The 57,671-nt window shown below is 68.9% G+C and carries 46 protein-coding genes and 1 tRNA gene (1 of these 47 running past the window's edge); 15 read left to right on the forward strand and 32 right to left on the reverse strand.

Going from position 1 to position 57,671, the window contains the following annotated elements:
- On the reverse strand, positions 1-336 hold a 336-nt coding region (gene secG / locus BKY59_RS10485), incomplete at its 3' end, for a preprotein translocase subunit SecG (protein WP_129586350.1).
- A 74-nt stretch (positions 337-410) separates the two neighbouring features.
- Positions 411-1,154, reverse strand: a complete 744-nt coding sequence (tpiA, locus tag BKY59_RS10490; protein WP_076071307.1) for a triose-phosphate isomerase — start codon at positions 1,152-1,154, stop codon at positions 411-413.
- Between the two features lie 166 nt (positions 1,155-1,320).
- Here tpiA and BKY59_RS10495 point away from each other — a divergent pair, with 166 nt between their 5' ends.
- From BKY59_RS10495 to BKY59_RS10515, 5 genes are all read left to right on the forward strand, one after another.
- Positions 1,321-3,252, forward strand: coding sequence for a peptidylprolyl isomerase (locus BKY59_RS10495; RefSeq protein WP_076071309.1), 1,932 nt, complete (start codon positions 1,321-1,323; stop codon positions 3,250-3,252).
- Entirely contained in the window at positions 3,249-4,778 is a 1,530-nt protein-coding gene (trpE, locus tag BKY59_RS10500; RefSeq protein WP_076071310.1) for an anthranilate synthase component I, read from the forward strand. The genes BKY59_RS10495 and trpE overlap by 4 nt, the downstream gene beginning before the upstream one ends.
- A 101-nt stretch (positions 4,779-4,879) precedes the next feature.
- Positions 4,880-5,932: an aldo/keto reductase gene (locus BKY59_RS10505; protein ID WP_076071312.1), complete on the forward strand. Its 1,053-nt coding sequence runs from the start codon at positions 4,880-4,882 to the stop codon at positions 5,930-5,932.
- 52 nt (positions 5,933-5,984) lie between these two features.
- Complete coding sequence (locus BKY59_RS10510; protein ID WP_083672056.1) at positions 5,985-6,419, forward strand: MerC domain-containing protein; 435 nt, start codon at positions 5,985-5,987, stop codon at positions 6,417-6,419.
- Between the two features lie 86 nt (positions 6,420-6,505).
- Complete coding sequence (locus BKY59_RS10515) at positions 6,506-9,757, forward strand: amidohydrolase family protein (protein ID WP_083672057.1); 3,252 nt, start codon at positions 6,506-6,508, stop codon at positions 9,755-9,757.
- A 94-nt stretch (positions 9,758-9,851) separates the two neighbouring features.
- Here BKY59_RS10515 and BKY59_RS10520 read toward each other — a convergent pair whose 3' ends face one another.
- Positions 9,852-10,121 (reverse strand): hypothetical protein, encoded by a 270-nt coding sequence (locus BKY59_RS10520; protein WP_076071313.1) that lies wholly within the window; start codon positions 10,119-10,121, stop codon positions 9,852-9,854.
- A 122-nt stretch (positions 10,122-10,243) separates the two neighbouring features.
- Between BKY59_RS10520 and BKY59_RS10525 the strand changes: the two genes are divergently transcribed.
- Positions 10,244-10,939 (forward strand): murein L,D-transpeptidase catalytic domain family protein, encoded by a 696-nt coding sequence (locus tag BKY59_RS10525; protein ID WP_076071518.1) that lies wholly within the window; start codon positions 10,244-10,246, stop codon positions 10,937-10,939.
- Positions 10,940-11,075: 136 nt separating this feature from the next.
- Here BKY59_RS10525 and BKY59_RS10530 read toward each other — a convergent pair whose 3' ends face one another.
- Positions 11,076-12,116, reverse strand: a complete 1,041-nt coding sequence (locus BKY59_RS10530; RefSeq protein ID WP_083672058.1) for a serine hydrolase — start codon at positions 12,114-12,116, stop codon at positions 11,076-11,078.
- Positions 12,117-12,308: 192 nt separating this feature from the next.
- Between BKY59_RS10530 and BKY59_RS10535 the strand changes: the two genes are divergently transcribed.
- Positions 12,309-12,998, forward strand: a complete 690-nt coding sequence (locus tag BKY59_RS10535) for a glutathione S-transferase C-terminal domain-containing protein (RefSeq protein WP_076071520.1) — start codon at positions 12,309-12,311, stop codon at positions 12,996-12,998.
- Between the two features lie 4 nt (positions 12,999-13,002).
- Here BKY59_RS10535 and BKY59_RS10540 read toward each other — a convergent pair whose 3' ends face one another.
- The 13 genes from BKY59_RS10540 to BKY59_RS10600 all read right to left on the reverse strand — a co-directional run bounded on the left by BKY59_RS10540 (position 13,003) and on the right by BKY59_RS10600 (position 34,234).
- Positions 13,003-16,206: a DEAD/DEAH box helicase gene (locus tag BKY59_RS10540; protein ID WP_083672059.1), complete on the reverse strand. Its 3,204-nt coding sequence runs from the start codon at positions 16,204-16,206 to the stop codon at positions 13,003-13,005.
- 28 nt (positions 16,207-16,234) lie between these two features.
- Positions 16,235-16,723 (reverse strand): DUF1440 domain-containing protein, encoded by a 489-nt coding sequence (locus tag BKY59_RS10545; protein ID WP_076071316.1) that lies wholly within the window; start codon positions 16,721-16,723, stop codon positions 16,235-16,237.
- 74 nt (positions 16,724-16,797) lie between these two features.
- On the reverse strand, positions 16,798-18,072 hold the full coding sequence (locus BKY59_RS10550; protein ID WP_076071318.1) for a dihydrolipoamide acetyltransferase family protein: 1,275 nt from the start codon (positions 18,070-18,072) through the stop codon (positions 16,798-16,800).
- Between the two features lie 3 nt (positions 18,073-18,075).
- Positions 18,076-19,125: an alpha-ketoacid dehydrogenase subunit beta gene (locus tag BKY59_RS10555; RefSeq protein ID WP_206362055.1), complete on the reverse strand. Its 1,050-nt coding sequence runs from the start codon at positions 19,123-19,125 to the stop codon at positions 18,076-18,078.
- A complete protein-coding gene (locus BKY59_RS10560) occupies positions 19,122-20,396 on the reverse strand; it encodes a thiamine pyrophosphate-dependent enzyme (RefSeq protein WP_076071319.1) in 1,275 nt (424 codons plus the stop codon). The genes BKY59_RS10555 and BKY59_RS10560 overlap by 4 nt, the downstream gene beginning before the upstream one ends.
- A 488-nt stretch (positions 20,397-20,884) precedes the next feature.
- Entirely contained in the window at positions 20,885-22,234 is a 1,350-nt protein-coding gene (locus tag BKY59_RS10565) for an ATP-binding protein (RefSeq protein WP_076071321.1), read from the reverse strand.
- Positions 22,231-22,956 (reverse strand): response regulator, encoded by a 726-nt coding sequence (locus tag BKY59_RS10570; RefSeq protein WP_206362056.1) that lies wholly within the window; start codon positions 22,954-22,956, stop codon positions 22,231-22,233. The genes BKY59_RS10565 and BKY59_RS10570 overlap by 4 nt, the downstream gene beginning before the upstream one ends.
- Complete coding sequence (locus BKY59_RS10575) at positions 22,923-23,591, reverse strand: EF-hand domain-containing protein (protein WP_165374834.1); 669 nt, start codon at positions 23,589-23,591, stop codon at positions 22,923-22,925. The genes BKY59_RS10570 and BKY59_RS10575 overlap by 34 nt, the downstream gene beginning before the upstream one ends.
- A 270-nt stretch (positions 23,592-23,861) precedes the next feature.
- Positions 23,862-28,019 carry a translocation/assembly module TamB domain-containing protein gene (locus BKY59_RS10580; RefSeq protein WP_076071324.1) on the reverse strand — a complete coding sequence of 1,386 codons (4,158 nt, stop codon included), beginning with the start codon at positions 28,017-28,019 and terminating at the stop codon, positions 23,862-23,864.
- The gene (locus tag BKY59_RS10585) at positions 28,019-30,064 is read right to left on the reverse strand and encodes an autotransporter assembly complex protein TamA (protein ID WP_240500067.1); all 2,046 of its coding nucleotides are present in this window, start codon (positions 30,062-30,064) and stop codon (positions 28,019-28,021) included. Before BKY59_RS10585 ends, BKY59_RS10580 begins: the two co-directional genes overlap by 1 nt.
- Before the next feature lie 350 nt (positions 30,065-30,414).
- A complete protein-coding gene (locus BKY59_RS10590) occupies positions 30,415-32,676 on the reverse strand; it encodes a xanthine dehydrogenase family protein molybdopterin-binding subunit (RefSeq protein ID WP_076071325.1) in 2,262 nt (753 codons plus the stop codon).
- A gap of 14 nt (positions 32,677-32,690) precedes the next feature.
- Entirely contained in the window at positions 32,691-33,701 is a 1,011-nt protein-coding gene (locus tag BKY59_RS10595; RefSeq protein WP_076071327.1) for an FAD binding domain-containing protein, read from the reverse strand.
- Positions 33,698-34,234 (reverse strand): (2Fe-2S)-binding protein, encoded by a 537-nt coding sequence (locus tag BKY59_RS10600; RefSeq protein WP_083672060.1) that lies wholly within the window; start codon positions 34,232-34,234, stop codon positions 33,698-33,700. Before BKY59_RS10600 ends, BKY59_RS10595 begins: the two co-directional genes overlap by 4 nt.
- Positions 34,235-34,425: 191 nt before the next feature.
- Here BKY59_RS10600 and BKY59_RS10605 point away from each other — a divergent pair, with 191 nt between their 5' ends.
- On the forward strand, positions 34,426-35,118 hold the full coding sequence (locus BKY59_RS10605) for a response regulator transcription factor (RefSeq protein ID WP_076071530.1): 693 nt from the start codon (positions 34,426-34,428) through the stop codon (positions 35,116-35,118).
- A gap of 233 nt (positions 35,119-35,351) precedes the next feature.
- Here BKY59_RS10605 and BKY59_RS10610 read toward each other — a convergent pair whose 3' ends face one another.
- From BKY59_RS10610 to BKY59_RS10620, 3 genes are all read right to left on the reverse strand, one after another.
- Positions 35,352-36,344 (reverse strand): ferritin-like domain-containing protein, encoded by a 993-nt coding sequence (locus BKY59_RS10610; protein ID WP_076071328.1) that lies wholly within the window; start codon positions 36,342-36,344, stop codon positions 35,352-35,354.
- Between the two features lie 40 nt (positions 36,345-36,384).
- Complete coding sequence (locus BKY59_RS10615; RefSeq protein WP_076071330.1) at positions 36,385-37,335, reverse strand: ferritin-like domain-containing protein; 951 nt, start codon at positions 37,333-37,335, stop codon at positions 36,385-36,387.
- Positions 37,336-37,589: 254 nt separating this feature from the next.
- Positions 37,590-38,009 carry a glycine zipper 2TM domain-containing protein gene (locus BKY59_RS10620; protein ID WP_076071532.1) on the reverse strand — a complete coding sequence of 140 codons (420 nt, stop codon included), beginning with the start codon at positions 38,007-38,009 and terminating at the stop codon, positions 37,590-37,592.
- A 138-nt stretch (positions 38,010-38,147) separates the two neighbouring features.
- Here BKY59_RS10620 and BKY59_RS10625 point away from each other — a divergent pair, with 138 nt between their 5' ends.
- Complete coding sequence (locus BKY59_RS10625) at positions 38,148-39,035, forward strand: alpha/beta fold hydrolase (RefSeq protein WP_076071332.1); 888 nt, start codon at positions 38,148-38,150, stop codon at positions 39,033-39,035.
- Between the two features lie 46 nt (positions 39,036-39,081).
- On the opposite strand, the gene BKY59_RS10630 is transcribed toward BKY59_RS10625, so the two are convergent.
- The gene (locus BKY59_RS10630; RefSeq protein WP_076071333.1) at positions 39,082-39,357 is read right to left on the reverse strand and encodes an HU family DNA-binding protein; all 276 of its coding nucleotides are present in this window, start codon (positions 39,355-39,357) and stop codon (positions 39,082-39,084) included.
- Positions 39,358-39,478: 121 nt separating this feature from the next.
- On the reverse strand, positions 39,479-39,961 hold the full coding sequence (locus tag BKY59_RS10635) for a hypothetical protein (RefSeq protein WP_076071335.1): 483 nt from the start codon (positions 39,959-39,961) through the stop codon (positions 39,479-39,481).
- Between the two features lie 108 nt (positions 39,962-40,069).
- Here BKY59_RS10635 and BKY59_RS10640 point away from each other — a divergent pair, with 108 nt between their 5' ends.
- The 3 genes from BKY59_RS10640 to BKY59_RS10650 all read left to right on the forward strand — a co-directional run bounded on the left by BKY59_RS10640 (position 40,070) and on the right by BKY59_RS10650 (position 42,925).
- The gene (locus BKY59_RS10640; RefSeq protein ID WP_076071337.1) at positions 40,070-41,518 is read left to right on the forward strand and encodes an FAD-binding oxidoreductase; all 1,449 of its coding nucleotides are present in this window, start codon (positions 40,070-40,072) and stop codon (positions 41,516-41,518) included.
- Positions 41,519-41,581: 63 nt separating this feature from the next.
- Positions 41,582-42,361: a SapC family protein gene (locus BKY59_RS10645; protein ID WP_076071338.1), complete on the forward strand. Its 780-nt coding sequence runs from the start codon at positions 41,582-41,584 to the stop codon at positions 42,359-42,361.
- A gap of 3 nt (positions 42,362-42,364) precedes the next feature.
- Complete coding sequence (locus BKY59_RS10650; protein ID WP_076071340.1) at positions 42,365-42,925, forward strand: cytochrome b; 561 nt, start codon at positions 42,365-42,367, stop codon at positions 42,923-42,925.
- Positions 42,926-43,258: 333 nt separating this feature from the next.
- Here the strand turns inward: BKY59_RS10650 and BKY59_RS10655 are convergent, their stop codons facing one another.
- Positions 43,259-44,110, reverse strand: coding sequence for an N-formylglutamate amidohydrolase (locus BKY59_RS10655; protein WP_076071342.1), 852 nt, complete (start codon positions 44,108-44,110; stop codon positions 43,259-43,261).
- Between the two features lie 159 nt (positions 44,111-44,269).
- Here BKY59_RS10655 and cpdR point away from each other — a divergent pair, with 159 nt between their 5' ends.
- Complete coding sequence (cpdR, locus tag BKY59_RS10660) at positions 44,270-44,644, forward strand: cell cycle two-component system response regulator CpdR (RefSeq protein ID WP_076071344.1); 375 nt, start codon at positions 44,270-44,272, stop codon at positions 44,642-44,644.
- A 61-nt stretch (positions 44,645-44,705) separates the two neighbouring features.
- A tRNA-Val gene (locus tag BKY59_RS10665) sits at positions 44,706-44,780 on the forward strand.
- Positions 44,781-44,823: 43 nt separating this feature from the next.
- Here the strand turns inward: BKY59_RS10665 and BKY59_RS10670 are convergent.
- The 6 genes from BKY59_RS10670 to BKY59_RS10695 form a co-directional block, all read right to left on the reverse strand.
- Positions 44,824-45,339 (reverse strand): hypothetical protein, encoded by a 516-nt coding sequence (locus BKY59_RS10670; protein ID WP_076071345.1) that lies wholly within the window; start codon positions 45,337-45,339, stop codon positions 44,824-44,826.
- Between the two features lie 2 nt (positions 45,340-45,341).
- Positions 45,342-50,366: a DUF11 domain-containing protein gene (locus BKY59_RS10675; protein ID WP_083672062.1), complete on the reverse strand. Its 5,025-nt coding sequence runs from the start codon at positions 50,364-50,366 to the stop codon at positions 45,342-45,344.
- A 70-nt stretch (positions 50,367-50,436) separates the two neighbouring features.
- Positions 50,437-51,558, reverse strand: a complete 1,122-nt coding sequence (locus BKY59_RS10680) for a DUF11 domain-containing protein (RefSeq protein ID WP_076071349.1) — start codon at positions 51,556-51,558, stop codon at positions 50,437-50,439.
- 50 nt (positions 51,559-51,608) lie between these two features.
- Positions 51,609-52,085 (reverse strand): hypothetical protein, encoded by a 477-nt coding sequence (locus BKY59_RS10685; RefSeq protein ID WP_076071350.1) that lies wholly within the window; start codon positions 52,083-52,085, stop codon positions 51,609-51,611.
- Positions 52,086-52,096: 11 nt separating this feature from the next.
- On the reverse strand, positions 52,097-53,035 hold the full coding sequence (locus tag BKY59_RS10690) for a hypothetical protein (RefSeq protein WP_129586354.1): 939 nt from the start codon (positions 53,033-53,035) through the stop codon (positions 52,097-52,099).
- A gap of 205 nt (positions 53,036-53,240) precedes the next feature.
- Positions 53,241-53,684 (reverse strand): hypothetical protein, encoded by a 444-nt coding sequence (locus tag BKY59_RS10695; RefSeq protein ID WP_076071353.1) that lies wholly within the window; start codon positions 53,682-53,684, stop codon positions 53,241-53,243.
- Between the two features lie 426 nt (positions 53,685-54,110).
- Between BKY59_RS10695 and BKY59_RS10700 the strand changes: the two genes are divergently transcribed.
- Entirely contained in the window at positions 54,111-55,610 is a 1,500-nt protein-coding gene (locus tag BKY59_RS10700) for a phospholipase D-like domain-containing protein (RefSeq protein WP_076071355.1), read from the forward strand.
- 123 nt (positions 55,611-55,733) lie between these two features.
- Here BKY59_RS10700 and eda read toward each other — a convergent pair whose 3' ends face one another.
- The 3 genes in view from eda to edd are tightly spaced (each overlapping or abutting the next) and all read right to left on the reverse strand, a layout consistent with a single transcriptional unit that may run on beyond the window.
- Positions 55,734-56,348: a bifunctional 4-hydroxy-2-oxoglutarate aldolase/2-dehydro-3-deoxy-phosphogluconate aldolase gene (gene eda / locus BKY59_RS10705; protein WP_076071357.1), complete on the reverse strand. Its 615-nt coding sequence runs from the start codon at positions 56,346-56,348 to the stop codon at positions 55,734-55,736.
- Entirely contained in the window at positions 56,345-57,313 is a 969-nt protein-coding gene (gene glk, locus BKY59_RS10710) for a glucokinase (protein ID WP_076071358.1), read from the reverse strand. Before glk ends, eda begins: the two co-directional genes overlap by 4 nt.
- A protein-coding gene (gene edd, locus BKY59_RS10715) for a phosphogluconate dehydratase (protein WP_076071360.1) crosses the window boundary here: on the reverse strand, positions 57,313-57,671 show its 3' end. The gene runs 1,465 nt beyond the window's last position; the window shows 359 of its 1,824 coding nt (coding positions 1,466-1,824); its start codon lies off the right edge, out of view — the gene reads right to left on this strand; it ends in the stop codon at positions 57,313-57,315. The genes glk and edd overlap by 1 nt, the downstream gene beginning before the upstream one ends.

Raw genomic sequence — 57,671 nt, forward strand, 5'->3', positions numbered from 1 at the left:
CGCCGCAACCGGGTCGGCCGCGGCCGCGGGTGTTTCGCCCGCCATCGGCACGCCGCCCGCCGCCGTCGGGGCGGGACGCCGCGCCAGCGACGCGTCGATCGTGCTCGGCGCGCGCGACATCGTCGCCATCACGGCCAGCAGGATGCTCATCAGCACGAACGCGCTGGCCAACACCGTCGTCGCCCGCGTCAGGAAATCGGCCGCGCCGCGCGCACTCATCAGGCCGGACGGGCTGCCGCCCATGCCCAGCCCGCCGCCTTCGGACCGCTGCATCAGGATGACTGTGACCAGGCTCGCGGCGATGATGGCATGGACGATGAGGAGAAAGGTGAACATGAGGCCGCAATCTGTCTGGGGATGCGCCGCCGGGCGCGTGCTGCCACGGCGCTTAGCGAATCAACGCGTGCGCATCAACCGACGGCTTGGGCCGCCTCGATGATCGGCACGAACGCCGCCGCGGTCAGGCTCGCCCCCCCGACCAGCCCGCCATCGACGTCCGCCACCGCCAGCAGGGCCGCCGCATTCGCGCCGTTCATCGATCCGCCGTACAGGATACGCACCCCGCCGGCCGCCGCCGCGCCCAGCTTGGCCGACAACCGCGTCCGGATCGCGCCGTGCATTTCCGCCACATCGGCGATCGACGGCACCCGGCCGGTGCCGATCGCCCAGACCGGTTCATAGGCCACGACCAGGGCATCCGGGGTGGCATCGTCCGGCACCGATCCGTCGATTTGCGCCGCAACCACTGCCACAGCATCGCCGGCGTCGCGTTCCGCCTCGGTCTCGCCGACGCAGACGATCGCGATCATGCCCGCCGCCATCGCCGCGATCGCCTTGGCGCGGACGTCGGCATCGGTCTCGTGCTGGTCGCAGCGTCGCTCGCTATGCCCGACGATGCACAGGGCGGCCCCCGCCTCCACCAGCATCCCCGCGGAAAGGCAACCGGTGTGGGCGCCCCGCGCGGCGGCGTGGCAATCCTGCCCGCCGATCGCGATGCCGCTGCCCGTCGCCGCCGCGATCAGCGTGGCGGGCGGGCAGATCGCGACATCGATCGCGGGACAGGCCGCCGCCGCTGTCGCGATCCCGCCCAGTTCGGCCAGCGCGGCGCGGTCGCCGTTCATTTTCCAATTGCCTACGATCAACGTCCGCCGCATCGCCGTCTCCCCTTTGTCCTGCCGGCTTCTAAAGCGGGTTCCGGGCGCGATGACAATCCGCGTGGTCCCCGCCTCCCGCCCCTGCCCCGCCCCCGGCCCGCCTTGCCGCGCGCCGCCCGCGGCGATAGAGCGACCGTCTTGTTCCTGCTGTCCGACGGGCCTGCCGATGCTTTCCTTCTTCCGCCGCGCGATCAAATCCTGGCTGGCGGTCGCCATATTGGCGCTCGTCGCGATCGCCGTCGTCGTATCCGGCGTCGGCATGGACAGTCTGGGCGGCGGCGGCGGTGCGCAGGGCGAGACGCTGGCGTCGATGGACGGCGGGTCGATCGGCGCGATCGAGGCCGACCGTCGGGTCCGCGAGGCCTATACCCAGGCGGCGCAGCAGCAGCCCGGCCTGACGATGGCGGCGTTCGTCGCCGGCGGCGGGGTCGATGCGACGCTGCGCCGGGTGGTATCGGCCAAGGCGGTCGAACTCTGGGGCCGCGATCATGGCTTCACCGCGTCCAAGCGCGTGGTCGATGGCGAAATCGCCAGCATCCCCGCGTTTCAGGGCCCGACCGGCGGGTTCGATGACGCGACGTTTCGTGGCCTTCTCGCCCGCGAACGGATTTCGGAGGCGCAACTGCGGCAGGACATCGCCGGCGACGTGATCCGCCGCCAGATCCTCGGCCCCATCGCGGGCGGCACGCGCGCGACCGATGCGATGGTCACGCCCTATGCCGCGATGCTGCTCGACCGGCGCGACGGGACGATCGGTTTCGTCCCCGCCGCCGCGATGCCGCAGGGGCCCGCCCCCACTCAGGCGCAGGTCGACGCCTATTATCGTGCCAACATCGCCGCCTTCACGCTGCCCGAACGCCGCGTCCTGCGCTACGCCGCGATCGCCGCGCCGCCCGCGGCCGCGCCGACCGAGGCGGAGATCGCAGCTGCCTATCGCGCCAACGCCGCGCAATATGCCGCGACGGAAACCCGCACGCTGTCGCAGATCCTCGTGCCGACGGAGGCTGCGGCCCGCGCGCTCGTCGGGCGGATCCGGTCGGGCACCGCCTTTGCCGCCGCGGCCCAGAGCGCCGGGTTCGGCCCGCGTGACACCGCGCTCGGCGCGAAGTCGCAGGCCGAAATGGCCGCCCTTTCGTCGCCGGCCGTCGCCGCCGCCGTGTTCGCCGCGGCGGACGGGGCCACCACCGATCCGCAGAAATCGCCGCTCGGCTGGCATATCGTCCATGTCGACGGCATCGTCCGCACCCCGCCCAAGGCGCTGGCCGCCGTTCGCCCGACGCTGGTCGCCGACCTGACGAAGCGCAAGGCGGAAGCCGCGCTGGCCGATCGCGTGGCCAAGATCGGCGACGCCATCGACGACGGTGCGACGTTCGAACAGGCCGCGACCACCAACGGGTTGCAGGTCGTGACCACGCCGCCGCTGCTGCCCACCGGGGCCGCCCCCACCGCCCCCGGCTTCGCGCCCACCGCCATTCTGCAACCGCTGCTCAAGGCGGCGTTCCAGGCGGGCGAGGATGACGATCCCAGCGTCGAAACGGTCGGTCCTAGCAGCTATGCTCTGCTCGACGTGGTCGATGTCGTCCCCGCCGCCCCCATTCCGCTCGCGCAGGTGCGTGGGCCGATCCTTTCCGCGATCCAGGCCGAACGTGCATCGGCGCAGGCCCGGCAGGTCGCAAACGGTATCGTCGCAAAGGCCACCGGCGGCATGCCGCTTACCGCCGCATTCGCCAGCGCCGGCATGAAACTGCCCGTCCCGCAGACCGGTGGCGGTCGCCAGATCGATCTCGCCCAGGCCCGTACCCCGGTTCCGCCGCCGGTCCAGCTGCTGTTCACCATGGCGCCGGGCAAGATCCGCACGATCGCGGACCAGAATGGCGCGGGCTGGTACGTCGTCCAGCTGAACAGCGTGAAGAAGGGTGACATCAAGACTCAGCCGCAACTGGTGGCCGCGACGCGCGACGAGTTCGGACGCGCCCTCGGCAATGAATATGCCGACCAGCTGATCGCCGGCATCATGAAAGACGTGAACGTCAAGCTGGACGCCGCCGCCATCGCGCGCTTCAAGGCCGGCCTGCTTCAGAACTCCGTCCTGCCGTGACCTCGACGACCGACCGCAATGGTGATGGCGACGCCCTCGCCTGCGCCGAACTGACGGCGGGGCGGCCGGCGCTGGTGGCCCGGCGGCGGATCGCCGATTGCGACACGCCGGTCGCCGCCGCGCTGAAACTGATGGAGCCGGGCCGCGGCGATTTCCTGCTCGAATCGGTCGAGGGCGGGTCGCAGCGCGGCCGCTATTCGATGCTTGGCTTGGCCCCCGACCTCGTCTTCCGTGCCAAGGGCGACGAAGCGGCGATCAACCGCGACTGGGCGACCGATCCTGCCGCCTTCGTGCCCGCAGGTGCCGATCCGCTGCGGGCGATGCGCGATCTGGTTGCCGAATGCCGGATGGACGTGCCGCCTGGCATGCCACCCGCGCTCGCCTGCCTGGTCGGCTATTTCGCGTATGAGACGATCCGTCTGGTCGAACGGCTTCCCCGCCCGGCCGATACCGCGATCGACGTGCCGGACATGCTGTTCGTCCGTCCCACGCTGGTGCTGGTGTTCGACCGGCTGACGGACGAACTGCATATCGTCGCCCCGCTCTGGCCCGATCCGGCGCGCGATCCCGCCGCGCAACTCGGTCAGGCGATCGAGCGGATCGACGCGACATTCGCCAGCCTCGCTGCCTCCCCGCCCCGCCGCCACGGTGCGGTCGATGCCGTCTCCGCTGCCGCCGTCACCCCGGTGCTGGCGCCCGGCCGCTATGCTGAAATGGTCGCGCGGGCGAAGGACTATATCGCGGCAGGCGACATCTTCCAGGTCGTGCTGGCGCAGCGGTTCACGATGGACTTCCCGCTGCCGCCGCTGGATCTCTACCGCGCGCTGCGCCGGATCAATCCGTCGCCCTTCCTCTATTATCTCGATCTGCCGGGGTTCGCGCTGATCGGGTCCTCGCCCGAAATCCTGGTCCGCGCACGTGATGGGGAGGTCACGATTCGCCCCATCGCCGGCACGCGTCCGCGCGGGCGGACCGCGGCGGAGGACGCGGCCAACCGTGCCGAACTGCTCGCCGATCCGAAGGAACGCGCCGAACATCTCATGCTGCTCGATCTCGGCCGCAACGATGTCGGCCGCGTCGCGCAGGCCGGCTCCGTCACCGTCACGGACAGCTACGGCGTGGAATATTACAGCCACGTCATGCACATCGTGTCCAACGTGGTCGGCCGCATCGCGCCAGGCGTCGGCCCGCTCGATGCGCTGTTCGCCGGCTTCCCGGCCGGCACCGTGTCCGGCGCGCCCAAGGTCCGCGCCTGCCAGGTAATCGCCGAACTGGAGAGCGAGACGCGCGGCCCCTATGGTGGTGGCGTCGGTTACTTCTCCCCCGATGGCGGAATGGACAGCTGCATCGTGCTGCGCACCGCCGTGCTGAAGGACGGCGTCATGCATGTCCAGGCCGGGGCCGGCATCGTCGCCGACAGCGATCCCGCCGCCGAACAGCGCGAATGCGAGGCAAAGTCCGGCGCGCTGTTCGCCGCCGCGCGGGAGGCGATCCGCATCGCCGGCGAAAGCGACTTCGGACAATAGGCCGGACGCCCCGTCGGCGCGACGGGGTGCGGCGTGCCCGTTCCCCTATTCCGGCCCCCGCGCGTTTGCGTCCTCGATCCCCCAATCGAAAGACGTTCTCCATGCGCATGAACACCCTGGGCCGTACCGGCCTGTTCGTTTCGGAACTCTGCCTCGGCACCATGACGTTCGGCGGCAGCGACGACACCATGTGGGGCAAGATCGGCCAGTTGCAGCAGTCCGATGCCGACGGCCTGGTCGGTGCCGCGCTCGATGCCGGCATCAACTTCATCGACACGGCCGATGTCTATTCCGGCGGCATGTCGGAACAGATCACCGGCCAGGCGCTCCGCAACCTGGGCGTCGCGCGCGATACGGTGGTGGTCGCGACCAAGGCGTTCGGCCCGACGGGGGACGGCCCCAACCAGCGCGGCGCGTCGCGCGCCCACCTGATCGACGCCTGCAAGGCCAGCCTCAAGCGGCTCCAGCTCGACCATGTCGATCTCTACCAGATCCACGGGTTCGACAGTGCCACTCCGATGGAGGAACAGCTCGCCGCCCTCGATATCCTCGTCCAGCACGGTCATGTCCGCTATGTCGGCGTCTCGAACTGGGCGGCGTGGCAGATCGCCAAGGCGCTCGGCATCTCGGCGCGCGACCGGCTGGCCCGGATCGCGACGCTTCAGGCCTATTACACCATCGCCGGGCGCGATCTGGAACGCGAACTGGTGCCGATGATGCTGTCGGAGGGCGTCGGGCTCATGGTCTGGAGCCCGCTCGCCGGCGGGCTGCTGTCCGGCAAATATGACCGCAACGATCCGGCCGCCGGCGACGGTCGCCGCGCCGGCTTCGATTTCCCGCCGGTGCAGCAGGACCGCGCCTATGCCGCGATCGACGCGATGCGGGCGATCGCCACCGCGAAAGGCGTCTCGGTCGCGCAGATCGCGCTTGCCTGGCTCCTGCACCAGCCGGTCGTCACCAGCGTGATCGTCGGCGCGAAGCGAATCGAACAACTGTCCGAGAACATCGCCGCCGCCGACGTGGTGCTGACCGCCGACGAACTGGCGACGCTGGACGCGGTCAGCGCGCTGCCGGCCGAATATCCCGGCTGGATGCTCGAACGACAGGGCGAGTATCGCCGCGACCAGCTGATGCAGCCGCCACGCGGCCGCTGAGCCAATCGGTGATAGTCCTTGATATACTATATCATGGCGCTATATCCGCTTCATGAGCGACAGCTGCCGTACCCATTGCCATGGCGATCATGCGACGACGATCGCCGGGCACCGCGTGCGCGGCGGCCTCGATACCGTCGCGGCGGTCCTGTCTAGCCTCTGCCTGCTCCATTGCATCGCGATCCCCGTCGCGATCGCGCTGCTGCCGGCCTTTGCGCTGGTGATTCCGGACCTGCCCTGGCTGCATGCCGGCTTGCTCGTCGTCGCGGTTCCGGCCAGCGGGCTTGCGCTGTGGCGCGGGTGGCGGATCCATCATGACCGGGTTCCGGCCGCTGTCGGCGCGGTCGGGCTGGTCGTCATGGGCTCCGCGCTGCTCACCGTCGCGCACAGCCTGACCGAAGTGTCGCTGACCGTCGGCGGCGGACTGCTCGTCGCCGGTGGTCATCTGCTCAACCTGCGTGCCGGTGCGCGCGACCGGGCGCGCTGAGCGCAGATATTCTTCGCCGCCCGGTTCCCCTCTCCATCGATCCCCCCTAGCCTCTGCGGAATACGTGCCCCCGCGAAAGGCCATCGATGAAGCGTCCGCTGCTGCTCCTCCTCGCCACCTCCACCAGCGCCTGGGGGTTCCAGCCGCCCGCCCCGACCGAAGCGGCCACCCCCGCCAAGCCGAAATGGGACGTCGCCGCCCCGCACGGCCCCTACAAGGACGTGCCGATCGACACACGCGCCGGCACCTGGATGTCCGTCGATGTGTCGCCGGACGGTCGCGAGATCGCGTTCGACCTGCTTGGCGACCTCTACGTCATGCCGATCGGCGGGGGCGAGGCCCGTGCGCTGACGAGCGGTGCCGCGTGGGACATGCAACCGCGCTATTCCCCCAACGGCCGCTGGATCGCCTTCACCTCCGATCGCGGCGGCGGCGACAATATCTGGGTCATGGACCGCAGCGGCGGCAAGCTCGCCCAGGTGACGAAGGAAGAGTTCCGACTGCTCAACCAGGCGGACTGGACGCCGGACAGCGACTATATCGTCGCGCGCAAGCATTTCACCGCCAGCCGCTCGCTCGGGGCGGGTGAAATGTGGCTCTACCACCGCGCCGGCGGCGGCGGGGTCCAGATGACGAAGAAGCGCACCGACCAGAAGGATACCAACGAGCCGGCCTTCTCGCCCGACGGCCGCTACCTCTATTTCTCCGACGACGTCACGCCGGGCGAGGTCTTCGAATATTCCAAGGACGTGAACGGCGAGATCTACGCCATCCAGCGGCTCGACCGCACGACCGGCAAGATCGAGAAATATGTCTCCGGCCCCGGCGGATCGATCCGCCCCACCCCCTCGCCGGACGGCAAAAGCCTCGCCTTCATCCGGCGGGATCGTTACAAGTCCACCATCTATCTGCTTGATTTAGCAAGCGGCCGCGAAACACCGCTGACCGATATTCTCGACCGGGACATGCAGGAGACCTGGGCGATCCACGGCGTCTATCCCGGCATGGACTGGACGCCCGACAATCGCTCGATCGTGTTCTGGGCGGGCGGCGGGATCAAGCGGATCGACGTCGCGAGCAAGGCGGTGGCCGATATTCCTTTCCACGTCGCCGGCACGCGGCGCATCACCCAGGCCGTCCGCCACCCGGTCGATGTCGCACCGGCCGCGTTCGACGTGAAGATGATCCGGTCCGCGCATGTCTCGCCAGACGGCCGGCGCGTCGTGTTCGATGCGCTCGGCCATCTCTGGATCCGCGATCTGGCCGGCGGCACCCCGCGCCGCCTGACCACGCAGACCGGATCGTTCGAACTCTATCCCAGCTGGTCGCGCGACGGGCGGCAGATCGTGTTCGCGGACTGGTCCGACGAACGGCAGGGGTCGATCCGCATCGTGCCGGCCAGCGGCGGCACGCCCCGCGTGCTGACGACCACGCCCGGCAACTACATCGAGCCGGTCTTCTCGCCCGATGGCAGGACCGTCGCCTTCTCGAAGGTTTCGGACGGGTATCTCACCTCCCCGCTCAACAGCCGCGAAACCGGCATCTACGTCGCGCCCGCCGCCGGCGGGGCCGCCCGCCTGCTCACCGACAAGGGCATCGCCCCGCAATTCGGCGCGACATCCGATCGACTGTTCTTCACCGCGCGCGAAAACAAGACCGTGATGCTGAAATCGATCGCACTCGACGGCACGGCGGAACAGGCGCACGCATCCTCCGAATTCGCACGCGACTATGCGGTGTCGCCAGACGAGAAATGGCTTGCCTGGACGGAGCGCTTCCAGGCCCGCGTCGTGCCCTTCGCGCGCACCGGCAACGCGGTTGCGCTGTCCGCGGACCAGAAGGCGCTTCCCATGTTCCAGGTCACGCGCGATGCGGGCGACTGGATCCACTGGTCCGGCGACTCGCGCAAGCTCTGGTGGACGCTCGGATCGCAGCTCTACGGGCGCGAGACGCGCGACGACTTCGCCTTCGTCGACGGTGCGCCGGCCACGCTGCCGCCGGTCGCCACCAGCGGGATCGAACTGGGGTTCCGCCGCCCCTATGACGCGCCCGGCGGCCGCGTCGCATTCACCAACGCGCGCCTGCTGACGATGCGTGGCGGGACCGAAGTGATCGACCGCGGCACCATCCTGCTCAACGGCAACCGGATCGAGGCGATCGGCGCGGACGTCGCCGTACCCGCTGGAACCAAGGTGATCGACGCCACCGGCAAGACCATCATGCCCGGCCTGATCGACGGCCATTGGCACGGCAGCATGGGTTCGGACGACATCGTGCCGCAACAAAGCTGGGTGAACTATGCCGGGCTGGCGTTCGGCGTCACCACCATCCACGATCCGTCCAACACGACCAGCGAGATTTTCACCGCGTCCGAACTGGCCAAGGACGGCCAGATCGTCGCGCCGCGCATCTTTTCCACCGGCACCGTCCTCTACGGCGCGACCACGCCGTTCACCGCGAAGATCGACAACCTCGACGATGCGCGCGGCCATCTCCGCCGGTTGCAGGCGGCGGGCGCCTGGTCGGTCAAGAGCTACAACCAGCCGCGCCGCGAACAGCGCCAGCAGATCGTCCAGGCCGCGCGCGAACTGGACATGGACGTCGTGCCGGAAGGCGGCTCGCTGTTCCAGATGGACATGACGATGATCGCCGACGGCCACACCACGATCGAACATTCGCTGCCGGTCGCGCGCGTCTACGACGATGTGAAGCAGTTCTGGCGCGGGTCTGGCACCGCGTACAACCCGACGCTCATCGTCGCCTTCGGCGGGCCGTTCGGGGAAAATTACTGGTATCAGCATACGCAGGTCTGGAAGGACCCGATCCTGACCAAGTGGGTCCCGCGCCGGATCCTCGATGCGCGCGCCCGGCGGCCGACCATGATCCCGGACGAGGAGAACAACGTCCTCGAAACCGCCCGCACCGCGCGCGAGATCTCCGAACTCGGCATTCCGGTCACGATCGGCGCCCACGGCCAGCGCGAGGGGCTTGGCGCACACTGGGACATGTGGACCTTCGCACTGGGCGGCATGACACCGATCCAGGCGATCGCCACCGCTACCTGGAACCCGGCGCGCGCCTATGGCCTGGACCGTGACTTGGGCACGCTGGAGGTCGGCAAGCTGGCCGACCTGATCGTGCTGGACCGCAACCCGCTCGACAATATCCGCGACACGACCAGCATCCGTTACACCGTCGCGAACGGCCGGATCTACGACGGCAACATGGACGAGGTCGGCACCCGCGTCCGCCCGCGCCGCCCCTTCTGGTTCGAACAGTCCGGCAGTGGCGGCTGGACACCGCGCGCCGCCACGTTGGCGATCGGGCATGTCGACTGACCGGTCCAACCCCTAGGGGAAGGTCATCCCGGACTTGATCCGGGATCCAGGGTCGCAGGCGCCGCGCCTGCGGCCCCGCATCCCGGAACCGCCGTCAATTATCCCGGTTGCGCCGCGCTTCGCGTTCCAGCGCCTTGTCGCGCCTGCGCAGTTCGCGGCCTTCCGCCGCCTCCCGCTTGCGCATCTTGCGGCCGTAATTGCGGTCGGATTCATCCTGGCTCGTCGTCGCCCAGTCCGCCGCCTGGCCCACGACCTGGAAGGGTGCCTTCACCACCGCGGCAGCCGTGCTGAGGCATCCGCCGAGCGGCAGCGCTGCCATCATCAGCACCAGCGCGGGGCCGGCCCCATATTTGCGTGCACGCATCCTGTCGTCTCTCCGGCTGGCCTGATCGCCGCTAATCCTAGCGACCGCCCGCCCCACCCGCCAGACGGATGATGGCCCGCCGGGTGGAAAGCCGCGCCGGCATGCCCTATCTTCCGGCTGTGATGATCGACACCCTTGGCGTCCGGTTGAGCCGGCGCACCTTCACCACCGGCCTTGCCTGCTTTGGCGCGGCCATCCCCGCCATGGCGGCGGCTCCCCGCATCGGCACCGCTGAGGCACCGCTGCCGGATGAGGATCCGATCGATCCGTCTCGGCTGGGCGGCAGCGTGATCGCTCCGGTCGGCGCGGGCGTCCCGCCCGCCCTGATGGCACGCGCGCTGGCGGCGATGCAGCTTCACAACCGTCGGCTTTGGTCGCGCGACGTGATCGCGATCGCCGATTTCGGCTGCCCGTCCGCGCAACCGCGCTTCCACCTCGTCGATGTCCTGAACGGCCGCACCACCACGCTGCTCGTCTCGCATGGCAAGGGATCCGACCCCGCGCACAGCGGCATGCTGCAGCGTTTCTCCGGAGTAGTCGGATCGGAGGCCACGTCGCGCGGTGCGTATCTGACCGCCGACCCCTATGTGGGCCAGCACGGTCGTTCGCGCCGCCTCGAAGGGCTCGATCCGGACAACCGCACGGCATTGGAGCGTGCGATCGTCATCCATTCCGCATGGTATGTCGCACCCGACGTCGTCGCCAAGCAGGGCATGTGCGGTCGCAGCCAGGGGTGCTTCGCGGTATCTCCCGCCGATCTTGACCAGGTCCTCACCCGCCTCGGCCCCGGCCGCCTGCTCTACGCCGACCGCGCCTGACGCTGCTGAGCAGTCAGTTCGAGAGGTTCAGCAACACAATGTCATCCCGGACTTGATCCGGGATCTCGCTTCTTCCCTTTCCGACGGAAACAGCTCTCGATCCGACCCATGCACAACCGGGCCCAGTCAACAGACGTCAATACCCACGCGGTACGGCGCGCGGCCCGTTCATGTCCTGCGCCACGACGGCACGCGCGACGTTCGCCATCAGCCGCTGTCGCACCGGGATCGGCTGCCGCGTCGATTTGATCATCACCGCCAGCGCATAGGTCCGGCCATCGGGGGAGGTCATCAACCCGATATCATTATAGCCCGTCGCCTCGCCGCCCAGCTCCTGACCCGTCCCGGTTTTGTGCGCGAACGCCCAACCCGGTCCCGACCCGGCACGCATCCGCTGCGGCCCGGTTCTGCTCGACGCCATCAGCGTCAGCAGGCGCTGCGTGGACTCGGGCGACAGCAGGTCACCCTTGCGCAACCGGGCCAGCGCCAGCGCCACTTTCTCGGGCTGCGCACCGTCGATCGGGTCGGCCAGATATTTGTCCAGCGCGGCCCGCCGCACCGCGAACGGCAGGGCCGCACGCGCCACGAAGAAGGCATTGCCTTCCGCATAGGATTGCCGCCACGGCAGCCCCGCCGTGCCTGCCTGCAACAACCGCTCGCCTGGGCCGAAGCGTATGCCGTCAAGTTGCGCCCGATCGAGGAACGCCCGCACCGCGCCCGGCCCGCCCACCGTGCGGAGCAGCGAATCGTTCGCCAGATTGTCGCTCGTCGTCATCGCCGCGAGCAGCAATTCCGATACGCTGGCATCGTAGCCGTTCGGCCCCACCTTCGCCCGCAACGGCTGGTGGAACACGACAAGGTCCTTGCGCTCGATCCTGACCGTGTCGGACAGCGACATCCGGCGGCGGTCGATCGCGTCGAACACGGTCAGCGCGACCCACAGCTTGGACACGCTCTGTTGCGGAAAATATCCCTGCCCGTTGAACGAGATATACCAGCCGGCCTGCACGTCGCGCACAGCGATGCCGACGATCCCGTCGAACCCCCGTCCCAGCCGCTCCACCGTCGCGGCCAGTGCTGCGGGCGGCCGTGGAATCGTGCCGGGCAGCGGCGTCGGCGGGATCGCGACGACCACCGGTGCGCGTGCGGGCTCAAGCGCTTGCGTCGCCGGCAGCATCGGGGCCACACACGCGGTCGTCGCGAACAGGGCGAGTAACGCTGCGGAACGGTACAGGTTCGAAATGGCGGCGGCCCCCTCTTACGGAATATGTTCCGCTATGCGGTCCCGCACCTGAACGATACCCGTCCCGGCGATTGCGACCCGGTTTTGCGACGCTATCTCGGGGATCTGCGACGGAAGGATGCCGGCATGATCGACTTCTATTACTGGACCACGCCGAACGGCCACAAGGTGACGCTCTTTCTCGAAGAATCGGGTGTCCCGTACCGCATCCTGCCGATCGACATCTCCAGGGGCGCACAGTTCGGTCCGGACTTCCTCGCGGTGGCCCCCAACAACCGCATCCCCGCGATCGTCGATACCGCGCCGGCGGATGGCGGACCGGTGATACCGATTTTCGAATCGGGTGCCATCCTGTTGTATCTGGCCGAAAAAACCGGACAGTTTCTGCCGACTGACCTGCGCGGGCGGACGGAAGTGCTGACCTGGCTGTTCTGGCAGATGGGCGGCCTCGGCCCGATGGCGGGGCAGAACCACCATTTCTCGATCTACGCGCCGGAACGCATTCCCTACGCCACCGAACGCTATGTTCGCGAAACCGGCCGGCTCTATGCGGTTCTCGACCGGCGGCTGGCGGATCGGACGTTCGTGGCGGGGGAATCGTACAGCATCGCGGACATGGCGATCTATCCATGGATAGTCCCGTGGCATGCGCAGCAGCAGGATCTGTCCGCCCATTCGAACCTGCGCCGCTGGTTCGACGCAATTGGCGCGCGTCCGGCCACGAAGCGCGCCTATGCCCTGGCCGATACCATATCGACCCGTGGAACCCTCCACGATGCGGAGCCGCGCCGCATCCTGTTCGGCCCGCCCGCGTAACCCTCTACCCCTCGTCGGGGATCAGCGCCTCCAGCAGGCCGATCACCGTCGCGATCCGCGCGTCGGTATCGGTGGTCAGCACCTTCGCCAGCAACCGGCCGTCCTTCTCGACCAGCCCGGCCGCGGCCGGATCAGCGTCGAAATCGCGGCGCGGGGTCAACGCGATGGCGGCCGGCCCTGCGTCGATCCGCGCCACCCGCGCTGCCCGCGCCAGCTGGCGGATCCGCCCGATCGCGAACGTCCGCAACGCCGCTTCCGGCGGCCGCCCGAACCGGTCCTCCACTTCGTCGGCCAGCGCATCGATTGCATCGACCGATCCGGCCCGCGCCAGCCGGGCATGGATATCCAGCCGCAGTTCCGGCTCCGCGATCCATCCGACCGGAATATGCGCATCCACGCCCAGCGACAGTTCGGGCGTCCACAGGTCGACCGTCTCGCCCGCCGCTGTCCGCAATGCACCGGTCAGCAGATGCTGGTACAGGTCCACCCCGATCAGCTTTACATGCCCCGCCTGCGCCTCGCCCAGCAGGTCGCCGGCGCCGCGCATGTCCAGGTCGCGCGCGCTGATCTCGAACCCCGCACCCAGCCGGTCGTGCGCCGCGATCGTGCGCAGCCGTTTCAGTGTCGCCGCCGCGATCGTGGCGCCCGGTTCGGTGGTCAGCAGGATCCGCCCGCGCCGCGTGCTGCGCCCTACCCGACCGCGTAACTGGTGGATCTGCGACAGCCCGAACCGGTCCGTCCGCCACACGATCATCGTGTTGGCGCGTGGCACGTCCAGCCCTGCCTCGATGATGTTCGTCGCTAGCAGGATGTCGCCCGCTCCTTCGCCGAACGCCACCATCACCTGATCGATCTCCGCCGCGGCCAGCTTGCCGTGCGCCTGCACCACCGACAGTTCGGGCACCAGCCCGCGCAGCGTTTCGGCCAGCCCGGCCAGATCCTCGATCCGCGGCGCGACGACGAAACTCTGCCCCCCGCGCATCTTCTCGCGCAGCAACGCGATCCGAACGGTCGCCGGGTCGAACGCGCCGATCGTCGTGCGGGTCGGCTGGCGGCGCGCGGGCGGCGTGGCGATCACCGACAATTGCTGGATCCCGACCAGAGCTGACTGCAACGTCCGCGGGATCGGCGTGGCGGTCAGCGTCAGCAGATGGCACCCGTCGCAGATCGTCCGCAGCTTTTCCTTGTCGGACGCGCCGAACCGCTGCTCCTCGTCGATCACGACCAGCCCCAGCCTGGCGAAGCGGACCTCCTTGCCCACCACCGCACTGGTGCCGACCACGATATCAACGCTGCCGTCCGCCAGCCCGGCCTTTACCGCCTTCGCCTCCGCCGGGGTGGACAGCCGCGACAGGCCTTCGATCCGCACGCCCAGCCCCTCGAACCGGCGGCGGAAGGTCAGCAGATGCTGGCGGACCAGCACCGTCGTCGGCGCGACGACCGCGACCTGCCGCCCGGACAGCGCGACCATCGCCGCCGCACGCAACGCGACCTCCGTCTTGCCGTAGCCGACGTCACCCACCACCAGCCGGTCCATCGGCCGGCCGGACGTCAGGTCGTCGCGCACCGCGGCGATGGCACGTGCCTGATCCGGCGTCTCGTTGAACGCGAACCGCCCTGCGAACCGCTCGTACCGCGCCGCCTCATAGGCCGCCGGTTCGGTCCGCCGCGCCGCCCGGGCTTCCGCCAGCGCGATCAGCCCCTTAGCCGTCGCCGCGATGGCCGCATCGATCTCGATCCGCCGCTTCAGCCAGCTTTCGCCGGTCAGCGTATCGGGCGTGACGCCGCCCTCGTCCGCGCCGTACCGCCAGACACGGTCCAGATCGATCGCCGGCACCAGGCGGTCCGCTCCCTTGGCATATTCCAGCCGCAGCGCGTCCTGCAGGATGCCACCCGCCTCGACTGCCTCCAGTCCACGCACGATCCCAATGCCGTGGTCCTCATGCAACGCGGTATCACCGATCCGCAGGACGGACATGTGCAGCGCGAGCGGGTCGACCGCGGTCGCGCCTTGCGGATCGGCGGCGCGCCCGCCCAATATGTCCGCTGCCGCGATCGCCAGCATGGCATCGTCGGACCAGCCACGTTCGATATGGACCTCCAGCAAGGCCAGCGACTTGGGCGGCACGGCGGATATCCGGTGCCAGCTGTCGACCTGGACAGCCGGCGCGGCGGTCAGCGTCGTGATCCGCCGCGCCAGGAACCGCAGGTCGCGCGCACTGCCGAGCAGAACGACACGGCGACCGTCGGACAGCGCGTCCAGAACCGCCTTCTTCAGCGCACGGGCCGGCTGCTTTTTCTCCACGAACCGGGTTGTCGGCGTCTCCGCCCCCGCGGCGATGTCGCCGCGCGCCAGACCGGCCAGCGCCGTCTTCCATGCGCGATTGTCGAGGAAACTGGGGATCGCACCGGCTCGACGGTTGGCGATTCGCGTCCGGGTCGCATCTCCGATCAGTTCGACATAGCGGTCGCGGTGCCGCGGCACGTCCGGATCGGCGAGCAACAGCGGCCGGTCCAGATGCGCGAAGATCGACACCGATCCGCGCGGCATGCTCGGTTCGATCGCCGGATCGACGACGACATGGTCCAGCGCCGCAGTGCTGCGTTGCGTCACCGGATCATAGGCATGGATCGCGCCGACGACACCGTCCGCCAGTTCGATCCGCACCGGGCCCGCCGCCGCTGCCGGAAACAGGTCCAGCACGCCGCGCAGCGCATATTCCGCCGGCTCGTCGACCCGGTCGTCGGCGATGTAGCCGATCGCGCCCAGCGCGGCCTCGACAGCCGGACCATCGAACGGGTCGCCGGTCGTGAAAGCAAGCGGCGGCACCGCAAAGCTGGCCGGTGGCGCGATACGCCGCGTCGCCGCTTCCGCCGTCGTAACGAGGATCATAGGGCGCCGCCCCGCCTCCCCCAATGCGCGGAGGATCGCGACCCGCCGCCCGGCGACCGCCGGCGAGGCTGCGATCCCGTCGCCCGGCAACGTATCGATCGACGGCAGGAACCGCACGTCGTGAGCTGCCGGTCCCATGGCCGCCACGACCTGCGCCAGCCGCTCCGCGCGCTGCTCCGTTCCGCATAGCAGGATGACGTCGCCCGCGCCGTGCGCCGCATCCACCACCCGCACCGCCGTCGGCCCGATCGCACCGGGTGCCGCATCGTCGGTCCGGCCCGCATCCGGACGCACCGGATCAACAACAGACGCCATGTCGCTGTCTTCCTTTACGATTTCTGGATCAACGACGGCGCAGAAGACGCCGCACCGCTTCGGTCGTCATCCCGAACACGATGTGCGATGCCAGCCCATAGACATGCGTCGTCGCCGGAAACGCCCAGGGCGCGGCGGACAGGCCCGCGACCGGAACAACTACATCGTCCAGCACCGCTGCGGTGACGATCCCGAACGCGGCACCCCCACCGGCCGCGGCGCGTGGCTCATATTCGGTCGCTACCGCATAACCGGCACCCAGCAGCGCGCCGACCGCATAATGCACAGCATTGCCGGCGACCGGCCGCTCCAGATCGCCCAGCGATGTCCCGGCAAGCTCCGCGACCCGGTCCGCCGCCTGCTCGGTCGCCGGTTCGGGGGCGTCGCCGTCGTTGTCCGGCTCGAAATGGCCGATCGCTGCCTGGAACGCGTTCATCACGAACGATGCGGCCAGACCCGCCACCACGCCGGTCAGGGCGGCCTTCGAAAGATCGGATCGGGTTCGGCGACGGGTCATGCAATGCTCCAGTACGGGTCCCCTTCAAACCCCGCGCCGCCGCACGCCGTTCCGCACCAACCCACTGATCCGCATCAATCCACGAACAGCAACGCCGGCGTTTCGATCAGGCGGCGCACCGCCTGGATGAACGATGCTGCGTCCCATCCGTCGACCACGCGGTGATCGAAACTGGACGACAAGTTCATCATCTTGCGGATGACGATCTGCCCATCGGCCACTACTGCGCGCTCCACGATCCGGTTCACGCCGACGATGGCGACCTCCGGCCGGTTGATGACCGGGGTCGACACGATCCCGCCGATCGGGCCCAGCGAGGTCAGCGTGATCGTCGATCCGCTCAGTTCGTCGCGCGTCGCCTTGCCGCGGCGTGCGGCATCGGCCAGCCGGACGATCTCGGTCGCCAGCGCCCAGACGTCGCGGGCCTGCGCATCGCGGATCACCGGCACGGTCAGCCCCTGCTCGGTCTGCGTCGCGAAGCCCAGATGCACCGACGCATGGCGCGACACGATCCCCGCCGCATCGTCATAGCGCGCATTGACCATCGGATAGGCCGGCAAGGCGCGGGTCATCGCGCGGATCAGGAAGGGCAGCAGCGTCAGCTTCGCCCGTTCCCCACGATCCAGGTTCATCGCCACGCGCAGCCGTTCCAGTTCGGTGACGTCGCATTCCTCGACATAGGCGAAATGCGGGATGTTGCGCTTTGACTCCGCCATGTTCTCGGCGATCCGCCGCCGCATGCCCATGACCCGGACTTCCTCGACCGCCCCCGGTTCAACGATCGCGGGTGGCGCGGCGGAAACCGGGGCAGCGGCCACTGGCGCGGCGACGGCATAACGCAGGTGCGCGTCTAGATCGGCATGCCGCACGCGGTCGCCCTGTGCGGACTTCACGTCGGCAAGGTCGATGCCCAGGTCGGTCGCCCGCGCGCGGACCGCGGGCGAGGCCAGCACCCGCGCGCGGGGCGTATCGGCCACGACCGGGGTCGGCGCAGGCGGCCGGACCGGCTCGGGCTGGATCGCCAGCACCGGATCCGCCACCGCCGCCGCCTCGGGCGGGGCCACGGCATCGGCGAAACCCGCGGACGACGGTGTCTCGGCCACCTCGTCCTCGGTCTCGAACACCGCCAGCACCGATCCGATCGCGATCTGGTCACCCACCGCCCCGGCGACTTCCACCACGCGGCCGGCAACCGGCGCGGACATCTCGACCGTCGCCTTGTCGGTCATCATGTCGGCCAGCGGCGCGTCTTCCTCCACCATGTCGCCCACCGCGACATGCCAGGCGACGATTTCCGCCTCCGCAATGCCTTCGCCGATGTCCGGCAGCTTGAACGTGAAACGGGCCATCGATCAGTCCTTCATCACACGCTTGAGGGCCTCGCCGATGCGGACCGGCCCAGGAAAATACGCCCATTCCAGGCTGTGCGGATAGGGCGTGTCCCACCCGGTCACGCGCTCGACGGGTGCCTCCAGCGCATGGAAACAGCGTTCCTGCACCAGCGCCGACAGTTCCGCACCGAACCCGGACGTCCGGGTCGCCTCATGCACCACCACGCACCGCCCGGTCTTCCGGACGGACGTCGTGATCGTCTCGATATCGAGCGGAACAAGTGTCCGGAGATCAATGACTTCCGCATCGATCTTCATATCCTCCACCACGGCGGACACGACGTGCACCATGGTGCCGTAGCACAGGATCGTCACGTCATCGCCAGCGCGCACGACCTTCGCCTGGCCCAGCGATATGCGATAATAGCCCTCTGGCACCATCGCGGCGGGGTGCTTCGCCCACGGCGTCACCGGTCGGCCATAATGCCCGTCGAACGGTCCGTTATAGATGCGCTTGGGTTCGAAGAAGATAACCGGGTCATTGTCCTCGATCGCCGCGATCAGCAGCCCCTTGGCATCATAGGGCGTCGACGGGACGACGGTCTTCAGGCCTGCGACATGGGTGAAGATCCCCTCCGGCGACTGGCTGTGCGTCTGCCCCCCGAAGATGCCGCCACCGAAGGGCGACCGCACCGTGATCGGCGCGATGAACTCGCCCGCGGACCGGTACCGTATCCGCGCTGCTTCGGACACGATCTGATCGAGTGCCGGGTAGATATAGTCCGCGAACTGGATCTCCGGCACCGGCCGCAGCCCATAGGCCGCCATGCCGACCGCGACGCCCATGATACCGCATTCGGTGATCGGCGTGTCGAACACGCGCGTCTTGCCGTACTTGCGCTGCAGGCCCTCCGTCGCCTTGAACACGCCGCCGAAATAGCCGACGTCCTCGCCCATCACGACGATGTCCGGGTCGCGCGCCATGCAGATGTCCATCGCCTCGTTCAGCGCCTGGATCATGTTCAGCGGGCGTGCCGTGCCAGCGTCGTCCTGCGTGTTCGCACCACTCATATCCCGGCCGCCTTGCGTTCGTCGAACATCTGTTGCGACTGCTCCTTCAGGTGCCACGGCATCTCCTCGAACACATCCTCGAACATCGTAGAGAAGGGCTGATGCATGCCGTCGCCCAAAATGCCCTGCTTCTCGGCCTCCTTGCCGGCCGCGCGCACGTCCTCGGCCAGCGTCCGGTCCATCGCCGCGTGCCGTTCCTCGTCCCATTCGCCGAGCGCGATGAGGTGCTGCTTCAACCGCACGATCGGGTCGCCCAGCGGCCAGGCGCCATGCTCTTCCGCCGACCGGTATTTGGTCGGGTCGTCCGACGTCGAATGGCCTTCCGCGCGGTAGGTGAAATGTTCGATCAGCGTCGGTCCGTGATTGCCGCGCGCGCGGTCCGCCGCCCACATCGTCGCGGCATAGACCGCCAGCGCGTCGTTCCCGTCCACGCGCAGCCCGGCGATGCCATAGCCCACCGCGCGCGCCGCGAACGTCGTCGCCTCCGCCCCTGCAAAGCCGGAGAAGGACGAGATCGCCCACTGGTTGTTCACGACGTTCAGGATCACCGGCGCGCGGTAGACGGACGCGAATGTCAGCGCGGAATGAAAATCGCCCTCCGCGGTCGATCCTTCCCCGCACCAGGCGGACGCGATCTTGTCGTCACCCTTCGCCGCGGACGCCATCGCATAGCCGACGGCCTGCGGATATTGCGTCGCCAGATTGCCGGAGATCGAAAAGAACGCCGCCGCCCGGCTGGAATACATGATCGGCATCTGCCGGCCCTTCAACCGGTCGCCCGCATTGGAATAGACCTGGCACATCATGTCCACCAGCGGCCAGTCGCGCGCGATCAGCACGCCCTGCTGGCGGTAGGACGGGAACACCATGTCGGCGCGGTCCATCGCATGCGCAGCGGCGATGCAGGTCGCCTCCTCGCCCGTACACTTCATGTAGAAGCTGGTCTTGCCCTGCCGCTGCGCGCGGTACATCCGCTCGTCATAGGCGCGGGTCAGCGCCATGTGGCGCAACATCGCGATCAGCCGGTCGGGGCTCAGCCGCGGGTCCCACGGCCCCACCGCGCGCCCCTCGTCGTCCAGCACGCGGATCAGGCCGTAGGACAGGTCGCGCATCGTCGCCGGGGCAGCGGCGATGTCCGGCCGCGGCATCCGCCCCGCCTCGCCCCGGTCGAAATCGACATAGTCGACCGCGTCGCCGGGACGAAACTTGGGTTCCGGAACATGCAATGATAGCGGCGCGAGATTGCCGCGCCCGCGTGTTTCGTCGGTCATCCTCATCCTTCCGGTTGCCCCCGGCCCGCCGATGGCACCATCACGGCCGCCTCAGCATGTTATCCGTCATTGTTATTTTATTTCAGCATTGCTGGCGAGCGATTCTTGGGGGCCCGGGGTCATTCCCGTCGTCCGCAGTCCTCGTCCTATCGCGCGATCGACCTGCCAGCGCCGCGGCCGCGGCGTCCGGCGACCGCCGGGCATGGGTCGGCATACACGCGAACTCGCTTCCAGGCAGGGATCCCGTCATGATCCGGTCTTCAGTGGCGCCGGCACGCTTGCCGCCGCCCCGGCCGTCGCCGATCCATCCCACAGTCGGGAGACAGGTCCGCTGTACCGACGCGAAGCTCACGTCGGTACAGGGCGGCTGCCCACGCCAAAAGCCACGGGCCACGGCGCATTGCTTGCCGTCCGGGCGGAACGACTGCCGCAAGGACATGGAAGCCCTCGCCAATCCGTCCGGCATTGGTCCGCGCGGGCGGACGCGGTCACAGCGCGGGCATTACGAACCGTGCCGTCAGCCCGCCGCCCGGGCGATTGTCCAGCGTCAGCCGCCCGCCATGCCGCGTCGCGATCGACCGCGCGATCGTCAGGCCCAGGCCAGTCCCACCGGTCTGCGCATTGCGCGACGGATCGCCGCGCCCGAACGGTTCGAACACCCGTTCCAGCATGTCGTCCGGCAGGCCCGGTCCGCGATCCGACACGGTCACCACCGCATCGCCGCCGTCGCGCATCACCGCTACGTCCGCAGCGCCCGCATGCCGTACCGCATTGTCGACCAGGTTCTGCACCAGCCGCTGGATCGACAGCGCATCCGCCGCGACGGTCACCGGCACCATGGCCGACAGCGTCACCGCACGCCCCACCTCGCGCTCCCCCGCCACCAGCGCGGACAGCAGCGTATCGAGCGCGACCGGATGGCGGTCCTCCCGCCCGGTGCCGTCCCGCACGAACCCGATCGTCGCCGATATCATCGCACGCATCTGGTCGATATCGGCCTGCACCTTGTCACGCACCGCATCGGGCGCCCCCTCGATCCGGAACGCCACGCGGGCCAGCGGCGTGCGCAGGTCGTGCGCGATCGCCCCGATCATCGCCGTGCGTTCCGCCAGATGCCGCCCCATCCGGTCCTGCATATGGTTGATCGCCTGCGCCGCGATCCGCAGTTCGGCCGGCCCTTCCTGCGCGATCCGCGGGGCGTGCGGGTCCGCCCCCATCCGATCGGCGGCATCCGCGAACCGCCGGATCGGACGCGTCAGCCGCCGCGCGAAGAACCAGACGAACGGCAGCAGCAGGACCGCCGACAGCCCGAACCACAGCGCGCTGCGTTTCTGCCAGGCGCCGATCAGTGGCCGCGGCGGGGTTTCTACCACGCGCCAGCCCCGCGCCGTCTCGACCCCGGCGACCACGGTGTTGAAGAAGATCGGCTCCCCCCGGCGCAGGGGCACGCTCTGCTGCGCGCCGCGCGGAAACACCGGCGATCCGCTGCGCTGGTCGGGTTCGTAATAGAAGCGCACCCGCGCCACCGGAACGGACAGCCGCTCCGCCAGCCGGCGGGTAAGGGCCGCATCCTCGACCATCGCCGCCCCGGGCATCGGCGGCACCCGCGACCGGCCGGCGCGCAGGCCACGGTCGCGGTGCCCCGTGTCGCGGACACCGGCCAGCGCATCGGCCACGTCGGACAGCCGGTTATAGTCGGGCCGCGGCGGGCGAAGCGACAGGAACAGCCCGACCGACACCGCCTGCGCCACCATCAGGCTGGCCAGCACCAGCAGCAGCGTCTGCCAGAAGATCGGCAGACCGCGGCGCGGCCGTTCGCGCACGTCCCCGGCACTCATGGCCGGACCGGCAGCAGGAACAGATAGCCCTCGTTGCGCACCGTGCGGATCGGATCGTCGGGCGCCATCTTCTTGCGCAGCCGGCTGATCGTCACGTCGATCGCGCGGTCGTACACGTCGCTGTCGATTCCGCGCCCGCGTTCGATCAGCTGATCGCGGGTCAGCACCTGCTGCGGCCGGTCAAGGAACACGCTCAGCGTGCGGAACTCGGCGTCGGTCAGCGCCACCGGCGGCACGCCCGTCCGTTCCAGCGCGCGCTGCATTACGTCCAGCGTCCACATGCCGAACCGCCGTTCCGGTCCACCGCGCGCCACCCCGTCCTGCCGCCGGCGCAGCACGGCCCGGATGCGCGCCAGCAGTTCGCGCGGATTGCACGGCTTCGCCAGATAATCGTCCGCGCCCACTTCCAGCCCGATGATCCGGTCGGTATCGTCGCCCATCGCGGACAGCATGATGACCCCCGGTCCGCCGGGCTCGCGCAACCGGCGAAGAATGGACAGCCCGTCCTCCCCCGGCATCATCAGGTCCAGCACGACCAGGTCGGCCCGGTGCGCGGCCAGCCGGGCGTCCATCTCCACGCCGCCTGCCGCGCTGTCGACGGTCATGCCGTTCGCCTCCAGGAACCCGGCGACCAGCTCGCGCAGTTCGGCGTCGTCATCCACCACCAGGATGCGCGGCCGCTGCTCGCTCACCGCCGTACCCGTTTGGCGCGGGCCGCGCATGTCGCCAGCATCAGCGCCTGGGGCGTCGCCGGCAGGTCCGCCAGCGCAAGCGCGGCCCGCCCCCGCGCGATGCCGACGAACAGCTTGCCTGCGGCGTTCGATAGTTCGGCCCGCGTCGTCGCGCGGTTCAGGTCGATGTCCGCCGCCGCAATCGGGTTCGGCACGTTCGCCAACGCATAGCGCGCGCCACCGACCGGCGTGCCATAGGGCGTGCCCCGCGCCGACCGACGATCCGGCGGCCCGTCGCGGTAGGTGCTGATGTCCGGCACGCCGCGTTCATACGTCGCCAATTCGTCGGGAATGATTTCCCCGTTGCCGTCCGTATCGACCGTCGCGAAGAACCGCACGGCGTCCGCGCGCACCTCAGCCGGCGTCAGCCGCCCGTCCCGATCGCGGTCGGCCTGCGCGAACCAGCCCGCAACCGGCGGCGGCGCGGCCGGATCGGCATGAAACGGCTCGCCCGCCGGGGACAGGAAAGTCTGCACCCGGATACGGCAGGGATCGGGACCGCGCGGCGCGCCCTGCGCCGCCCCACCCAGCCCGACCGCCAGAACGCCCATGCCGATGGCAATGCCGGCCCCGCGCACGCGCCCGTCGGGTCTGGGCACGGCGTGGACGGTTCGGCAAATGGTCATGGCACCCCTTCCAGGCTGGATCGACGTCCAAGTCGGTATCGCTCGCCTCCGACAAGACAGAGCATCCGCTCGCTCCCCCGTCATCCTGACGAGAGTCAGGGCCCATCATCCCTGCGGCCGTAGCTGGCCCCGGACGGAGTGTTAACCAACCCGGCCCCAAGTCAGACAGGACGGCCCTGTCCTTCCGACGTGATCGCGACCCGGGTCTAGCATGCTTTCGTGACCCGATGTTTCAACCCTGCAATACCAAATCGAAACCGCCGCCCCGGCTCAGTAATTCTTCGAATAGCGCAGGCTGACGTTCGATCCGCCGAACGACCCGGTCGAACTCAGGATGCTCAGCGTCTTGGACAGGGCGATCTGCAGCTGCGTGGCGGTGAAACCGCGCGCGTCGGTGATGACCTCCACATAGATATCGTTGGAGATATACTGCCCTGCGGCCAGCGCCGTCCCGCGGCCGGCGGTCTTGTCCGCCCCCAGAATCCGCAACCGGTCGATGCCCGTGGCGGACCGCAGCTTGCCCAGCGGGTTCAGCCCGCCCCCACCCGATCCGCGCAGCGAATTGAGCGCGGCGGCCAGCTGGATCGCCTGCGTCGGCGACAGCGACGTGACCGAACTGCCGAACAGCAGGCGCGACAGTACCTCGTCCTGCGGCAGCGCAGGGGTGGAGGTGAACGTCACCTGCGGGTTCTGGGCTCGCCCACCGATGTTGATGATCGCCGTCACCCCATCGACCGTCGTCGTCGCGCTGATGTCCAGTTCCGGATCGGTCACCGTGCCGCCGTTGAACGTCACGTTGCCGCGCGAAATCTCGAACCGCCGGCCGGAGAAGGAATAGGTGCCGCGCACCACTTCCAGCTTGCCGACGACGCGCGGATCGGTCGCCGTACCGCGCACGCGCAGATCGGTCCGCCATTCCGCTTCCAGCCCCATGCCGGACACGAAGATGCGGTTGTCGGCCCGTACCCGGATATCGAGCTTCCAGTTGGACGGAACGGCACTCGCCTCGGTCGCCGCCACTGGCGGCGCATTACGCCGCCGGACACCTTCCAGCACAGCCACTTCGGACGCACCCTGATACACGATCTGGTATCGCACCTCCGGCAACGTCAGGTCGCCTTCGATCAGCGCGCCGGTCTGCGGCCCGTTCCGCACGCGCACCGTGCCCGACACGGTCGCGCCCAGCGCGTCGCTGCGCGCCAGTTGCGCCCGCGCCAGCGTCGCGCGCAGGTCGATCGGGAAACCGCCTGCTGCATCCAGCCCCACCGTGCCGCTGGCCGTCAGGTTGCCCGTACCGGCCCTGGCGGTCAGGCTGTTCAGCACGAACCGCGACTGGGTGAACCGCCCGTCGACCGCGATGGTCGACAGGACCGTGCCGTAGGTCTCGTTCTCATAGCGCAGCGCGTTGGCGCGCACGACGCCGGTCAGCGTCGGCTGATCGACCCGCCCGCCGAAATCGGCCGCGATCGCCACTGGCCCGGACACGGTCTGCCCGGCGATCCCGGTCAGCGTCCACAACACCTCCGCCGGGCCGCTGTAACGCACCCCGCCGGACAGCGGCGCGGACAGCAGCCGTTCGGTCCAGCTTTCCGGCCCGATCGACAACGGCGCCAGCCGCGCCTGCAATCGCCCGACGACCGCGCCGCCGCGCCGCACGATCGCGGCGGCCGACCCGCCGGCATCCGACAATCGGACCAGCGTTGCAATGTTGACGGGGTCGCTGATCGTCAGCGCGCCCGTCCGCGTGAAGTTCGCGATATCGACGCGTGCATTCAGCGTCGGCACGCCGGCATCGCCGATATAGTCCACCACGCCGGTCGCCTTGCCGCCCAGCCCAAGCCCCGGCGCGAACGCGCGCAGGATCGACAGATCCAGATTGCTCAACCGCGCCCGGCCGCGAATCAGGTCGCCATAGCTGCCCTCAACGACCACCTGGCCCTGCGGCAGTACGATCGTGGCGGGGGCCAGCATCCAGCCGGCCGCCGTCTTGCGCACGGTGGCGGGGGCCGCCAGCCGGAACGGGATGCCGTTGGCCGTCCCGCGCGCATTGGCGCGGATGACGTCGGGCGACAGCGCCGCCTGCATCGCGATGTCGAACGGCACGCCGCTGGTGCCCTTCGCAACGAGCGCCAGCGTACCGCGCCCGCCACGATAATCGACCCGGCCCTGCGCCCGGTCGACGGTCAGGCTGCCCTGCCGCACGCCGGTCAGCGCGAACCGCCCGTTCACCGCCGGCGCATCGGGATAGACGATCACCGATCCGCGGATCGTGCCGCCCGCGATCGTGATCGGCACGTCGCCCGGAATGCGGGCATTGCGCGCGGTCACGTCGACGTCGGCGCGCTGATGGCGCCCCGCCGCCGACAGCCGCACCGTCCCGTTCAACCCGGAGCCATTCAGGGTAAGCAGCCCGGCATACGGTCCCGCAGTGGTCGGCCGCACCGTGCCGCGCACGTCGATCCCGGCGAACCGCGCATTGCGGATGTCGTAGGACGTGCCCCCGGCACCCATGCGGATCAAAACGTCCGCGGCAAAGGGGCCATAGGCCGAATTACCGGTTGCGTTCACCTGATACCCGCCGGCCACCGCGACGACGTCCACCTGCACGCCGGTCAGCGGGATGCCGACATTCGGCCGCGTGGCCAGCACGCGGATGCGCGGGGCCGTGGCGGTACCGGCGACGATGACCGAAACCGGCCCGTAATCGGCGGAGACACCGGCGGCCCGGAACGCGATCGTCCCGTCGCTGCGATAGGATCCCTCGCCACTGGTGATGCGGAACTTGCGCGCGGTCATCCGGACGTTGCGGAACGTCGCAATGCCGTTCTCGCCATAACCGACGTCGGCGGTGATCGTCGCCGGCCCGCCCAGCGCCTCGCGCACCGACGCATTGTCGATCCGCTGCGTCGTCACGCGCACCTTGCCGCGAATGCCATATGTCCCGTCCGCGCCCGCCACGACATTGGCGTCGGTGACCAGGTTGATCCGGCCAAGCCCGTCGATCTGATAATCGTTCACCCGGCCCTTCAGCGCGCCGGTGTACCGCCCGGCCGCGATGTCCGCGACGACGATCGCGGTCGCATCGATCCGGTCCGACCGCAGTTTCAGATTGTCGGACAGCAACCGCCCCTTGGCATAGGCCAAGTCGCCATCGACGCGCAGGCCGGTCAGCAACCCGCCCGCCGCCGCGTTCAACCCCGCCACGCGCCGCGCGGTGGCATGCAGCGGGATCAGGATGCGGTCGGCATCGATCGTCGCGCGACCCTGTGCCAGCAATCCCTCCACGCCCGTATCACCGAACCCGATCGCCGCCGCCGTCACGCGGTACTGCACGGTCGGCGTCGCGAACGGCCCGTCGATCGCGGCGGACAGCCGCACGTCGCGCCCGCGCACGTTCGGCGCGATCGCGCCCGGTCGCAGCAGCCGCCCGTCGATCCGCAGATTGCCCAGGCGGCTGGTCCCCAAATCGACGCGACCCTGCCCATCGACCGCCAGCGCGGCGGACCGCACGGCAAAGCGCGTGTCGACGATCCGCTTGTCGAACGTCGCCATCATGTCGATGTCGGTCGCCGGCTCCACCAGCCGCGCGGCCGGCCCGGTCAGCATCAGGCCCGGCTGCGTCCGCCCCTTCGCCCGGAACGCGCCGTTCCGGCCCAGGATGTTCAGCGCCGCGATCGACCGTCCGCCAATCGTCGCCACCGCGCGCCCGCGCCAGTTGGCCCAGTCGCCGCGTCCGCCGACGTCCAGCGTCAACGGCTTGCCCAGCCCGGCATAGCTGTCGACCAGCCCCCCGGCCGGCGCGCGCAAACGCGCGCCCACCAGCAGACGGTTCGCCGCCGGCACCGCGTCCAGCACCAGCGCCAGCCGGTCGCCGCCCACGGTCCCCGGTTCGCGCAACGCGCCGGCATCCAGGTTCAGCCGCGCGCGCCCGTCGGCGATGTCCGCGGATCCCGCCAGCCGCACGATGCTGCGCTTGCCGGTCACCGGGGCCTCCAGCACCAGCCGGTCGACCGCCAGCCGCCCGATGGCCAGATCGATATCCGGCAGGATCGGCGCGTCCGGATCGGCCGGCACTTCCTTCAGTTCCGGCAGGCGCGACAGCGTGACGAGCGGCGCGTCAAGGCTGCGCACGTCGATCTTGCTGTGCAGATATTCGAACGGCCGCCAGTCGAGCGCCACCGTGGGTGCCCGCGCGAACACGCCGCGCGGATCGCTGATCGTCAGGTCGCGGATCGTCAGCTTGCCATAGAGCGAACCGTCCAGCCGCCCGACGCCGATGCGCAGCCCGGACGCGGTCTCGTACCCGTCCAGCTGCCCGCGCACGAAGTTCCGCCCCGGCGCGCTGTTCAGCCCCAGGACGAGCAGCAGCAGAAGCGCCACCAGCACGGCAACGACGATGGCCACCCATTTGACGATCCGCAGTGCCATCAGAATGCCTGCCCGATCGAGATATACAGGGCGATCTTGCTTTCGCCGCGTCGCCGCCCGATCGGCGTCGCCACATCGAGCCGCAGCGGACCGAAATTGGTATAATAGCGCCCGCCGATCCCCGCGCCGTAGCGCAGGCCGGACAGCGACGGGGTCGACCCCTCGCCCACGCGGCCCGCATCCACGAACGGCACGACGCCGAAATTGCCGAACCGGTATCGCGCCTCGATCGCGAATTCGGTCAGCGACCGGCCGCCGATCGGATCGTTGCTGGGATCCTTCGGCCCCAGCTGCTGATAGCCGAACCCGCGCACCGAACCGCCGCCGCCGGCGTAAAGCCGCCGCGACGGGGCCAGATCGTCGCGCGACACGCCGATGATCGACCCGGCCCGCGCCCGCGCCGCCACCACGATGCTCTTGCCGAACGGGACATAGCTGCTGCCCTCGACCAGGAACCGGCCATAGGTGTCGACCGCGCCCTGCAATGATGCCTCCGGGCTGACCCGTGCGGTCAGGCGGTATCCGCGCGTCGGGTCGAGCAGGCTGTCCGACCGGTCGTAGCTCAACTGCATCGGTAGCGCGCCGATCAGGTACGTCGCGCGGGTCCGCGCCGCGTCGCCCGGGTCGAACCGGCTTTCGTTGGTGCCGATCACTTCGGCGCCCACCGAATAGGTCCAGCGCTTCTGCCACAGCGGCGTCGACTGGCGCGACAGGCCGACCGACACGTTCACCGTCCGCGCGCTATACGCGTCGAAATCCTGGCGTGCGGCCCCGATCGACGCCTGGAACGTCCGGTCGCGCTGTCCGGCGTTCGATCGGCGGAACGTGGCGCTGGCGCCCTGCTGCTGCGTGCCGGCAACCACGTCGGTGATCAGCGCACCTTCGTCGGGGAACAGGTTGCGGTGCGTCCAGCTGCCCGTCACCTTGATGCCTTCTCCGGTGCCGTACCCGCCGCTGCCGGACAGCGACCGCGCCGGCCCCTTGCTCTGGTCCACGCGCAGATCGACGATCTCGCTGCCGTCCGCCGCAATCCGCCCGGTCCGCACGGGCTGCACCGCCACCGTCGAGAACAGGCTGGTCGCGATCAGCGCCTGGCGCAGGTCGTCCACCCGCCGGCTGTCGTAGATCTCGCCCGCGTCGAACCGCGCGAGCAGCGCGATATGGTCCGTCCCGAACACCGGGTCGCCCGCCGCCTGGAACCCCCCGAAGCTCGACCGCGGTCCCGCCGTGATCGGCAACGTGTAGGCGCCGACCGGCGCGCGGTCGTCCAGCACGATGTCGCGCGCGCCAACCTCTACGAAGGGATACCCCTGTTCCGGCAGGCGCAGCGCCACATTGGCCTCGCCCGTCAGGATATCCGTCGCCACAATCGGCTGACCGGTGCGCAGCCCCAGTGCCGACCGTGCCAGCACGGTCGGCGAAGGTTCCGCCCCCGTCACCGCGATGGTGCCCAGCGTGTAACGCGCGCCCGGAGTCGCCACGATCGCGACCTTCGCCTCGCCCTGTGCGGCGGGGGCCGGATCTACGGTCGCGGTCGCGATCCCGTCGTAAAAGCCTTCGGATTTCAGGATGCGTTCGACCAGCGCGACATCCTCGTCCGCGCGCGCGGTGATCTGCGCGGCGTTCGCCGCCTTGCGCCCGTCCTTCAGCAACGCCGACAGCGGCTTGAACCGGTCGTACAGGCCGAACTGCTCCAGCCCGGTCACCGTCACGGCATAGCGGATCGGCGGCAGTTCCGCGTCCGCCGCGGCACCCGGCGCGGCCGGCGGCGGCACGACGGACGCCGCGGCCAGCGGCGGCAGGGGCGCGGTCAGTTCCGGGTCCGGCGCGGTCGTGCCGGGAATGACCGGCACGGCGGCCGATGTTGCGGGGACCGGCGCGGCATCCGGCGCGGCTACGCTGTCCAGCGACGGCAGGGCGGCATCGAACTGGCTGTCGTCGAGCGGTATTGCCGGATCGGCCGTGGATGTGGGCGTGACGGCGACCGGTGCGACCACCTGCGCGGCGGCCATGCCGGCCAGCGCGAGCATGCTGGCACCGAACATCGCCCGAACCGGGACCGCATAACCGCACCGCTGCAAACGTCTTCTCCACCAACGCCGACAGTCGAGCGCGAACCGCGCGACCATGGCCAAGCGGACCGCCCCCCGCAACCCCGCTTGGGGTTAACGCCCCGCTTTGCTGGTCCGGCTGCGGCAGCGATGCACCACCCGGCCACATCCGCCTTCCGGCTACTGATCGCCATTTTCGCTTCATCCCGGCCTGCGACGGGATAATAATGCCTGACACTGGTGCTCGTAGTGTGGTGGCAAACTGGCCGAAGGGCATGAGAACGCCGCGGGACCAAAGGGTCCCGCGGCGTTCTCATGCCGATCATCACATGCGAACAGGCCGGTCAGTCGAGCAGCTTGTCAATCGTGATCGGCAGCGATCGGACGCGCTTGCCGGTGGCGTGGAAGATGGCGTTCCCGATCGCCGCGGCCGTGCCCACGATCCCGATCTCGCCCAGCCCCTTGATGCCCAGCGGCGACACCTCCGGGTCCGGTTCGTCGACGAATATCACCTCGATATCCTGCACGTCGGCGTGCGCAGGGATGTGATACTCGGCGAAATTATGGTTCATGAACCGCCCGATCCGGTGATCGGCCAACGTTTCTTCGTGCAATGCCATGCCGATGCCCATCACCACGCCGCCCAGGATCTGGCTGCGCGCCGTCTTCGGGTTGACGATCCGGCCAGCTGCGACCGCGCAGACGATGCGCGTCACGCGCACCACGCCCAGCTCTTCGTCCACCTTCACTTCGGCGAACACCGCGCTGTGCGTGTTCTTGGCCTTCTTCTTCATGCCAACCATCTCGGCGATCGACTCCAGTGGCCCCGGTGCCGCCGCCTCGGTCGCCACGATCTCCGACAAACCAGCGGCAGTCATCGCCTCACCATAACCGACCGACTTCGACGGATCGGCCGCCAGGATCATGCGGCCATCCTCGAACCGCAGTGCGTCCACCGCCGCACCACCCAGCGGATTGCCGTCCACCTTGGCCGCCGCCTTGGCCAGCTTCACGCGCACCGCATCGCACGCCACCTGCACCGCGGCCCCGGTCGATGCCGCCGTCCAACTGCCACCCTCGATCGGCGACGGCGGCAGGTCGCTGTCGCCCAGCACGGCAGTCACCTGCTCGGCCGGTAGGCCCAGCGCGCCCGCCGCGACCTGCGTCATGACCGTATAGGTGCCGGTGCCGATATCGGACCCGGCGGTCGCCACCTCCAGATGCCCGTTGGCGGTCAGCCGCGCGCGGACCGACGTCTTCTGGAACATCGCGTCCCAGATGCCCGTCGCAACGCCCCAGCCGACCAGTTCGGTCCCGTCCCGCATCGACCGTGGCGCGCGCCCGCGATCCGCCCAGCCGAACGCTTCCGCGCCCTCCCGATAGGCCTCGCGCAACGCCTTCGACGTGTACGGGATGTCGTTCATCTCGTCGCGGTCGCTATAGTTGGTCAGCCGCATGGCGAGCGGATCGACGCCCGTCTCGTACGCCATTTCGTCCAGCGCCATTTCGAACAGCGTCATGCCGGTCGCCGCCCCCGGCGCACGCATGTCGCCTGGCGTGTAGGTATCGATCGCGGTGATCGCCCAGTCCATCGTCGCGTTGTCGCAACGATAGGCCTGGCCACCCCAGTTTGCGATCGGCTCCATATAATCCTCGAACCGCGACGTCGGCGTCACCGCCTTCGAATAGATCGACTGCAACGCGCCGTCGTCGTTCGCGCCCAGCCGGATCGTGTGGCGACATTCGGACCGGTGCGTGAACGAGAACATCTGCTGCCGCGTCAGCACGACCCGCACCGACCGCTCCAGCATCTTGGCGGCCAGCGTCGCCAGATACACCTGATATTGCGGCCGCAGGCCGGACCCGAACCCGCCGCCCACATAGGGGTTCATCACCCGCACATTCTTCTTCGCGAAACCGAACACGCCGACCAGATAGGCCTGCACATTCTGCGACCCCTGAGTCTTGTCGTACACGGTGATGCGCCCGTCGCCGTGCCACTGTACGGTCGTCGCATGCATCTCCATCGGGTTGTGATGCTCTGTCCCAATATAATAGGACACGTCGACCTTGTTCGATGCGGCCGCGAACGCCGCTGCCTCGTCGCCGCGGTTCGTCGGCTCGACGAACGTGTCGCGGGTCTTCTTTGGCTTATACTCGGGCGACCGTTCGAAATCGGTCTGATGCGGCTCGACCGCATATTCCGCCTGCACCAGGCTCGCCCCATGGCGGGCATCCTCGAACGTGCGCGCAACGACCAGTGCGATCGGCTGCCCGCTGTACAGGATTTCGGCGTCGTAAAAGGCGCGGAACGGCGAACCCGGCGGTGCCACCTGATCCTGATACGCCTTGTCGAACCAGGCGATATGCGGGCGGTTCAGATGGCTCACCACCTCCACCACGCCGGGCGCGGCACGTGCAGCATCCGTATGCAGCTTCGTGATACGCCCCTTGGCGATCGCGCCGGACACCACCACGCCGTACAGCAGGTCGGCGACCGGATGTTCGGCGGCATAGCGCGCGCCGCCGGTCACCTTCATCTTGCCGTCCACGCGGCTCAGTGGGGAACCGATACCGATCGGCGCGTCATCATATTTCGTTGCCATATCTTCTCTCCCGCTTACGCGACGCGCTTGTCGATCTGCGACTGCGGCGTACCGTCCGCCGCCTGACGGCAGGCCCGCACGATCGCGCGCCGCGCCAGCCCGATCTTGAAATCATTCGAACCTTGCCCCTGCGCGCCTTCCAGCAACGCATGCGCCGCAGCCAGGAACGCCGACTGCGACGGCACTTCGCCGACCAGCAACCCTTCGGCGGTCTTCGACCGCCACGGCTTGTGCGCCACGCCGCCCAGAGCGATCCGCGCTTCCGCGATACGCCCGTCCTCGATCCGCATCACCACCGCGACCGACACCAGTGCAAAGGCGTAGGACAACCGGTCACGCAGCTTCAGATAGGTGTAGTGACCGGAGAAATCCTCGTCCGGCAGGTCGATCGAGGTCACCAGTTCGCCCGGTTTCAGCATGTTGTCGCGCGACGGGTCCTCCCCCGGCAACCGGTGATAATCGCCGAACGGGATCGCCCGGTCGCCCAGCGGCCCGGTGACGTTCACCGTCGCGTTCAGCACCGCCAGCGCAACGCACATGTCCGACGGGTGCGTTGCGATGCACGCCGGACTGGTCCCCAGGATCGCGTTCACCCGGTTCACGCCGCCGATCGCCGAACATCCGGTGCCGGGCTCGCGCTTGTTGCACGCGGTCGTGTTGTCGTAGAAATACAGGCACCGCGTTCGCTGGTTCAGATTGCCGCCTGCCGTCGCGACATTGCGCAACTGCGGGCTTGCCCCGGCCAGGATCGCACTTGCCAGCACCGGATATTGCGCCTCGACCCGCGCATCCCACGCGGTGTCGCTGTTCGTGGCCAACGCACCGATCCGCAGGCCGCCATCCTGCGCCTCGATCGCGTGCAGCGGCAGCCGGTTGATGTCGACCACCCGCACCGGCCGCTCGACATTCTCCTTCATCAGGTCGACCAGGTTGCTGCCCCCGGCCAGGAACCGGACACCGCGCGCATTGCCGTCGCGCACCGCTTCCGCCACGTCGGACGGGCGGTCGTAACCGAACCGGATCATCGGGCGTCCTCCCGGTCCTGCACCGCTTCGATCGCATCGGCGATGTTGGTATAGGCGCCGCAGCGGCACAGGTTGCCGCTCATATTCTCGCGTATCCCTTCGCGCCCTTCGGCCCTGCCCTCGCGCAGCATCCCGATCGCCGAACAGATCTGACCGGGGGTGCAATAGCCGCACTGGAACGCGTCATGATCGATGAACGCCTGCTGCATCGGATGCAGCGTATCGCCCGTCGACAACCCCTCGATCGTCTGCACGTCCGCCCCGTCGCGCACCACCGCCAGCGTCAGGCAGCTGTTCACGCGCTTCCCGTCGACCAGCACGGTGCAGGCGCCGCACTGCCCATGGTCGCAGCCTTTCTTGGTGCCCGTCAGGTCCAGCCGATCACGCAACAGGTCGAGCAGCGTCACCCAGGGCGGGATCGAGAAATGCTCGGCCCTGCCGTTGACGGTCAGGTCGATGGAAATCAGCCGTTCGGTGGAGTTGGCTTGCGGATCGGCAAGGGTGGTGGTCAATTCGGCCTCCGGCGTCGTCATCTTGGGATATTTCGGTCAGCGGGCGGGGACCGCTTTCGTTCCCCCGCCGCTACCGTACCAACACGATTTGACGCACGGCCATCGACAGCCTGACTGGCGAGCGCGTAAAGCGCCGCGGTGGACACAGCCGCCCTATCCCGCGCACCGGCATGGCCCGGCGACACGCCCCCGCCCGCACCGGGCGTGTCCGCATGACCGCCCCGAACCGCGTCCTGGTGGTCGATGACGAACCCGCGATCCGCCGGCTGCTGCGCACCGCACTGGAACGTGTGGGTCATGCCGTGTCGGAGGCCGGCGATGCCGCCACTGCGCTCGCCGTGTTGGCCACGGATCGGCCGCAGGTCGTTCTGCTCGACCTGGGACTGCCCGATCGCGACGGGTTGGAACTCATACCGGTCCTGCGCGCGCGATCGGACGCCACGATCCTCGTCGTCTCGGCCCGCGACGCGACCGATCTGAAAGTCGCCGCGCTCGATCTGGGCGCCGCGGACTATATCACCAAGCCGTTCGATACCGACGAACTGCTCGCCCGCGTCCGCGCCGCACTGCGTCACCGGCTCGTCGCCGGTGGCGGGCGGACGAGCGTCCGGGCCGGCGCGCTGCTGCTCGACCTGCTCGACCGCCGCGTCCTGCGCGACGATAAGATCGTCCACCTGACGCCGAAGGAATATGAGGTTCTCGCCGAACTCGCGCGCTATCCCGGCCGCGTGGTAACGCACGCCCATCTGCTGCGGACCGTGTGGCCGCACGATACGGACGGCCAGGTCGGCTATCTGCGCGTCGTCGTCCGCAACCTGCGCGGCAAGCTGGAACCCGACCCCGCCGCGCCGACCCTCATCGTCAACGAACTGGGCGTCGGTTACCGCCTGATGGGCGCGGATTAGAATGTCGCAACATTAGCCCCGTCCGTTTCCCCGGTTCCGTTTGGTTCGAGCCTGTCGAGAACCCGGCGCGAGGTTCTCGACAAGCTCGAACCAAACGGGGCTGGGACCGAATAAATCCATTAACTCCGGTCGCGACTTGGATCCTGCTGGAACGGTGAGGGCAAACCTCACTCCGAGACAAAAAAGGCCCCGCCACCCATCAGGATAGCGGGGCCTTCTTCAGACGAAGCGGATCAGTTGGCGGTGCTGGTCCGGATCGTGCCGTTCAGGCCCGACGGGAAGAACCCGCCGGACGAGGCGGCGGCGCGCGTCAGATAGACGATGTTGAGCACCTGACCCGTCGTCCGGCTGAATGCCAGACCATTCGCATCGGTCGGCACGATGTTCGATGCCGTGCCGATCGCGCGGATGCCCTGGTCGATGTCGGTCGCACCGTCCAGGCTGTCCCGCGCGTTCGAGATCGACTCGGTCGCGGCAATCAACGACGGCGTCGCAAGCCCCTTGCGGTACAGGACCGTACGGATCAGGCCCGCATGATAGGCCTCTGCCGCCAGGATGCCGGCCGCTGCTTCGGTGAACGTCTTGTTGGAAATCAGCGATGCCGCGCCCTTGTAGGCGGACACGCCGACATCTTCGAAGATGAACGCGCCGAGCAGAAAATTCTCGTCGGTGGCATAGGGATCGAACAGCGAACCTGCACCGGTGATGAGGCCGGCGGCACGCGCCGCGGACGAGAACGCGCCGGTCGCGCTTGCCGAGATATCGAGCGCCGGCTGACCGACGGTGGCCGTACCGATCACGCTGCGCAGGAAACGCACATGGTTGATCTCGTCCTGCGCGATTTCCAACGCATAGGCGGCGACGAGCGGATCGGTGAACGTCACCTTCCGGCCGCCGGTCACGACGCCGGTGCCGCCAATGCCGCCGGTCAGGCTGGCGTCCAGCCCGGTGCCGAAGGCGGCGTAGGAGTAGAACTGCGCCTCCAGATATTCCAGGTTCAACGCGAAGTTCAGGATGTCCTGATCCGGAACCGTCGCACCGACGGGGGCCGGGGTCGGCGTCGGGGTTGGCGTACCGGCCGGGTTGCTGCTGCCACCGCACGCGCTCAGCAGCGATGCGCCACCGAGCACGACGGCGGCACTGCCCGCCATCTTGAAGAATTCACGGCGTTCGCCGCGCCGCTTGACCCGCAGATCCAGGGCCTCGATCATCTTTTCGCTATTCATCGGACTATCTCCGCAAGATATGTTGCAACAGGTCTGCGGATCAGCTCGCAGCGCTCGTTCGGATGGTGCCGTTGACACCTGCGGGGAAGAAACCGCCGCTGCCGACCGCTGCTCTGTTCAGGTAGACGATGTTGAGGACCTGACCGGCGCTCCGGCTGTACGCCAGCCCGTTCGTGTCGAGCGGCACGATGTTGGACGCTCCGTTGATCGGGGCCACGCCTTGATCGAGGTCGCTCGACCCGTCCAGGCTGTCGCGCGCGTTGGAAATCGCCTCGGTCGCGTTGATGAGCGACGGGGTCTGAATGCCCTTGGCATACAGGGTCGTGCGCACGATCGCGGCATGATAGGCCTCGACCGCCAGAATGCCTGCGGCGGCATCGAGGAACACGGCGCTGGTCAGCAGCGGCGATGCTCCCTTATATGCCGTCACGCCGACATCTTCGAAGATATAGGCGCCGAGCAGGAAATTCTCGTCCGACGCATAGGGATCGAACGACTGGCCCGCGCCGATCAGGCCGGCGGCGCGTGCCGCGGACGAGAATGCGCCGTTCGGCGTCGCGCCGATATCGATCGCCGGCTGTGAAACAGCCGCGGTGCCGAGCGCGGTACGCAGGAAATTCACATGCGCGATTTCATCAGCGGTGATTTCGCGGGCATATTGCGCGACGAGCGGATCGGTGAACTGCACCTGCCGACCGCCGGTCACGGCACCCGGCGTACCCGTACCGGTCAACGACGATGCCGGCAGTCCCGCCCCGGTCGCGGCGAAGGAGTAGAATTGCGCTTCCAGATATTCCAGGTTCAGCGCGAAGTTCAGGATGTCCGCATCGGTGATCGCGGTCTGGGCCTGCGCCTCGACGGCCATCGCGCCTGCGGTGAGGCCGCCGACGATCTTGCCGGCACCTGCCATGGCCTTGAAGAAATCCCGACGCTCGTTGCGCCGTGACACCCTGGCATCCAGGGCGTCCATCATCAGACTCTCTTCAGTCATCGCAAACCTCCTCCTTTAATTCTCCCTCAAATACGCACGCCTGGACGGGCCGGTTGCAGCGGCCGCACCATTATTACTGAACAGAAATACCGTAAAAGCCGAACCGACCGCGCACCCGGCTGACGGCGCAATGATCCGGTTGCCGCAACTATCGGCAATCGCACGAAAAAAGGGGCCGGCACCGTGCCGACCCCTTTCCCTGCGTCCGGATGATTATATTCGGCCGATCCTGGCGTCGAACGCCGGCCCGGCGATCAGCAACGACGGCCGTCGGACTTGTCCACCGCACGACCGGCGAGTGCGCCGACGCCTGCACCCAGGATCGTGCCCAGCGTCCGGTCGCCACGACCGGCAACCTGGTTGCCCAGCAGTCCGCCCGCGATCCCGCCGATCGCCAGCCCGCCATTGCCCTTGTCGTAGCACCGCTGGTTCCCGCGATAGCCGTTGTTGCCATAACGATCGTTGCGATAGCCGTTGTTGCGGTAGCCGCGACCGTTCCGGCCGTAACGCCCGTCGCGGCGGTCGCGCCAGCCGACCTGCTGGAACCCGGACTGCCCGTCGTCATACCGGCTGTAGGCGGCCGGTGCCCAGTTCTGCGCCATGGCGGGCATCGGTGCGACAACGGCCACGGCGGTCAGCGACAAGGTGGCGGCGGTGAGAAACTTGGCGAACATGTCGATCTCCCTGTGTTCGATCTGCGAATGTCGTTCTGCACCGATTCGCATGTGGCATCGCTGAACGCGTTCGTTAGCGTTCGTTCAGCAAGCATCTTTCCACTTGGCGCGCCGCACCCCGCTTGGCATCACCCGCCGATGACAGCCGACCCCGCCCGCCCGCTTGCCCGGTTCGCCGGGGCACGCCCCCCTGCCCCCGCCTGGTACGACGCGGCACTGGCGGATCTTCCGGAAACCGGCCGGGTCACGGTGGATGGCGCGGGCATCGAATGGCGCGCCTGGGGACCGCGCGGCGCACCGGGCCTGCTGCTTGTCCATGGTGGCTGGGCGCATGCCGGCTGGTGGGCGCACGTCGCACCGCTGCTGGCGCGCGACCGCCGGGTCGCCGCGCTCTCGCTGTCCGGCATGGGCGGGTCGGACTGGCGCGCGGCCTATGCGATCGACGGCTTCGCCGGCGAACTGCGCGCGGTCGTGTGTGCGGCCGGGCTGGACCTCGCCGGTCCACCCATGCTGGTCGGGCACAGCTTCGGCTGCGCGCCCGTCGTGGCGGCGCTGGCCGATCCGGCCGGCTGGGCCGGCGGCGGCATATTGATCGACGGTTCGATCACGATGAAACCGGGCGATCGGCCACCTGTCCTGCGACGCAGCCGCCCGTTCGGCGATATCGCCGCCGCGCTGGCGCGGTTCCGGCTGATGCCGGACCAACCCTGCGAAAACCTGTTCATCGTCGATGGGATCGCGCGCGGATCGTTGACGCGCCGCGACGATGGCCTCGCCTGGTCGTTCGACCCGCTACTCTATGAGCGGTGCAGGTTGATCGACAGCCGCGCGACGGCTCTGGCAGTACGGACGCCGCTGGCCTTCGTCCGGGCCGAACATTCCACGATCGTATCGCGGGAAGCGTTTGAAAGTCTGAAAGCGGACCTGCCGGCGATGCGCACGGTCACCATCCCGCAATCGGGGCATCATGTGATGATCGATCAGCCGCTGGCCCTCGTCGCGGCGATCGACGCCCTGCTGGCGTGACCGGAGCCGCCGCCGCGCGGTGCGTCGGCGGCGGCCCCGCGTTCGATCAGGCGTTCAGCGCGTCGCGCACGGCCTTCGACGGCTGGAAGCTCAGCTTCCGCGACGCCGCGATTTCCATCGTTTCGCCGGTGCGGGGGTTGCGGCCTTCGCGGGCGGGACGGTCCTGGACCTTGAACTTGCCGAAACCGGGCAGCGAAACCTCGGTGCCGTCGGCCGCCGCGTCGGTGATCGCCTTGAAGACGCTTTCGACCACGGCCTTGGCCTGCGCCTTGGTCATGTCATGTTCGGTGGCAATGGCGTCCGCCAGGGCTGCGCTGTTCATGGGTGTCTTGCTCTCTTGTGGTGAATGAAGCGCGCGTCCTGCCAACCTTTGCCCGCGCTGTCACCCCTTGCACTAGGGGAAACTACTATGAAACCGCGGCTTTATCGACGGGTGGGGGCGCTCAGCGGCCCAGGCGGCGGCGGATCCGCGCCACCAGCCCGCCGCCCTTGGTCTTGGCGCCGCGCAACTCCAGCGCGCGGAACCGTTCGATCCGGCATTCGCCGCCGGACCGCACCTGCACGCTGTCGCGGTCGGCGCAGATCCGGCCGTCCGGCCCCGGACGAATGTAGAATCCGCGATAATAGTCCAGGTTCGGGCAATCATCCTCGAAATGCGCGCGCACCCGATCTCCACCGCGCAGCAGCAGGTCGACGCTGTCCTCCGCCACCACCGCGGCCACCGCCACCCGCTCCATCGCCACGCATTTGGGGCCGTGCCGCTCGCGCCACGGGCTCTTGCCCACCGGCACGGCACCTGCCGGCCGTGTGGGCACACGGATCGTTGTACTCTGGCGGATCATCGTGCGCGTCACGATCATCGGCGGGGCCGCATCGCGCGCCGGCGCGACCGCGGCGGCAATCAACAACGTCGCAGTCAAGATCATCACGTTTCTGTATCCGTCATGGCGTCAGCTTGTCCGACATATCGCTGAACGCCTCATGAACCTGGCGACCCTATCGGTTCTGTAATGCAATTGTACTATGGGACTGTGATGATCGTGCCACCCCCCGCCCTGCTGGCCGACCTTGCCGCGCTGCTCGGCCCGGCCGGTTATTCTGAGGATCCCGCGGTTGTCACGCCGTGGCTCACCGACTGGCGCGGCCGCTATCACGGCCGCACCGCCGCACTACTGTCGCCCGCGAATACGGAACAGGTCGCGGCCGTCGTCCGGCTGGTCGTCGCGCACCGCGTGCCGCTGGTCGCGCAGGGCGGCAACAGCGGCACCGTCGGCGGCGCGACCCCCCCGGCGGACGGATCGGCGCTGCTGCTGTCGCTGCGCCGGATGGCGCGGCCGCCGCGGATCGACCCGTCCGACGTCACGGCCACCGTCGACGCCGGCGTCATCCTGGCCGACCTGCACGACGCCGCCGCCGCGCAAGGCCTGCGCTTCCCGCTGTCGCTGGCCGCGCGCGGCTCCGCCACGATCGGCGGGCTGGTGTCCACCAACGCCGGCGGTATCCAGGTGCTGCGCTTCGGCACGATGCGCGGCCTGGTGCTGGGGCTGGAGGCGGTGCTGCCCGACGGGTCGGTCTTCCGCGGCCTGTCCAGCCTGCGCAAGGACAATCGCGGCTACGACCTGCGCCAGCTGCTGACCGGGGCCGAAGGGACGCTCGGCATCGTCACCGCCGCCACGCTGCGGCTCGTCCCCGCAATCGGCACGCGCGCCGTCGCGTGGGCCGCGGTGCCGGATCCGCATGCCGCACTCCGCCTGCTGCGCCGGCTCGATGCGGCGCTGGGCACTGCGGTCGAAAGTTTCGAGATCATGCCGGCCTCCGGCCTGGCGCTCGTTCTGCGCCACATCCCCGACACCCGCGCGCCCGTCGCAACGAAGGCGCCGTGGCACGTCCTGATCGAGGCGACCGCCCCCACCGGTGCCGCCGATCCCGCCGACGCGCTTGGCGCGGCACTCCAGTCCGCGCTTGCCGACGGGCTCATCGTCGACGCGGCGATCGCGCAGAACGAGACGCAGGCGGACGCTCTGTGGAAACTGCGCGAGACGTTGCCGGAGGCGGAACGGATCGACGGCCTCGCCGTAAAGCATGACATCGCCGTGCCGGTCTCCGCCATGCCGGGCTTCATCCTGGCCGCCACGGACGCGATCGAGGCGGCACATGCCGGCGCGCGCGTACTGGCGTTCGGGCATCTGGGCGACGGGAACGTCCATTTCAACGTGCGGGCGCCGGCCGGCACGGACGCCGCGGCCTGGTCCGCCGCCAACGGCGCGGTCGTGTCGCGCGACGTGCATGACCGCGTCATGGCCTGCGGTGGCACCATTTCGGCCGAACATGGCATCGGCCAGGCCAAGCTCGCCGAATTCGCCCGCACGGCCGATCCGGTCCGGCTGGCGACGATGCGCGCGATCAAGACCGCGCTCGATCCGCTGAACCTGTTCAATCCGGGGAAGCTCGTGCCGCTTGCGCCGCCGAGCACGGCCCCATAAACGGGGCGGCACCGCGGGTGCCCGGCACGGGCGTCGCCAACGACCGCACGTGGAGTATGATGCATGGCCAGCGCCGCACCGGCAAACGATCTGCCGCTGTTCTACAATCAGCTGGAACCGCTTTCCAGCCAGACGCACGCCGACTGGAAGGCGCGCAACATGGATGCCCCCACCTTCATGGTCGGCACGCACGCCGTCCCGCTGACGGTCGAGGAATTCGCACCGGCATCGCGCTTCTACCCGATCGTTTTCTCGCTGGGTGACCAGCCCGTGCCGCTGGCGCTGATGGCGCTGAACGAAGGCGTCAACACGTTCGTCGGGCCGGACGGGCGCTTCACGGGCGACGCCTATATTCCCGCCTACATCCGGCGCTACCCCTTCATGCTCGCCCGGCTGAACCCGAATGCGGAGGAACTGTCGCTCTGCTTCGATCCCACGTCGGGCACGCTCGGCGATTTCGAGGAGGGCGACGCGTTGTTCGCCGATGGCAAGCCGACCGAGGTCGTCGGCAACATCCTCGGCTTCTGCGAACAGTTCGAGCAGGCGGGCCAGCGCACGTCGCAGTTCATGAAGGAACTGGCCGACCACAAGCTGCTGATGGACGGCGAAGTCACGATCCAGCCCGAAGGCGCGGACCAGCCCTTCGTCTATCGCGGGTTCCAGATGGTGAACGAGGACGCGCTGAAGGAAATGCGCGGCGATACGGCGCGCAAGCTCATCAAGTCGGGCGTCCTGCCGCTGGTCTATGCGCACCTCTTCTCACTCGCGCTGATCCGCGAGATCTTCGCCCGCCAGATGGATCAGGGCAAGATCCCCGCCCAGCCGCTGCGCAGCGAGGCCTGACCGATGCGCCGGCCGATCGACAGTGCGCATGTCGATGGCGGCCGGCGCTATTCGCGCGTGGCGATCGCCTTCCACTGGACGATCGCCCTGCTGGTAATCGTCAACTTGGGCATCGGGCTGCTGCACGAGCAGCTCGAGGGGATCCAGCTGATCCCGGTCCACAAGTCGATCGGCATCACGGTGCTGTTCCTCAGCATCGCGCGGTTGGCCTGGCGGCTGACCCACCCCGCCCCCGCCTTGCCCGCCGACGTACCGGGATGGCAGCGTGCGGTTTCGGGGATCACCCACATGGCGCTTTACGCGCTGATGATCCTGATGCCGCTGACCGGCTGGTGGTTCGCGTCGGCGGCGGTCAAGAAATATCCGCTCGACTGGTTCGGGCTGTTTCCGATTCCCTATCTTCCGGTCACCCGCGGAGGCGACCTGACCCACAGCGCACACGAGGTGCTCGGCTGGACCATGCTCGCGCTCGTCGCCCTGCACGTCGCGGCCGCGCTCAAGCATCATTTCATCGATCGCGACACCGTCCTGCTCCGCATCATGCCCGCCGGTTCAGGCCGCTGACCGGTCGCTGACCGCCGGATACCACCGGCGCATTCCCACCGCTCATGACCGGCGGCAACGCCGTCGGATTGTTGCGGTGGCGACGGCGGATCGATCGAATATATCGATCCGGTCCAGTCGCTTATCACTCGGGCGGGACCTGCCCGCGATGTGCCGACGAAGGGCATCGCGCTGCACAAATTTGTGCTTGAAACCCGTTCTCATATCCCTATCTTGGAATTGTCAGGCCGTGTTCCCCCCCTTTCGCGGCCGGGCATGAGCACATCCCTCCCCCGGGGTGTGTTTCCTCCCTGAACCTTGGCCACTCCATGCGCATGCATGGGGTGGTTTTTTTCATTCCGCGGCGGCGGCCTGGTTGTGCGTCACCACGCTTGCCAGCGCATGCCGCAGCATCGCGACGAACCGCTGCGTCCGGGCGAAGCCCGGGCCAGGACTGCGCAACGCCGCGTCCAGGTACAGGCTGCGGCACAGTTCGATCTGCACCGCATGGACCCCGCATGTCGGGGCGCCGTGGCACGCGACACCATATCCGCCGGCATAGGGCCGGTTGCGCGAAACGCGGTATCCCGCCGCCCGCGCCGCATCGATCGCCCCGCTCGTCACCGCGGCGCCCGCACTCGTCCCGTTCAGGTCGCCCACCACGACGCCCACGCCGCGGTCCATACCGGACAGGGGCGGCATCGAATGCAGGTCCAGCAGGACCGCAACACCGTGCGCCGCCCGCGCCGCCGCCAGCGCGTCGCCGATCGCCCGGTGATACGGGGCATGGGCCGCCGCGATCCGCGCCGCCAGGTCCGCCGCCGTGATCCGCCCGTGCCAGATTTCCCCCACCCCCGCGATCCGGCGCGGGACCAGCCCCAGCCCGGCGCGGATGCGTGGCCCGTCGTGCGACGCCGTAGCGGGCCAGGGCGGATCGATCATCGTCCCGTCCACCTCGTCCGGGCTGCGGTTCAGGTCGATCCAGGCGCGCGCAATGTCCGCCACGATCACCGTCGCCCCGTCGTCCACCGCCGCGGCCGTCATCTGGTCCACATGCCGGTCCTCAAGCCCGACCAGCCGGTCGACCGCCACGCGCGCCGCCGCCGCCAGCGCGGGCGGATAGACGCGCCCGGCATGCGCCACCGCGATGACGACCGGCGTCTGCGGCACGCCGGGACCGATCCTGCGGAAAGGCGGTGAGTCCATGGCCCAGCCATAACGTCCGTCACCCGCCGGTCCAGCGGCTTGGCGCGTCGGTCCGTCGTCGCACCGGCCGAAACGCTTTTCCGCGATCGAACCGCTTGGAGAATCTTAAGGCCTGACAGCATAAGGAGGGCCGATGACCAGACCCCGGAATCCCCTGCCATGACGCGTATCCTGTTGGCCGAAGATGATGACTCGATGCGCGAATATCTCGTCCGTGCGCTCGAGCGGTCGGGTTATGCCGTCGTGGCGGTCGATCGCGGCACCGCGGCGCTCCCGTTGTTGGAAAACGAGGTTTTCGACCTGCTGCTGACCGATATCGTCATGCCGGAGATGGACGGCATCGAACTGGCGCAGCGCGCCGCCGTCATCAACCCGCGCATGCGCGTCATGTTCATCACCGGCTTCGCCGCCGTCGCGCTGAAGGGGTTGCAGACGCCGCCCAACGCGCGCGTTCTGTCCAAGCCGTTCCACCTGCGCGATCTGGTGATGGAAGTGGACCGGATGTTCGAAATGGGGTCCGCCACCGGTTTGTGACATTTTCCGCAACAGTCCGCTTGCACCCCCCGCGGACCCCGGCTAGAGGCCTTCGCACGGCGGGCGTGTAGCTCAGTGGTAGAGCACTGTGTTGACATCGCAGGGGTCGCAAGTTCAATCCTTGCCACGCCCACCATCAAAAGCCCCGGGGTTCTGCGGAACTCCGGGGTTTTTTTGTGTCAGGGTATCAGCGCCCGGTATCGCAGGCGGAAGGATCGCCCGGCCTGGTGCGTGCCACCCAGCGTGACCCGAATGCCGCGCAGTGCCGGGTCGTACCCGTTGGCGTCCGGCTGCGGCACATAACCCCACGCACCGTTGGAAAAGTCCAGCCCGTCGGTCTGGCTGGCCAGGCTGACGAAACTGAACGTCGCCCCGCTCGGCAGGATGCCCAGGCCGAGCAGACCGCCATCCTCGAACTGGACCGGACTGCCGTTCGCGCCGAGCGGGGTCAGGCGGACGCGGATCGTATCGGGTATCGTCTCGCTGATCTTCTCGTCCTGCGCGGGCCGCAGGAACACGTCCAGCTGGTTCGCCACCACGATCTCGTAATCCACGATCGTGCCCGGCACGATCCGCGGCGCCGGCCCGTTCAGCGTGTCGGATATCACCCGCACGCTGCGCGTGATGGCCAGCGGTGCGGCCACCAGATGCGCGCCCGCCACCGCACACGCCACCGCGACCAGTCTTGCCATCATGTTCATCGCCCCGCCCCCGCCAGCCGGCCCGCCAGTGCGCTCAGCCCCGTCTGGTCGAACTTCATCCGCATCGTCACATAGGGTCCTTGCCGCGTATAGCGGTCCGCCTCGAAATCGCGGTCGCGATAACCCTGCACATTATATCCGGCGCTGACCCACATGTCCGATACCGGCGACACCCCGACGGTCGGGCCGCCGGAAAACGCCAGCGCACTGCGCGTCCAGGCGTGCTGCGCGCTGCCCTGAATGCCGATATCGAACCGCGGCCCCAGATCCTTGCGCAGTTCGAACCCGACGACCTGGATCAGCCCGTCATAGGCGTCGCGCGCGAACCGCCCGCGGACATATTTCGCGCCGTGATACAGCGTCCCTTCGAACCCGTGACCGCGGCCCTCCGCCCCCGTCCGGTAATTCACCGCCAGGTTGTTGATGACCCGCGTCGTCACCTGGTCCCCCCCGCCATAGGCGGGCACGCCCAGATCGTTGTCGTCGCTGAACGCGCCGTCGGCCCGCTCTGTTCGCAGCTCCAGCCGTTCCAGCAGCGACCACCGGCTGTCCAGCGGGCGCAGCGCCAGAGCCACGTCCACGGCGGCATAGGATGCGATCGCGCCGGACCGGTCGCGCACGCGATAGGCCTTGATCCCCGATGCCAGCGTCCGGCCCTGCCCCAGCAGGCGCAGCACGCTGCTCGTCAGGCCCAGTCGCTGATTCTCGTCGGCATCGCGATATTCCACCCGCCCGGTCCAGGACCAGCGGTTCGCGCGGAATGCCGCGCCCAGCGTCACGGCGGTATAGTCGCCGCCGCCCTGCCCGGGGGATGCCACGCCGCCGACCACCGATCCGCCGCCGGGCACGCCCGCGGACGCGACCGGCTGGAACGCGTTGATGACCGCCCCGTCGGGCACGCGCCCGCGAATGGTGCTGCTGGCATCCAGCGTCGCATCGACCGTCCAGTGCTTGCCCAGCGGCAGCGACTGGTTCAGCCCATATTGCGCATAGGTCCGCGCGCCATTCTCGCCGATCGCCTGCTGGTTTGCGGTCGCCATCAGCTTGGCGCCCTTCCACGGCGTCACGTCGAACCCGGCCTGCGTCGTGTGCGCGGCATAGTCCGCGCCGTCGGCGATCTCATATCCGCCGATCAGGCGGATGCCGGGGCGGATGCGGTATGCGGCCAGGATCTGATGCCGGATCGGAAAATCCACGCTGTCCTTGCTGCCGCCGGGCGCCATCTGCGTCTGGCCGGTCAGGACCAGCTTGTCGCCGAACAGCGCCTGGCTGCCGCCCAGCGTCAGCAGCCGGCTGTCGCGGTTCCTGCCGTCCGTGCCGCGGTCCATCGCGATCTGCCCGCCGACGAAGACCGTGCCGGTGGCGCGCCGATATTCCAGCCGCGCCTCGCCCGCCGTCCGGCTGCCCGCCCCGGTCAGCTGCGTCTGGTTCCAGCCGATGCCGGTCAGGCTCAGCCGGTCGGACAGGCCCAGCCGCCCGTCAAACCCGAACTTGCGGGTCCCGGCCTCGACCAGATTCTGCTGCCCCACGCCGAACGCGTCGTCCTGCTGCCGGACATAGCCCAGCGCATCGACCCGCGGCGAATGATGTTCCGCCTCCGCCAGGAACGCCCGGCCACGGTCCAGCCCGCCGCGCCCGCCCTGCGCATATTCGCCGCGCACTTCGGTGCCGGTGCCCAGCCGCGCCTTCGCATCCACCCCGGCGACGGTCGCGACGCCGATCGCCTCGTCGCGGATCATGCTCGCGCCCAGCTCGACCTTTCCATCGGCCAGCCGGGTCGACACCCGCCCGGCCGCGGCCAGCTTGGCACCGCGCGCGCCCTCGATCTCATAATCCACCATGATGAAAATGGGGTTCAGGCTCGCATCGCGCCCCAATATCGGCCGGCGGAACCGGATCGTGCCCAGCGTGGTGTCGATGTCGTAATCGATATGCCGGGTCAGCGCCTCGCTCGCCAGAATCCGTTCCGAACGAAACCGGTCGCGCGTTTCGATGCGCAGCTTGTCGCTGTTCGGCACGATCCGCCGGCCGGACAGCCGGTACGGCCCCGACAGTCCGTTCCCGCGAATCTCGTCGCGCGTGTACAGCGTGTCGGTCTTCGCCGCGAACCCGGTGGCGCGGATCCGCTGCCCCTCATACGCCGCCTTCACGCCGTTCAGCGTCCGGCTGTACCGGGTCAGTTGCGTGTCGGTGAACCCGCTCTCGAAATCGCCGAACAGGGCGTAGAATTCGCGTCGTTCCAGCCGCAGGTACAGCTTGCGCCGGGTCGCTGCGTCATAACCCTGCTGCGCCCCGTCGCCATAGACGGTGTAGTAGCGGTCCGGGTCGATCGTGCCGAGCAGCCCGCGGTCGGGATCATATGTGCGGTCGCTGTCATAGGCGATCGTCATCAGCCAAGATCCCTTCACCCGCCCCTTGGCGTAGAACGCCAGTTGCCCGTCCGTCACCACGGCGTTGCGGTCCCCGCGCGGTAGCGCGGCGGCGCGCCGCTTCAGCATGTCGTATCCGGCGCTGCCCGATCCGAACCCTACCACCACCCACTCGCGCGCCGACGCGGCCAGCCAGGCGCGCACGTCGCTGGTCCTGACCGTGCGATCCTCGGTCAGCGTCACGGTGACGCGCGCGGCCCCGGCCTGCGTCGTCGGTTGCAACGCGATGAACGCCAGCCCGGCATCGCCCACGACATGCGCCACCGTTTCGGTCGGCTGGCCGCTCGCCTGGCCGCTCGTCTGCCGGCGCCCCTGTTCCAGCGCCACGTCCACCGCGGCGACGTAAGGCGGATCGACCCGGAACGGCACCGCCGTACCGGCGCGCACCGCGCGGCCCGTCGCATCGGTCACCCGCACCGCGATCAGCGGACGGGTCATGCCGTCCGCCACCAGCCGGCTGACCGCGGGATCATACACCGCCTTGGCGGGCGCACCGGCATAATGCACGGTCCGTTCCAGTGTCTTCGCGACGCTGCCGTCCTTTTCCAGCACACGCGCCACCAGCCTCGTGTCGCCTGCCGCCAGCGACAGACCGGTCCAGCGCGATATGGCCAGCCCGCGCGCCTCGTCGCGGTCGGTGCCGTCGAAACTCAGCGGATCGACCTGCGCGCCGTTCAGGGTCAGCGCCACGCGCTGCGTCGGGCCGTGCTTGATGACGACGCGCAAGGCAGGCGCGCGCGGATTATGGTCGATCGCCGGAAACAGCCAGTCGATGCCCGCCGCCTGGCCCGTCATCCAGTCGCGGACGCCCGCCGCGGTCGCATCGTCGGCGATCGGCACGGGCAGCGCGTCCACCGCCGCCGCCGCCTTGCCGGTCGGGCGCAGCTGGAAATCGACACGCTTCAGCAGGCCGCCCGTCCCCTCTACGAAGCGCGAGATCGCACTTCCCGCCTGGCGCGTATCGACGTCGCACGCCACCGGCTCGTGCGTCGCGGGCAGGCCGGCCCGGTCGATCTGCACGACATGGCGGCCGGCCCGTACCCCTTCGAAATGATACAGCCCGTCCCGGTCGGTCAGCACGAACGTGCCGTCCTCCATCAGCAGGCGGATGCCGGCCACGCCGCGCCGGCCGCTGGCCGGGTCGTTGCATGCCCCCTCCGTCACGCGGCCGATGATCGTCATCGCATCGGTGAACAGCAGCGCCTGCACACGGACCGATGCCGCCGCCTCGTTGCTGCCCACGCCGCCGTCGCCGGTCGCGCGCGCGCGGTTCAGTGCCTCGCCCACCGGCGCACCGGGCGCGATCGTGACGACATAGCGCAGGTCCGCGGACGTGGCCGGGGCCAGCGTGGGGATGGCGAAGGTCAGGTTCCGTCCGTCGGCGGACAGCGAAGGTTCCGGCGCGCCGCGCGTCGATCCGACCTCGTACCGCAGCCCGGGCGGCAGCGTGTCAGTCACCCGCACGCCGGCCGCCGGTGCATCGCCGCGATTGGTCAGCTGCAACCGATACTGCACGAAATCGCCCGGCGACGCCTGCCGCACCGACGCCAGCTTGGTCAGCAGCAACGTGCCGCCCGCATCGCGGTCCACCGGTATGTCGGCAAAGACCGGCGCGCTGCCCGCCAGGACCAGCGTCTCGCCAAAACTCGCCGGGTTCAGCACATAAGGCGCGCCGGCCGGATCACGCACCTGCGCCAGCAGCGCGCGATCGACCGTCGACGGCGCACGATAGGCACCCGGCGGCGTGATCCGTAGTCGGTATGTCCCGGCCGGCGATCGCGGAAAACGGTATCGCCCCGGCACGCCGGGATAGACGCGCCCGCTGGCATCGGTCACCGCGGCCCCGCTCACCACGGTCGCCGGATAGGCGCTGACCCCGTCGTCGCCGAACACCGTGGCTGCCGCACCCTGCGCATCGACCAGCGCCACGGTCGCGCCGTCCACCGGCACGCCGCTGCGCGAATCGAACACATAGCCGGCCGGATCGATCGTCAGGTCGATCGCGGAACCGCCGCTGGCGGACGTTTCGACGAACCGGAACGTCGCCGGATCGCCGCGCCCCGGCACGGGCGCGCACGGCACACGCGCCGGATCGCCGCCCGCGGCGGGCACGCCGCCGGCGAAGACGCCGCTGTCGGCCGCGGTCTCGGTCAGCCGCATCGTGCGGTTCTGCGTGCCGGTCTGCACCGCGATGGTCGCGGTCTCCCGCGTTGCCGGGTCGCGGTTCTCCGCCGGCGCATCCAGCACGACGATGTAGGGGGACAGCATGTCGATCGTCTGCAACCGCGCGGCCGCGGCCAGCGTCGCGGCATCGATCGGCGCGGCCATCAGCGTCGCGCCGCCCGCGTCGCAGATCGCGGCCGCCAGCGGCCGATCGACCGCGGGCAGGCGAAAACTCAGGGTCGTCGGCACCCGGGTCCGCAGGACATCCAGGGTGACGATATTGGACGTCAGCGTCCGCGTCTCGGTTCCGCGAACATAGCTCAGCGTCGCCATATTGCTCACGCGCACGCCGGGCTGCGCATGACCGGGCACACCGATCGCGAACAGCAGGGCCATGCAGAGGCGCAGGAGGCGGGGTATGATGGGCATGCAGGGCCGCTCGCCGGCGCGGGGGTGCCCCGCGCCGGATTGCTCGTTCCTTTCGGTCCGCCGTGTGGGTCTAGTTGATCGTCACGCGGAAGCTGGCGGACAGCGGAATGCCGAGGATCACCGCTGGAATGCCGGCCCGCACAGTCCGTGTCGCGGCATCATAGGATCCGGTGTACGGCCCGATCGTGTTCGACCCGTCGTCATTCTGCGGGAACCCGTTCCCCACGCACACGTCGCCCGTGCCCAGCCCGCCGACCAGGATCGATCCGGGAACGAAGGTGGTGTTCGCCGGAACGATATCGGTCAGCGCGACCGAATTGGCCGGCACCAGCGGCGTGGTGTTGGTCACGGTCAGGCAATATTCCACGATCGCGCCCGGCAATGCGCGGGCCGGCGTCAGCAGGTTCACGCCGTCCGAAACGAACCGTGCCGACTTCGCGATGGTCAGCGCCACGGCGCGCGTGCCGATCTCGTACGCGGCATAGGCACGACCCTGGCCGTTGCGCGGCAGATCGCCCAGCGCCAGGCCGTCCGAGTCGTCGTCTGCGAACACGATATCCTCGACTCCTTCGCGGTTCAGCAACGCCAGATCGGTAGAGTTCAGCGCCGCGCCCGGCGTCCCCGTGGCGCCGCCGGCCGCGACCGTGGCGTGCAGCGCGACGAACGCCTGTTCCGGGTTCGCCGGCGATCCGACGTCGCCGACGATGAACACGGTCACCGACGTATCGGGGGCCAGTTCGTCGATGAACACACCGGTATCGACGCCGATGTCATAGGTCTGGTTGTTGTTGCTGTCGACGAACACCCTGATGTTGTCGACGTTGAAATTGTCGGTGCCGATCAACACACCGGTCGGCAGGTTCAGCTGTTCGGGTTCCAGGATGAAATCCTGCGTGCCGTTGGTGATGTTGGTCAGCGTGAATGTGGTGACCACATTCGCCTGCCCGATCGAAACCTTCGTCGTGGTCGCCTGCGCGCTGACGGTGGTGAACGCGACCTTGCGATCGACCACGAAGGACGCGACCGTGGACGATGCGGTCGCCGGGATGTTGTTGACGGTATAGGTCGCCTGTGCCTGGTTCGTGATGACCGTGCCGGCGATCGTCGGCGCGGCGATCGCGCTGCCCGCACTCCCCATCGCCGCCAATCCCGCCCCCGCCCTCAGCAGTCGCCTTACCCCTCTTTCGGTCATCGTCCTGTTCCTTGCCTTCGGTTGTGAAACTGGGTGTCGGGCGCGGCGCATCAGCGCAGCACGCCCTGGAATGCCAACTGGCCGGACGCGCCGGCCGCGACCGGGGCCGGCAGGCGCCAGCGGACCGCGACGACGTCGTCTGCGGTCGCGGGCCGCATGCCGCCGCCTGTCGTGCCCACGCGCAGGGCGGGCATCGGCGCGAACGTGCGTCCGTCCACCGACACGTCGGGGGCCGGCGTGCCCGCGCCCACGCCGCGATAGGCGACGGCCCTGGGCACCGGATTGGCCAGCACGACGTCCGCGATCGGCTGGCGCGTCGTGTTGCGGTACGCGACGACGAAGGTGACGCGGTCGCCCGGCACGACCTTTTCGGCGGCGACCATGTCGATGCGGGTGGTGCCGTCGCGGGCGGCGACGCGCTTTTCCACCAGCATGCGGCTGCTGATCTCCAGCGGCGCCGCGGCCATGGCCGCCGTTGTGGCGACGAGCGCGGAAAGCGCGGAAAGCGTGATGACGGGACGGTACATGCTGGGGCTCCTCACTGGATGATGACCTGGAAACTGATCGTGCGGATCGTGCCGCCGCCGCCTGCCCCGCCGTCCGGCAGCGCCACCGTGACGCGCGCGCCGTCGCAGCCGCCGGGATCCGCGTCGTCCGCGTCGCTGACGGCTGCGTCGTCCAGCCGCAGGCTGCCGGGCACGTACCGCGTGCCGGACGGGATCGGATCGGCGATCCGCACCGCCCGTGCACCGACCCCGGCGCGCGCACGCAGGGTGTAGGTTATGGTCGCGCCGGGCACGCCGCGCGGCGATCCGTCTGGCGCGCGCACGGCCTGGCTCTTCTCGATCATGGCGTCCATGTCGCCGGTGCCGACCGGGCTGGTCAGCGTCGCGGCCGCACCCGTCGGCCCGGTCACCGCATCCCCGCCGCCGTCGCCCGTCCCGGCAAACACCGTGCCCGGCGTGCCGGACCCCGTTGCCGCGCGCACCGCGATCGTGACCGTCCCGTCCGGCAGGGTCCCGTCCGCCGCGGGGGTCAGGATCAGCACGAACCCCGCACTGTCCCCCGCCGCGATCGGGGCCGTAATGCCACCGTCCAGCGTGCCGCCCGCATCGGGTCGGCCGTCGCCGGCGCCCGCATCGTCCGCGTCGCGCGCGATGCCGCGTACCACCAGACCCGCCGGTACTGCCGGTGCGGTCAGCACGAACGCCTCGATCCCGTTCCCGCGGTTGGTGACGCGGAACGCCACGAACGCCGGGTCACCCCCCGCCGGCCCGGCGCGCAACGCCAGCGTCACGTCCAGCCGTTCGTCGACCCGCGTCGCCACTGCATTGCTGCGCGCCACCGCCGGACGACCGTCGCTGGTATAGCTGGCGTCGGCGACGTTGCGGATGATGCTGCCCGCCACGGCACTCGCCTGCGCCCGGACACCGGACGGCAGCATGGCCAGCAGCACCGCCGCCATCCGGAGTTGCAAACCCCGATTATGCCGGTCTCGGATGCCCGAACCGCCTGATGCCTCGTTCTGTTGCAGAGAGATACGCCCGGCGTCTTTGTGACGCCCAGGGAATTTGTCGGATCTATCTTAACCCGGACCTAAACAACCATAGTGAGATCCAACCCGTTACGGCAGCTATAGTTGGACCTTTGTCGTAAGTTGCCCTTAGCACAGAACCCCGGCGCTACGGCAGTTCCGTCAGATATCGCTCGATCGACGCGGCTGCGCCCTCGCTCAACGCCACCTCGATCCGGCGGCGGTCCGCTACGTCCTCCGTCCGCACGACCAGCCCCAGCCGCGATAGTTGCTCGATCCAGCGTTGCGATGTCGTGATCGGCGCGTCGGCGGCCAGCACCAGCGTCTTCACATACATCGTCCGCCGTTCCACCCGCGCGACGTACAGCGTCAGCAGCATGTCCCAGGCCGGTTCATGGAACAGTTCGGCGGGGAAATACGCCCTGCGGCAGCGGCGATGCTCGCGGATCAGCCGACACCGGGCCAGCAGGTCCGCCGGCATCGTGCCGCAGTCGGGCGTCTCCTGCGCCGCGGCGATCCGGTCCGCCGCGTCGTTCAGGTCTACCGCCAGCCCCTGCAATTGGCGCGATAGGTCGCGGACCCGCTGTTCCATCCCATCCCTCACCACGTCGTGTCGCCACCCGAACGTGTCGCCGCACGGGGGGCATCGCGACGCGCCCGATCCGGCCACCCGACCAACCTGGTTCCATCCGCAACTCTCGAACCAGTTTGACCCGAACGATACTCTTTCAGAGCCGACGTCGTTCCCTCGACCTATACCAAGGTGTGATGCTCCAGCCCCATTGCATCGTTTGGCGCCAGGATCGTCCCGAACCGGTTTTATATCAAGGCCCTGCCAGTTCGACTTTCGTCGTTACCGCAGGCGCGTAATCTTACATCGGTCCGGTCGGATCCGGGCGCCGGAAACCCGGCCATCCGCATGCGGGCCGTCGTCCGCCCTTCTCGCCATCCGTCTCATTTATGCGCGCCGTACCGGCCCGGACTTGCCGTCCGCGCGCCAGTCGTCAAAAGACGTGCCATGACCGACACCGAAACCTCCGCTGCGGACTTCTTCCGGCCCGGCCAGAACAGCTGGTGCGTCGATCAGGCGGACCGGTTCGCCGTCGTGATCGACGCCGCCAACTATTTCCGCATGGCGCGCGAAGCCATGATGAAGGCGGAGAAGCGGATCATGCTGGTCGGGTGGGATTTCGATGCGCGCATCCTGCTGCGCGGCGCCCCGCTGGAACCGGGGGAGCCCGAAACGGTCGGCGATTTCATCCTCTGGCTGGTCGATCGAAAGCCGGAACTGGAGGTCTACCTGCTCCGCTGGGACATGGGCGCGATCAAGAGCCTGTTCCGCGGCCGCACCATCTTCACGCTTGTCCGCTGGATGCGCCATCCACGGATTCATACCAAGCTGGACGGCAAGCATCCGACCGGCGCATCGCACCACCAGAAAATCGTCGTGATCGACGACATGTTCGCCTTTTGCGGCGGCATCGACATGACGTCGGACCGCTGGGACGACCGCGACCATGCCGATGGCAACCCGTTGCGCGTGCGGCCCAACGGAACGCCGCATCCCCCCTGGCATGACGCCACCAGCGCGCTGTCAGGCCCGATCACGCAGCGTTTCGGCGATCTGGTCCGCCACCGCTGGGGCCTGGCCGGGGGCCGGAAGATCGCCGCGGTCCAGGGCGGCGTGGATTGCTGGCCCGACACGCTGGAACCCGATTTCCGCGACGTGACCGTCGCCATCGCCCGCACCCATCCGGAAATGGACGACGTCGTTCCCGTCCACGAAATAGAACAACTCTACATCGACATGATCGCCGCCGCCCGGCGGCATATCTATGCCGAAAGCCAGTATTTCGCCTCGCGCCGCATCGCGGAGGCGATCGCGAAGCGGTTGCAGGAACCGGACGGTCCCGAAATCGTGCTGGTCAATCCGCTGACCGCCAATGGCTGGCTCGAACCGATCGCGATGGATACCGCCCGTGCGCGGCTGTTCGAGGCGCTGCGCAAGCTCGATCCGCACAAGCGGTTCCGCATCTACCACCCCTTCACCGCAGGGGGCGAGGCGATCTACGTCCATGCCAAGGTGATGATCGTCGACGAACATATGATCCGGGTCGGATCGTCCAACATGAACAACCGCTCGCTGCGGCTCGACACCGAGTGCGACGTGGCGGTCGACCTGCGCGCCGATGGCGAAGACCCGCGATCCGCCCGGATCGGCGCGATCCGCAATTCGCTGATCGCCGAACATCTGGGGGCGGATCAGGATGTCGTGGCCGACCATATCCAGGCGTCCGGATCGCTGATCGTCACGATCGAGGCGCTGCGCGGTCCCGGTCGCTCGCTCCACCCGTACGAGACGCCCGATCTCGGCACGGTCGAGAAATGGCTGGCCGACAACGAGATCCTCGATCCCGAAGGCCCGGGCGAAATGTTCGAAGGGCTCACCCACCGCGGCCTCTTCCGCCGCGCCCACGCCTGGCGCGTCGCACGGCGGGACCGGCACGCACGGCGTTAGGTTTCGGGGGGGCTCGGCAGACCCCCAACATGGATCCGCCCGACAGTATCCCGGCGCAGGCCGGGGCTCAGACGCAACCGCTTCGCCCAGCCCCGGCCTGCGCCGCGGTACTGCCCGCAAACCTTAGCGCGCCACGCCAGCCGCCGCCTCGGCTGCCGCACGGATCGCGTCGCCATCCGGCGCGCCGGCCGGCACCAGCCATGATCCGCCGACGCACAGAACCTGGGGGATCGCCAGCCAGTCCGCCGCCGTCGCCTGCGTCACGCCGCCGGTCGGGCAGATCGCGATCTTGCCGAACGGCCCGAGCAGGCTCTTCAGCGCCGGGATGCCGCCGCTCGTCACCGCGGGAAAGAATTTGAAATGACGCAGCCCGAGGTCCAGCCCGCGCATGATGTCGCCCGCATTGGCCACGCCGGGCAGCAGCGCGATGTCCGCAGCCTCCGCCGCCTTCGCCAGTTTCTTGGTCAGGCCGGGCGAGACGATGAACGTCGCGCCGGCATCCTGCGCCCGCGCCAGATCGTCCGGGTTCAGCACGGTGCCCGCGCCCACGATCGCGCCTTCGACCTTCGCCATCTCGCGGATCACGTCCAGCGCGCTGTCCGTCCGCAACGTGACCTCCAGCACCGGCAGGCCGCCGGCGACCAGCGCCTCGGCGATCGTCCGCGCATGCGCGACGTCCTCGACCACCAGCACCGGGATCACGGGTGCTGCCCGCATCACTTTTTCTACGGCCTTCATGCGGGGTGTGCTCCTGCGAATGCAGCCGCGGCGCCGAACAGGCCCGGCTGCGGATGGGTGATGAACTTGACCGGCATCGCCGACATGATCCGTTCGAACCGACCTTTTGCGACGAACCGTTCGGCAAAGCCAGATGTCGGCAGATGATCCGCGATCCGCAGGCCCAGCCCGCCGGCGATCACCACCGCCTGCGCGCCGTGCGCCAGCGCCAGATCGCCCGATACCGCGCCCAGGCTCAGGCAGAACCGGTCGAGCGCCGCCGCCGCGCGGCTGTCGCTGCCGTCCAGCGCCGCGGCCCACAATGTCTTGTCGTCGCGATACGGTTTCGCGGTCCCGGACGGGTCGGGCAATGCCTCGTAGATGTTGACCAGTCCCGGCCCGGATACGATCCGTTCGATCGACACCCGGCGATACTGCTTGCGCAACCCCGCCAGCATCCGGTCCTCCAGCGCGTCGAGCGGTGCGAAATCGACATGCCCGCCCTCGCACGGCAGGACGTGATAGCCGGTCGCCGTCCGCAACAGATGCGCGACCCCCAGCCCCGTACCCGGCCCGACGATCGTGATCATCCCCGTCTCGGGCAACCCCACGTCCGGCCCGCACAGATGGCGCAGATCGCCCTCGCCCACTTGCGCCACGGCATGCGCCACTGCTTCGAAATCGTTGACCAGCACATAATCGTCGACGCCCAGCCGCGACTTGATGAGCGCCGGGCGGATCACCCAGGGATTGTTGGTCAGCTTCAGCACGTCGCCGCCGATCGGCGTCGCGATCGCGATGCCCGCCGCCCGTGGGATCGGGCGACCCATCTCCTCGCCCGCGGCGGCCCAGGCAAGCCTGAGACTCCCATGTTCCGCGGTCTTCAGCGTCACCGGCTCGCCCATCGACAGAACCCGACCGCCGCCGACCTCCGCAATGGCGAAGCGCGCATGGGTTCCACCGATATCGACGGCAACGATTTCCATCACAATCCTCCTGCCGCCAGCATCGCGGATGCGCCGCGTTCCGCCTCGTCGGCGCCGGCCCGCATGAACGCGAACAGTTCGCGCCCCGTCCCGAACGGCTCGGGCGGCGGCACCGCGTCCGACCGCGCGGCGAACACATCGGCATCGACCAGCACGTCCAGCGTGCCACCGTCCCCCGAAACGCGGATCATGTCGCCGTCCTGCACGCGCGCCAGCGGGCCGCCGGCCAGCGCCTCGGGCGACACATGGATCGCCGCCGGCACCTTGCCCGACGCGCCCGACATCCGCCCGTCCGTCACCAGCGCCACACGGAAGCCGCGATCCTGCAGGATGCCCAGCGGCGTCGTCAGCTTGTGGA

Origin of the sequence: Sphingomonas montana (assembly GCF_001956315.1) — a bacterium.
GTDB lineage: Bacteria > Pseudomonadota > Alphaproteobacteria > Sphingomonadales > Sphingomonadaceae > Sphingomonas_R > Sphingomonas_R montana.

What these genes read in the sequence shown, in the direction of transcription:
- BKY59_RS10545 (WP_076071316.1), bottom strand. Translation starts at nt 16,723, where the DNA reads ATGACCCGTCGCCGAACCCGATCCGATCTTTCGAAGGCCGCCCTGACC.
- BKY59_RS10495 (WP_076071309.1), top strand. Translation starts at nt 1,321, where the DNA reads ATGCTTTCCTTCTTCCGCCGCGCGATCAAATCCTGGCTGGCGGTCGCC.
- BKY59_RS10525 (WP_076071518.1), top strand. Translation starts at nt 10,244, where the DNA reads ATGATCGACACCCTTGGCGTCCGGTTGAGCCGGCGCACCTTCACCACC.
- BKY59_RS10505 (WP_076071312.1), top strand. Translation starts at nt 4,880, where the DNA reads ATGCGCATGAACACCCTGGGCCGTACCGGCCTGTTCGTTTCGGAACTC.
- BKY59_RS10595 (WP_076071327.1), bottom strand. Translation starts at nt 33,701, where the DNA reads ATGATCCGGTTCGGTTACGACCGCCCGTCCGACGTGGCGGAAGCGGTG.
- BKY59_RS10625 (WP_076071332.1), top strand. Translation starts at nt 38,148, where the DNA reads ATGACAGCCGACCCCGCCCGCCCGCTTGCCCGGTTCGCCGGGGCACGC.
- BKY59_RS10605 (WP_076071530.1), top strand. Translation starts at nt 34,426, where the DNA reads ATGACCGCCCCGAACCGCGTCCTGGTGGTCGATGACGAACCCGCGATC.
- BKY59_RS10645 (WP_076071338.1), top strand. Translation starts at nt 41,582, where the DNA reads ATGGCCAGCGCCGCACCGGCAAACGATCTGCCGCTGTTCTACAATCAG.
- BKY59_RS10575 (WP_165374834.1), bottom strand. Translation starts at nt 23,591, where the DNA reads ATGACCATTTGCCGAACCGTCCACGCCGTGCCCAGACCCGACGGGCGC.
- BKY59_RS10560 (WP_076071319.1), bottom strand. Translation starts at nt 20,396, where the DNA reads ATGACCGACGAAACACGCGGGCGCGGCAATCTCGCGCCGCTATCATTG.
- BKY59_RS10680 (WP_076071349.1), bottom strand. Translation starts at nt 51,558, where the DNA reads ATGACCGAAAGAGGGGTAAGGCGACTGCTGAGGGCGGGGGCGGGATTG.
- BKY59_RS10700 (WP_076071355.1), top strand. Translation starts at nt 54,111, where the DNA reads ATGACCGACACCGAAACCTCCGCTGCGGACTTCTTCCGGCCCGGCCAG.
- BKY59_RS10540 (WP_083672059.1), bottom strand. Translation starts at nt 16,206, where the DNA reads ATGGCGTCTGTTGTTGATCCGGTGCGTCCGGATGCGGGCCGGACCGAC.
- BKY59_RS10550 (WP_076071318.1), bottom strand. Translation starts at nt 18,072, where the DNA reads ATGGCCCGTTTCACGTTCAAGCTGCCGGACATCGGCGAAGGCATTGCG.
- cpdR (WP_076071344.1), top strand. Translation starts at nt 44,270, where the DNA reads ATGACGCGTATCCTGTTGGCCGAAGATGATGACTCGATGCGCGAATAT.
- BKY59_RS10530 (WP_083672058.1), bottom strand. Translation starts at nt 12,116, where the DNA reads ATGCTGCCGGCGACGCAAGCGCTTGAGCCCGCACGCGCACCGGTGGTC.
- glk (WP_076071358.1), bottom strand. Translation starts at nt 57,313, where the DNA reads ATGGAAATCGTTGCCGTCGATATCGGTGGAACCCATGCGCGCTTCGCC.
- BKY59_RS10585 (WP_240500067.1), bottom strand. Translation starts at nt 30,064, where the DNA reads ATGTTCGGTGCCAGCATGCTCGCGCTGGCCGGCATGGCCGCCGCGCAG.
- BKY59_RS10620 (WP_076071532.1), bottom strand. Translation starts at nt 38,009, where the DNA reads ATGTTCGCCAAGTTTCTCACCGCCGCCACCTTGTCGCTGACCGCCGTG.
- BKY59_RS10670 (WP_076071345.1), bottom strand. Translation starts at nt 45,339, where the DNA reads ATGATGGCAAGACTGGTCGCGGTGGCGTGTGCGGTGGCGGGCGCGCAT.
- BKY59_RS10580 (WP_076071324.1), bottom strand. Translation starts at nt 28,019, where the DNA reads ATGGCACTGCGGATCGTCAAATGGGTGGCCATCGTCGTTGCCGTGCTG.
- BKY59_RS10640 (WP_076071337.1), top strand. Translation starts at nt 40,070, where the DNA reads ATGATCGTGCCACCCCCCGCCCTGCTGGCCGACCTTGCCGCGCTGCTC.
- BKY59_RS10570 (WP_206362056.1), bottom strand. Translation starts at nt 22,956, where the DNA reads ATGCGCGGCCCGCGCCAAACGGGTACGGCGGTGAGCGAGCAGCGGCCG.
- BKY59_RS10635 (WP_076071335.1), bottom strand. Translation starts at nt 39,961, where the DNA reads ATGATCTTGACTGCGACGTTGTTGATTGCCGCCGCGGTCGCGCCGGCG.
- BKY59_RS10695 (WP_076071353.1), bottom strand. Translation starts at nt 53,684, where the DNA reads ATGGAACAGCGGGTCCGCGACCTATCGCGCCAATTGCAGGGGCTGGCG.
- BKY59_RS10600 (WP_083672060.1), bottom strand. Translation starts at nt 34,234, where the DNA reads ATGACGACGCCGGAGGCCGAATTGACCACCACCCTTGCCGATCCGCAA.
- BKY59_RS10655 (WP_076071342.1), bottom strand. Translation starts at nt 44,110, where the DNA reads ATGGACTCACCGCCTTTCCGCAGGATCGGTCCCGGCGTGCCGCAGACG.
- BKY59_RS10590 (WP_076071325.1), bottom strand. Translation starts at nt 32,676, where the DNA reads ATGGCAACGAAATATGATGACGCGCCGATCGGTATCGGTTCCCCACTG.
- BKY59_RS10555 (WP_206362055.1), bottom strand. Translation starts at nt 19,125, where the DNA reads ATGAGTGGTGCGAACACGCAGGACGACGCTGGCACGGCACGCCCGCTG.
- tpiA (WP_076071307.1), bottom strand. Translation starts at nt 1,154, where the DNA reads ATGCGGCGGACGTTGATCGTAGGCAATTGGAAAATGAACGGCGACCGC.
- BKY59_RS10515 (WP_083672057.1), top strand. Translation starts at nt 6,506, where the DNA reads ATGAAGCGTCCGCTGCTGCTCCTCCTCGCCACCTCCACCAGCGCCTGG.
- BKY59_RS10565 (WP_076071321.1), bottom strand. Translation starts at nt 22,234, where the DNA reads ATGAGTGCCGGGGACGTGCGCGAACGGCCGCGCCGCGGTCTGCCGATC.
- BKY59_RS10630 (WP_076071333.1), bottom strand. Translation starts at nt 39,357, where the DNA reads ATGAACAGCGCAGCCCTGGCGGACGCCATTGCCACCGAACATGACATG.
- BKY59_RS10535 (WP_076071520.1), top strand. Translation starts at nt 12,309, where the DNA reads ATGATCGACTTCTATTACTGGACCACGCCGAACGGCCACAAGGTGACG.
- BKY59_RS10675 (WP_083672062.1), bottom strand. Translation starts at nt 50,366, where the DNA reads ATGCCCATCATACCCCGCCTCCTGCGCCTCTGCATGGCCCTGCTGTTC.
- BKY59_RS10685 (WP_076071350.1), bottom strand. Translation starts at nt 52,085, where the DNA reads ATGTACCGTCCCGTCATCACGCTTTCCGCGCTTTCCGCGCTCGTCGCC.
- BKY59_RS10615 (WP_076071330.1), bottom strand. Translation starts at nt 37,335, where the DNA reads ATGACTGAAGAGAGTCTGATGATGGACGCCCTGGATGCCAGGGTGTCA.
- BKY59_RS10510 (WP_083672056.1), top strand. Translation starts at nt 5,985, where the DNA reads ATGAGCGACAGCTGCCGTACCCATTGCCATGGCGATCATGCGACGACG.
- BKY59_RS10610 (WP_076071328.1), bottom strand. Translation starts at nt 36,344, where the DNA reads ATGAATAGCGAAAAGATGATCGAGGCCCTGGATCTGCGGGTCAAGCGG.
- eda (WP_076071357.1), bottom strand. Translation starts at nt 56,348, where the DNA reads ATGAAGGCCGTAGAAAAAGTGATGCGGGCAGCACCCGTGATCCCGGTG.
- BKY59_RS10650 (WP_076071340.1), top strand. Translation starts at nt 42,365, where the DNA reads ATGCGCCGGCCGATCGACAGTGCGCATGTCGATGGCGGCCGGCGCTAT.
- BKY59_RS10520 (WP_076071313.1), bottom strand. Translation starts at nt 10,121, where the DNA reads ATGCGTGCACGCAAATATGGGGCCGGCCCCGCGCTGGTGCTGATGATG.